The organism is Frateuria hangzhouensis, from assembly GCF_026410505.1.
GTDB lineage: Bacteria > Pseudomonadota > Gammaproteobacteria > Xanthomonadales > Rhodanobacteraceae > Frateuria_A > Frateuria_A hangzhouensis.
This window is the reverse complement of sequence record NZ_JAPMIU010000015.1, coordinates 1-56818: the sequence shown is the minus strand read 5'-3', so window position 1 is coordinate 56818 and position 56818 is coordinate 1. Positions and strand designations below refer to the sequence as shown.

Below are 56818 nucleotides of genomic sequence, written 5' to 3'. Positions count from 1 at the left end.
TCGGGCTGCTGGATGTGGCCGGCATGACCCCGTTGGTGCACGTGTCTTCGCGCTACCCGGCCAGCCGCCACTGCCTGGCGGTAATTGCACCCCTGGCGCCGCATCCGTCGCGTGCCGGCGAGGTGATCGTCTACGACCTGGACTGTGATCCGGCGCTCTGGCTGGCGCTGGACGACGAGGACATCGCCGACCGCATTTTCACCGCGCGCGCCGACCTGCCCGAGGGCGTCGAGCGCATTCCGCTGCGCACCGTGCGCGCCAATCGCGCCCCCGCGCTGGCGCCGTTGTCGGTACTGCGCGACCTGGACCACGGCCGGCTGAAGCTGGACCTGGAGCGCTGCCTGCGCCACCACGCCCTGCTGCGCGCCACCGACGGCCTGGCCGACAAGCTGCGCCGGGTGTTTGCCCGCGCCGCCGATCTGGCGCCGCCGGACGACCCGGAGCTGGCCCTCTACAACGGCTTCCTGCCCGATGCCGACAAGCGCCTGCTGGCCGACGTGCGCGCCACGCCGCCGGAGCAGCTGGGCGGGCGCAGCTTCCCGTTCCGCGATCCACGCTACGCGGAACTGCTGTTCCGCTACCGCGCGCGCAACTGGCCCGATGCCCTGGACGCGGAAGAACAGGCCCGCTGGGAGGCGTTCCGCCAGGCGCGCCTGACACGCCCCGGCGCGCTCACGGCACGCACGCTGGACGACTACTTCGCCCGCATCGCGGCGCTGCGCCAGCAGCGGCCCGAACAGACCATCCTGCTCGACCAGCTCGAAGCCTGGGGCCATGAACTGGCGCCCTCGCCCGCGCTGGCCGGAGCGATCTTGTAGGGATCCTCGAATAACTTCCTTTCGCGCGATGTTGTAGCAGCCCTACAGTGGTCGCCGGAAGCGTACGGGGTTTTTCGAGGTGCCCTGTAGGAGCGCCCTCGGGCGCGACCGCGGTATCACGCGGTGCGAGGCATGGCAGTCGCGCCCAAGGGCACTCCTACAGCCGCCCTTTGATCGATAATCGGCGGATGTCCCAGCCCTACTTCACTCCCGCCACCTTCCGCTTCCTGCGCGCCCTGGGCCGCAACAACAGCCGCGAATGGTTCGCCGCGCACAAGGCTGACTACGAACGCCACGTGCGCGAACCGTTCCTGGCGCTGATCGCCGACATGGCCGCGCCGCTGGGCAGGATCAGCCCGCACTACCGCGCCGATGCACGCAAGAACGGCGGATCGCTGTTCCGCATCCACCGCGACACCCGCTTCTCGAACAACAAGCTGCCGTACAAGACCTGGCAGGGTTCCCGCTTCTTCCACGAACGCCGCCACGAGATTCCGGCGCCCTCGTTCTATTTGCACATCGAGGCGGGCGACTGTTTCGCCGGTGGCGGCATGTGGCACCCGGAGTCGGACACGCTGAAGAACATTCGCGGCTTCCTCGCCGACAACCCGGAAGCATGGAAGCGTGCCACCCAGGGCAAGGCGTTCCGCGAGCGATTGAGCTTCTGGGGTGCGGCGCTGACCCGTCCGCCGCGCGGCTTCGATCCCGGGCACGAGCTGATCGAGGACCTCAAGCGCAAGGATTTCGCCGCCGGCGAGAACTTCGACGACGCGTTCGCCTGCTCGTCCGAGCTGCTGCCGTGGGCGGTCGAAAGTTTCAAGCGCGTGGCACCGATGGTCGACTACCTGTGCGCTGCCCAGGAACTGGAGTTCTAGTCCTTGGCGAAGACATCGTAGGGTGGGCTTCAGCCCACCGGCCGTTGGTGCGGTGGGCTGAAGCCCACCCTACGCGGCATGTGCCGGCTGGCGGCGCAGCAGCACGAGCGCCACCGCCATCCCGAGCACCGCCGTCGCGGCGACGTAATGCGCCGGCGCCAGCACGCCAAAGCGCTTCACCAGCAGTGCGATCAGCGGCGGCGTCAGGCCGCCGAACAACGCGTAGGCCACGTTGTACGAAGCCGACAGCCCGGAGAACCGCACCGCCGGCGGAAACGCCTGGACCATCAGCACCGGCACCACGCCGACCACGCCCACGGCGAGGCCGGCCAGCGCGTACAACGCGATGAAATGCGCGCCGCCGCCGGCCAGGTCCAGGTACAGGGCGTACCCGCTCAGCAGCAATCCTGCGGCGCCGAGCAGCAGCGCCCGTGCCGGCCCGATCCGGTCGGACAGGCCGCCGTAGAACAGGCAGCCCACCGCCAGCGCGAACGAGGCCACGTTGTTGCCCAGGAACGCCCGTGCCGGCGCGATATGAAACACCGATTGCACCAGCGAGGGCGTCATCAGGATCAGCACCACGATCGCCGCGGTCAGCATCCAGGTCACCAGCATGGACAGCACCACCGCCGGCCGGTGCCGCGCCGCCACCTGCGCCAGCGGCATCCCGGCCACCAGCTCGCGCCGCGCATGCATCGCCTCGAATACCGGCGTCTCGCTGAGCCAGCGACGCAACCACACGGCCAGGAAGCCGAACACGCCGCCGACCAGGAACGGCAGCCGCCAGCCGTAGTCGAGCAGGGCCTCGGGCGACAGCGAGCGGTTGACCTCGGCGGCCACCAGCGAACCGAGCAGGATGCCCACGGTGAGTCCGGAGGTCAGGCTGGCGCAGGCAAAACCCACCCGCCGCGGCGGTACGTGCTCGGCCACGAACACCCACGCCCCCGGCACCTCGCCGCCGACCGCGATGCCCTGCACCACGCGCAGCAGCAACAGCAGCAGCGGCGCCCACATGCCGACCTGCGCGTAGACCGGCAGCAGGCCGATGCCCAGCGTCGGCACGGCCATCAGGAATACGCTCAGCGTGAACATGCGCTTGCGCCCGAGCTTGTCGCCGTAGTGCGCCATCACGATGCCGCCCAGCGGCCGCGCCAGGTAGCCGGCGGCGAAGATGCCGAAGACCTTCACCTGTGCCAGCCAGGGCACGCTGTCGTGCGGGAAGAACAATTGGCTGAGCGGGATCGCGAAGAACACGAACACCACGAAGTCGTAGAACTCCAGCGCCCCGCCCAGGGCCGCCAATGCCAGCGTGCGCGCGTCCGAGCGGCCCAGCCGGCGGTCGGCGTCCATGGAAAGCGTCGATGCGTTCATGGCCTCCGCCGTGCGCCAACGCTCAGATGCGCTTGTTCTTGAACAGCATTCCCACGCCCAGCGCGACCAGCACCAGCGGCCACCAAGTGGCGAAAAGCTCGCTCAGGTGCAGGTCGAAGCCAAAGTTGCGCAGCAGGAACAGGATGCCGATGACGATCAGGATGATGCCAGGGACGCTGGGGCGCATCGGTGTTCTCGGCGGGTGAAGGAAGCGGCCACTTTGCGCATCGGCGCGCCGTCCGTCAACGTCAGGCTTCGGCAAAGGGAAACGCCAGCACGTCGCCGATCGCATCGGTGCCGGCCAGGCACATCAGCAGGCGTTCCACCCCAAGAGCAACACCGGCGCAGTCCGGCAGTTCGTCGAGCACCTCGAGCAGCCGTTCGTCGATGGGCATCTCGCGCAGGCCGCGGGCCCGGCGCACGGCGTTGTCGCGCTCGAAGCGCCTGCGCTGCTCGGCGGCGTCATTGAGTTCGTGATAACCGTTGGCCAGCTCGTAGGCGCCGAGGTAGAGCTCGAAGCGTTCGGCGGCCGGCGGATCGTCCTGGCGGATCCGGGCCAGCGCGCACTGGCTGGCCGGGTAGTCGTGGATCACGGTGATGCGGTCGCGCGGAAAGTGCGGCTGCAGACGGTGGGTGATCAGCAGATCGAGCCAATCGTCGCGAGTCAGTCCTTCCGGGTTGACGTTGGCGCTTGCCATGGCGTGCTGCAGCGCTTCCAGCGGTACCGCGAGCGGGTCCAGCCCCAGCGTGTCCCGGAACAGCTCCCGGTAACTGCACACCCGCACGTCCGCCCGGCGATCGACGAGGGCGAGCGCCGCCTGCACCAGTTCGACCACCTCCTGCGCAAGGCGATGGTGATCCCAACCGACCCGGTACCACTCGAGCATGGTGAACTCGGGATTGTGTCGCCCGCCCGCCTCGCCGTTGCGGAACACCCGGCCCAGCTCGTAGCAGTCGCCCACGCCGGCGGCGAGCAGGCGTTTCAACGGGTACTCCGGCGAGGTGCGCATCCAGCGCTCGCGGGCACCGGCGTCGACGTGGCCGCTGAACGTGGCTGTGAAGCTTTCGATGTTGGGGTCGGTGTTGCCGGCGGCGGACAGGATGGGGGTTTCGACCTCAAGCAGGTGGCGGTTGGCGAAGAAGTGGCGGATCAGGTGGTAAAGGCCGGCGCGCAACCTGAGCGCAGAAGCAAAGGCCTCCCCCTCTCCCCAACCCTCTCCCCCGGCAGTGCCGGGGGAGAGGGAGCTTAAAGGGCGCGGCGCGCTTGCCTGGCTCCCTCTCCCCCGGCGACGCCGGGGGAGAGGGTTGGGGAGAGGGGGAGGCCTTTCGTCCAGGGCGCGGACGATCACTTCCAGCACGTCGTCGGTGTGCAGCAGCACGTTGTCATTCCAGAAGCGCAGCACGTTGAAGCCTGCCCTTTCAAGCGCGTGGGTTCGACGGATGTCATAGGCTTGCTGCTCGCCGTGCTGGCCGCCATCGAGTTCCACGATCAGGTGGTGCTCGACACAGCAGAAGTCGGCGTAATAGCCGGCCACCGGATGCTGGCGGCGGAACTTGGCGCCTAGCTGGGCGGCGCGCAGACGTGACCACAGTTTCGCTTCGGCGTCGGTCTGGTTCTTCCGTAGTTGTTTTGTGCGATCCATCGCTTCTTCTCCTTGGCCGAAAGGCCTCCCCCTCTCCCCAACCCTCTCCCTCCGCTGCGCGGGGGGAGAGGGAGCAGGACGCGGTGAGCTTGTGACTCCCTCTCCCCCGGCACCGCCGGGGGAGAGGGTTGGGGAGAGGGGGAGGCTCTTGCTGTTCACCCACCCTGCTCCGCCAACAACGCCAGCAACTGCGCCTCGTCCCACACCGGCACGCCCAGCTCCCGCGCCTTGTCCAGCTTGGAACCGGCCGCCTCGCCGGCTACCACGAACGAGGTCTTCTTCGATACCGACCCGGCCACTTTGGCACCCAGCGCTTCCAGCCGCTGCTTGGCCTCGTCACGGCTGAGCGTCGGCAGCGCGCCGGTTAGCACGATGGTCTGGCCCTCCAGCGGCGCAGCGCTGGCGGCCGCCTGCGGCACGGCGCCCAGCAGGCGCTGGATCGCGCCTTCGGCCTCGCGCAGCGGCGCGAGGTTGGCATCATCGGACAGGAAGGCCTCCAGGTTGGTCGCGGCCGCCTGCGGCAAGCCCGCGGTGATCCAGTGCGCCGGGCCGGCGTCGAGCAGCCGCTCGATCGTGGGGAAATGCTGGACCAGCAGCTGCGTGCTCTTCGGCCCGAGCTTGGACACCCTGGCATGGTCCAGCAGCACGGCCAGCCCAAGCTGGTCGCGCAGGCGCGGGGACGGCGCAGCCTCGTCGGCGAAGGTGATGCCGGCCGCCAGCAGTTCGTCGACCACGCACTGGTTGCCCTCCTGCGCGAAGAAGCCGGCGATGGAGGACGCCACTTCGTCGCCGATGTCGGGCAGGACACGCAGCACCGGCGCCGGCATGCTGCGCACGATGTCCAGGCGCCCGAGCCAGGTCGCCAGCGTGCGCGCGGTGCTTTCGCCGATATGCATGATGCCCAGTGCGAACAGGAAGCGCGGCAACGTGGTGCGGCGGCTGGCGTCGATGCCCGCGACCAGGTTCTCGGCCCAGCGGGTGGCGATCTTGCCGGCCTTGACCGTCTCCGGCGTGGTGCCGTCGCGTTCGTCGATGGCCTGCTTCATCGCCACAAAGCGCTCCACGGTCAGCCGGTAGAGATCGGCGGGCGTGCGCACCATGTCCAGCTCGACCAGCGCATCGACAAAGCGTGTGCCCAGGCCCTCGATGTCCATGGCGCGGCGCGAGGCGAAGTGGATCAACGCCTCCTTGCGCTGCGCCGGGCACACCAGCCCGCCGCTGCAACGCCAGGCGGCGGCGCCCTCCTCCCGCATCAGCGCCGAGCCGCACACCGGGCATTGCGCCGGCATCGTCCAGGGTTGGGTGCCGGCAGGCCGGTGTTCGAGTTGCACGCGCACCACTTCGGGGATCACGTCGCCGGCGCGGCGCACGATCACGGTGTCACCCACGCGCACGCCCAGCCGCGCGATCTGGTCGGCGTTGTGCAGGGTCGCGTTGGTGACGGTGACGCCGGCCACCTGTACCGGCTGCAGCCGCGCCACCGGGGTGGCCGCGCCGGTGCGGCCGATCTGGATCTCGATGGCCTCGATGACCGTGCTCTGTTCCTGCGCCGGGAACTTGTGCGCGATGGCCCAGCGCGGCGCGCGCGATACGAAGCCCATTTCGCGCTGGCCCGCGTAGTCGTCGAGCTTGTAGACGACGCCGTCGATGTCGTACGGCAGCGCGTCGCGCCGGGCACCGATGCGCTTGTAGTAGGCCAGCAGGCCATCGAACCCGCGCGCCAGGTCGGCCTCGGGCGACACCGGAAACCCCCATTCGCGCAGCCGGGCCAGCGTCTGCGAGTGGCTGGGCGGCAACTCGCCGCCCTCGACCACGCCGACCGCGTAGGCGAAGAAGCTCAACCGCCGTTTGGCGGTAACCGCCGGATCGAGCTGGCGCAGCGAGCCGGCCGCACCGTTGCGGGGGTTGGCCAATGGACGCTCGCCGTGCGTGCGGGCGTATTCGTTGAATGCCTCGAAATCCTTGCGCAGCATGATCACCTCGCCGCGCACCTCGAGTACCTGCGGCCAGCCCTTTCCGCGCAACTTGAGCGGAATCGCCCGCACCGTGCGCAGGTTGGCGGTGACGTCCTCGCCGGTCTCGCCGTCGCCGCGGGTGGCGCCCTGCACGAACACGCCCTGCTCGTAGCGCAGGCTGATCGCCAGGCCGTCCAGTTTGGGTTCGACCGAAAATGCCGGCTCGCGCCGATCCAGCGTCTGTTCCACCCGCCGCTCGAATTCGGCGATCTCGCGGAAACGTTCGCGCTCGGTGTCGCCCGCCTGCTCGAAAGCGTTGCCCAGCGACAGCATCGGCAGCGCGTGGCGGACTTCGGCAAAGCCGCCGCGCGCGCGGGCGCCGACGCGGCGCGTGGGCGAATCGGGACTGGCCAGTTCCGGATGCGCTTCTTCCAGCGCCTCCAGTTCGCGCATCAGGCGGTCGTACTCGGCGTCGGTGATGTCCGGGTCGTCGAGGACGTAGTAGCGGTGATTGGCCTGTTCGATGCGCTCGCACAGCGCGGCGGCGCGCTCGCGGGGCGATGCGTTGGATGGGTTCATGCGGGCGTCCTCATGACCGCAAGTTTAGCGTCGCACCCGGGAAGCCGGTGCAAGGCAGGAACGCCGCGCGGCACGCCTGGTGCCATGGCGGTCGCGCACCAGAGCGCTCCAGCAGAGGGTCAGCGGTGCAGGTCGCCGGCGGACTCGGGCTGGTAGTCGATGTCCATCACGCGAAGGCGTCGGGACTGGCCGCCGGGCATCGGCCAGTCGATCTCCTGGCCGCGCGCCAATCCGAGCAGGGCGCTGCCGACCGGTGCCAGGATCGATACTGCGCCGGGCTTTCCGGCGGCGGCCGGGTACACCAGCGAGATGGTGATGCGGTCGCCCGTGCCTTCCTCGCCGAAGGTCACCGTGGAGTTCATGGTGACCACGTCCGCCGGCATCTGGGTCGGCTCCCGCACCTCGGCCCGCTCCAGCTCCGCCCGCAACGACGCGTGCTGCTGCGCCTCCTTGGCCGGCAGGCGATCGAGCAGGTTCTCGATGCGTTCCACATCCAGGCGGGACAAGACGATGGCGGGCCGGCTCATTGGGTTCTCCATGGAAAAGTCGCCGGACATGCCGGCGGGCGCAGGGCGACAACGGGACCAACGCCCACGCGGGACGGCAGGCCCCATGAATCTGGTGTCATTCCGGCGAAAAGGCAAGCGATCGAAGCCAAAACGCGGGTCCGGAGCCCTCGCCTGCACGCACCCGGGGCAGCGGCACCCGTATCATGCGCCCCCATGCCGAACGACGCCGTCACGCCCGCCTCCACCCTACAGGCGGGCGCGCAGGGCGCGAAACCCTTGCGCCAGCGTTATCGCGGCCTGATCTGGCTGGTCTCGGCCTCGTTCTTCATGCAGGCGCTGGACTCGACCATCGTCAATACGGCGGTGCCCGCCATGGCATCGGCGCTGGACGTGCGTCCGCTGGACATGCGCAGCGCGCTGACCAGCTACGTGCTGACCCTGGCGATACTGATTCCGGCCAGCCCGTGGCTGTGCGACCGCTTCGGCACGCGGCGGGTGTTCGGCGCGGCGATCGCCGTCTTCGGGCTGGGTTCGCTGTTCTGCGGCATCGCACAGACGCTGCCCCAACTGGTCGCCGCGCGCGTGCTGCAGGGCGTCGGTGGCGCGGCGCTGATGCCGGTGGGTCGCTACGTGCTGGTGCGCAGCATCGACAAGCGGGAGTTCGTGGCGGTGATGAGCACGGTGGCCACATTTGGCCTGCTCGGTTCGGTGCTGGGCCCATTGATGGGCGGCGCGCTGGTGGAGTTCACCTCCTGGCGGCTGATCTTCCTGATCAACGTGCCGGTGGGCATCGCCGGGCTGTGGATGAACCGGCAGGACATGCCCGACTACCGCCTGCACCATGCCAATCGCTTCGACCTGGCCGGGTTCCTGCTGTTCGGCGCGGCTTCCGCGTTGCTGCTGACCGCATCGGAACTGGTCGGTGCCGAACACGTGGCGTGGGGCCACATCGGCGAGTGCACCGCGCTGGCGCTGCTGATCGGCGTGATCTACGTCTGGCACAGCCGGCGGACCGCGTTCCCGGTCGCCGATCTCTCGCTGCTCAAAGTGCGCAGCGTGTGGGTGGCGCTGGCGGGCAACCTGTTCACCCGGCTGGGCATCTCGGGCATGTTCCTGCTGCTGGTGCTGTTCCTGCAGGTCGGCTGCGGCTGGTCGGCACTGATGGCCGGCATGATGATGGTGCCGCAGGCGCTGGGCTCGATCAGCGCCAAGTGGCTGGTCAATCGCGCGCTGGCACGGTTGGGCTATCGCCGCCTGCTGATCGGCAACACGCTGATCGTGGCCATGCTGCTGGCCTCGTTCGCCACCTTCGGGAGGGACACGCCCGCGTGGCTGATCGCGCTGATGGTGTTCCTCTACGGCGGTTTCGGCGGCCTGCAGTACACCGCGATGAACACGCTCATCTACCACGACCTGGACATCAGGCATGCCTCGATGGCCTCGTCGATGGCCTCCACTGCGCAGTACCTGTCCATGAGCTTCGGCATCGCGCTGGCCACGCTGCTGATGGAATCGCTGCTGCAGGGGCACGCGCACTCGGACTACGTGGCCGCATTCCGCTGGACGGTGCTGATCCTGGCGGTGGTCACCGCATCGGCCAGCCGCGTGTTCAGCCGGCTCGGGGCCGACCGTCCGGCGCGCCGGGAGCTGCCCGCATGAGGTGCGGCCGGCACGTGCGCGCCTGCTAGGCTTGGCGGGCGTTCCCAGGAAACGACCCATGCGTTCGATCTTGCTCCTCCTCGCGGCCGGAGGTTTCCCCGCCTCGGCCCTCGCAGCCGAAACCAGCCCGAACTTCCACCTGACCGGCCATCCTGCCGGCTGGCTGGCGCTGGCGTTGTTCGTACTCGCCTACGTGGCGGTGGTACTCGAGGAGCGCATCCAGATCGCCAAGTCCAAGCCGGTGATGCTCGCCGCGGCGCTGATCTGGGGCCTTATTGCATGGGAAACCCGCACCGACGGTGGCTCAGCCGCCGCGCGGGACGCCTTCCAGGCGATGTTCCTCGAGTACGCGGAGATCTTTTTCTTCCTGGTGGTGGCGATGACCTACGTCACCGCAATGGGCGAGCGCAACGTGTTCGAGGCGCTGCGCGCCCAGCTGACCCGGCGCCGGCTGGGCTACCGCGCGCTGTTCTGGATCACCGGCACCCTCGCCTTCTTCCTCTCGCCCGTGCTGGACAATCTCACCACCGCGCTGGTGATGTCGGCTGTGGTGCTGGCCGTGGGCGGCGGACAGGCGCGCTTCGCCACGCTCTCGCTGATCAACCTGGTGGTCGCGGCCAACGCCGGCGGCGCCTGGAGCGCGTTCGGCGACATCACCACGCTGATGGTGTGGCAGGCGCACAAGGCCGAGTTCTTCGATTTCTTCCGCCTGTTCCCCTCCGCACTGGTCAACTGGCTGGTGCCGGCCGTCGCGATGCATTTCGCCCTGCCCAAGGGGCAGCCCGAGTCCCTGCCCGGACGCGTACCCGTCAAACCCGGCGGCATCGGCATCTGCCTGACCTTCGCGCTGACCATCGCGATCACGGTGCTTGGCAAGCAGTGGCTGGGCATGCCGGCGGCCTACGGCATGCTGACCGGACTGGCGCTGCTCAACCTGCTGGCCTCGCGCATCGACCGCAGCCAGCGACGTTATGCGCTGGCGCAAGGCGCCGAGGAGGAGCCCTATTCGATCTTCCGCATCATCGCCAACGCCGAATGGGACACGCTGCTGTTCTTCTACGGCGTGTTCGGTTGCGTCGGCGGGCTGGCCGCGCTGGGCTATCTCGAACTGGCCTCGCACACGCTCTACGGCGCACTCGGCGCGACCTGGGCCAATACCGCCATGGGCGTGCTCTCGGCAGTGATCGACAACATCCCGATCATGTACGCGGTGCTGCAGATGAACCCGCCAATGGACCAGGCGCAGTGGTTGCTGATCACGCTCACCGCCGGCGTGGGCGGCAGCCTTCTCTCGGTCGGATCGGCCGCGGGCGTGGCGCTGATGGGGGCCTCGGGCGGACGCTACACCTTCATGTGCCACCTGCGCTGGAGCTGGGCGATCGCCCTGGGCTATGCGGCGAGCATTGCCCTGCACCTGGCCCTCCACGGCACGTAACCTTTTACGGTAGCGCCCCGGGGCGACCACACCGCTACCGGCCGGCCGCGCCCGAACACCCGAAGGAAACCCATGCACCACGCCAGCGAGATCCTGCTCACCCTGTTCCTGGTCTTCGTCGCCGCGCAGGTCGGCGCCGAGATCGCCCAGCGATTGAAGCTTCCGGGAGTGGTGGGCGAGATCGCCGCCGGCTGCGTGATCGGCCCTTCCCTGCTCGGCTGGATCAGTCCCGACCAGACCCTGCCCGGCACGCCACTGGACGTGCTGGCGGAGATCGGCGTGGTCCTGTTGTTGTTCTCGGTGGGCCTGGAGACACGGCTGGAGGACCTGAAGAAGGTCGGCAAGGTGGCCTTCCTGGTCGGCGTGCTGGGCGTGCTGATTCCTTTCGCCATGGGCGGGGCATGGGCGCACGGCAGCGGGTTTGCGTGGAGCAACGCCTTGTTCATCGCCGCCGCGTTCGTGGCTACATCCGCGGGCATCACCGCGCGCGTGCTGCAGGAGCTGGGTGCGCTGCAGCGGGTGGAAAGCAAGGTGATCCTGGGCGCCGCGGTGATCGACGACATCCTGGCCATGCTCTTGCTGGGCGTGGTGGTGTCGCTGCAGGAGGGCCAGGGCTTCGAGCCCTTCAAGCTGCTCGCGGTGCTGGGCAGCGCGATCGGCTTCATCGTGCTGGTCGGCCTGGGCGGAGCGCGGGTGATGCGCTGGAACTCCGGCTGGCTGGAAAAACCGCACAGCGCCCACTCGCCGCTGGCGATCGTGCTGGCGATCTGCCTGGGCCTGGCGTGGCTCTCGACCCTGCTGGGCCTGGCGGCGATCATCGGCGCCTTCCTTGCCGGCATGATCGCCTCGGAAACGCGCCAGCAGCACACGCTGGAAACACAGACCCAGCCGCTGCTGGCCCTGCTCACGCCGTTCTTTTTCGTGATCACCGGCAGCAAGATCGACCTGGCCCAGCTGGCCAGCCCCGAAGCGGCATGGACGCTGGCCATCGTCACCGTGATCGCCATCGTCTCGAAGTTCGCCGGAGGCTGGCTCGGTTCGCTGGCGCTGGGACGCAACGCCGCCGCCATCGTCGGCTTCGGCATGGTGCCACGCGGCGAGGTGGGCGTGGTGGTAGCCAGCCTCGGGCTGGCCGCCGGCGTTTTCAGCGACCGCATCTACGCGATCATCGTGGCCATGTCGCTGCTCACTGCGATGGTCACGCCACCGGTGCTGGCCTGGATGCTGAAGCGCTATCCGGCCGGCGGGACGGTCAACCCGCCCGCAGGCGGATGATCGAGTGGTGGCGGGCCAGCACCCGCTGGATGCGCTCGATGCAGGCCTGACGCAGGCGAACCGCCTTCTCCGCATCCGAATCGTCCAGGCATTCCGCCCGCACCCGTTCGCGATGCTCGATCTCCAGAGCCAAAAGACGGTGTGCCTGGGCCAATCTTTCCTGGAGCTTCTCGTCGATGGCCATGGTCAATGACACCGGGCGACCCGCGGGAACGCCCATGCTACGCCGCATTCATGACAGGAGACGGTTCGCGGCTACGGCCGGACAGCGTGTCCGGGACCCCCTGACGCCTGGTCGGCATCCGCTCGAAGTATGAGCGGCCAGCGAGTCGGCCGCCGTAGGGAAAGTCTGATTCTGGTGTGAGCGCACAGATCAGCCCCGCTCCACCGCGACTTCCGCTCACCCAGGCGTCGTCCAGACCGCGCACGCGGGCACGCCGGGCCGCACGGCAATCAGCGGGCGGTTGCCGCAGGCCCGCGAGGTGGAAAACTTCGCGGTTCGCTGCGTCACGCCCGGGACCTGGAAAGTACACGCAGCTTGCGGCAGGTTGCTCGCCCGCCGACGACAAAGACCCGGCATCGCCGAAGGGCATCCCGGTTGCGCGACGGGAGTGCACTTACCCTCAACCGGGCATGCGCGACCCTGGCTGCAGGTCACCGGCCCTGACCTTGATCGCGGCGCTCTCTTCTTCCACCGGATAAACGCCCCGCAATACGTCGTCGAAGTGCGAGCGCACGGCCCGGTTGCAGCCACAGGCAATGCTCTCCAGTCCTCCCGCCTGGGTCACGCGCACGCCGCCGCGGCGGGTCTCCAGGATGCCGCGGGCCTTCAACTGCTTGATCACGCGGCTGATGTAGCTGCGCCCGACACCGAGCATGGAAGCGAGTTGCTCCTGGGTGAGCGGCACGTCGTGGTCGCCCGTGCGATCCAGGGCGGCGATCAGCCACTTGGCGGTCCGCTGCTCGATGGAGTGCGCCGCATTGCAGGCCACGGACTGGAACACCTGGGCCATCAGGCAGTCGGCGTAGCGGGCGAACAGATTGCGCAGGCTGGGCGACCGCATCTTGGCCTGTTCCAGCTCCGCAGCACCTATCCGCAACACCGGACCGGGGAACTGCACGACGGTACGCGAATACGACGGCAGCCGCCCCTGGCTGACAATGCCGCCGACCGCGCCCTCCCTCCCCACGAGCGCCGTCTCGATGCCACGACCGTCTTCCAGCAGCACCATGAACGAAACCAGCGCGGGACCGCAGGGGAAGTAGACGTGGCGTACCGGGTCGCCGGGTTCGTAGAGCACACGGCCCACCTCCATCCGCTGGGATTCGAGGTGGGGCTGCAGCGCGACCAGGTCGTCCTGGTGCAGCGCGCGCAGAAGATTGTTCGGTGGCGCGGCCTCGCTCAATTCGCCGGGTGACTGCGCGCGCTCGTACTGGCTAGCCATAGAAGCCCCTGATGGCCGTGGCCCTGCACGCGTCGGGGACGCCGCAGCCACGGGTTTGTGACGCTATCTCAAGGCGCCGCGCGTGGTTTCGGTGTGAGCGTCGCGTCAGGTCAATGTCCACAATTGAACATACTTTGCGGGGGTCCTCCCCTACAGTCGGGCGGCACTTCCACGCCACGCCCGTCGTCCAGAGCACCAGGCGGAAGCGTACGTCCACACCCCACGCCGCAGACGCCAGGCGGTCCCACAGGCCGAGCCCATGGGTTTTTCCCCCCAGATGCACCATCACAGCCCGGGCGAACGGGATTCGAGCCGTTTTCCCGCCGCCATCCAGCCGCACGGCGCCTTGCTGTCGTTCGACGGCCTGGGCGTCGTTACCCACCTTGCCGGGGACACGTGCCGGGCCATCGGCGTACCCCCCGAGGCGCTGCTGGGGCAGCCCATCGGCACGCTGGTCGACCGCCAGGGCCGCGAACTGGCGCAGCTGATGGATCGTCTCGACTCGCCGCAGCACGGCTTCGTGGCCAAGTGGCATCCGCAGCCACCGGGGGGCGGTGCGTGGGACATCACGGCACATCCGGGCCGGCAGGGCACCATCATCGAGTTCGAGCCGGCGGTGGCGGCCAACGCGGAGGCCGCCGCCAGCATGGCGCGGCTGTCGCGGGCCATGGCCTCGCTCGATCGGCCTGGCGAGCACGATGACCTGTTCGGGACCATGGCAGCCGAGGTGCGCCGGCTTGCCGGCTTCGATCGCGTCCTCGTCTACCGCTTTCTGGAAGGCGACGCGGGCGAGGTCGTCGGAGAAGCCCGGTCCGACACCCTGCCCTCCCTGCTCGACCATCGTTTTCCGGGCTCGGGTTTTCCAGGCCAGGCGCGCAAGCCCTTCCTGCGCAATCGCTTCACCGTCGTTCCCGACGCCCACTACATCCCTGCGCCACTGCGGTCCTCCGGGCGGCGGGATGCCGCGACGCTCGACATGAGCGACTGTTCCCTGCGCAGCGTTTCGCCGCTCCAGCTGGAGAGCCTCAAGAGCATGGGCGTGGCTTCCGCGATGACCCTGTCGATCGTGGTGGGCAACGAGCTCTGGGGCCTGGTCGCCTGCCACCACCGCGAGCCGCGGCACGTGGCCTACGAGGTGCGCGAAGCCTGCCGGCATCTGGCGCGGGTGTTCGCACATCGGATCCAGGACCGCGAGGAGGCCCGCCACCAGCGCCAGAGCGCCCGCCTGCGCCATCTCCGCAGAGCCTGGCTGGACGACTTGCGCGAAATGCTCGAAGGCGGCCGCGCACTGGAACTGGAGCTGGGCCGACTCGCGACCATGGTTCCGTGCGACGGCGTCGCGCGCGTGTCTCAGGGACGCATCGAACTGTACGGGCACACCCCCGGCACGGTGGAAACCGCGGCCCTCGCCGATTGGCTGAAGCAGTCGTCCAACCACGAGGTATTCGCCACCCACCACCTGGCGGGTCACCTGGGCGCGGCCCGGCCCTGTGCGAGGGAGGCGGCCGGCGTATTGGCCACCTTCGTCGACGCGAACGGTCCGGACATGCTGCTGTGGTTCCGCAGCGGACAAGTCACCCGCGTGACATGGGCGGGCCATCCTGCCGATGCCTGCGCCGGCGCAGACCCGCCGCCCCTGCCGGCTCTGCAGACCTCCTTCGCCACCTGGGAACAGACCATCCACCAGACGACCCGCCCCTGGACCCGGGCCGAAGTCGGTGCCGCGCGACAGTTGGGGTGTTCGCTGGCCGCCCTGTTCCAGCAACAGGCCGTGCGGAACCTCGACCAGCGCCTGCGCGAGACGCTGGCCGAACAGCAGTCCCTGGTCGCCCAGAAACACGTGCTGATGCAGGAGGTGCATCACCGGGTGCAGAACAGCCTGCAGATCGTCAATTCGATGCTGCAGTTGCAGGCACGCCAGACACCCGACCGTGACGTACGCACCCAGTTCGAGGGCGCCGTCAACCGCCTGATGGCCGTGAGCGCCGTGCATCGTCACCTGTGGCGATCCAGCGATGCGCAGAGCGTCCAGCTCGGGCCCTACCTGAAAGAGCTCTGCGCGGACCTCATGTCGTCCTGGGGCGATGGCTGGTCCGGCCGCGTTGCGGTGGAAGCGACGGACGCGGCCATTCCCAGCCAGACTGCCGTCACGCTCGCCCTGCTGGTCACCGAGCTGCTGACCAATGCAGCCAAGTACGCCTACGCCGGCGCACCGGGTCCGGTCGAGGTTCGAGCCGACCGCACGGACTACGGGCTGCGGGTCCGTGTTCGGGATCAGGGGCTGGGCATGCACGGAAGGGTCCAGGGTGGAGGGCTTGGCTCGAAACTCATCCGGATCTTCACCGCGCAGCTTGGCGGCGACGCGCAGACCGTGACAGGCACCGACGGCACCACGGTGACCATCACGGTTCCCCTCGGGCCAGGCGCCAACCGCGATTGCTCCGATGCGCCCGGAAAGACGACCGCGTAGTGCCATGGCCGACTCTCTTGCTGCCCGGGCACTCTTCATCGGCTCGATGGCGGCCGGTAACATTCCGTGGCGCCGGTCCCATTGACGAATCCGCCGCAGGTGACGTCGCCGTCCGGATCCGCGCGTTCGGCAGTCGTTCTTCGACCCAGCAGAGAGATCAGCCAATGCCCATGTCCGAGCCGGCGCCGCCCGAGCCGCCAGAGCCGTTGCGCCCGGAAGGCGCCATCCGCGCTTACCTGCGGGATAAGACCGCGGAAGTGCATGCTCGCCTGGAGGCCCTTCCGATCTTCTTGCCGGTCCTGGCCGGCAAGGCGGGAACGATGGACCTCGTTCGGCTGCTGAGGGCCTATCACGCTTTCCACACGTCGGCTTCGCTTAATCTTGAGATTGGCTATCGGGAACTTGACGGATTGGGCGTCCACGCCCCCGCCCAGGCTCCCCTGGCCTTGCTCGCCGCGGATCTTTACGCACTGAGTGGCTTACTCCCGGCGCACTTCGCCCAGGCGCGGCCGGGCACGCGACCCGAGGCCGTGGGCTGGGTGTGGGTCGTGGAAGGCTCGGTGCTCGGATCGAGGGTGATCCACCGGGCGCTGGATTCCCTCTTCGGTCCACGCCTGGACGGACGTCGCTTCTTCCAGCCCATGCCCGACAGCGGCGTGCGGTGGAGGGCCGTCTGCTCGAGCATCGAGACGTACGGACGAGGACAAGACGCTCTCGCATGCATGGCCGAAGGTGCACGCCAAGCCTTCGCCTGCATGGAGCGCAGCCTGAAACATGCCTGCCACGAATCCTGAAATGATTGCTGCGAACAGTACAACCGCCCCGCTCGATCTGGACGCGTGCGCGCGCGAACAGATCCATATCCCGGGCTCCATCCAGCCAGCCGGCCTGTTGCTCGTGGTGGAACCCGAAGGCGGCACCATCGTGCAAAGCGCCATCCCCGGCACGCCACTGCTGCAGGACTTCGATTGCCCACGCGGGCAAAGGCTCGAGCGCGTGCTGGGAGGCGCGCTCGCCGGGTTGGCATCGTCGGTCCTGGTCGCGCCCGATCGCGGAACGGTCCATCTCGGCATCGTCTCGCTGAAGGGGGTGGCGCATCATGCAACCGCCCATCGCGCGCAGGGCATGATCCTGCTCGAACTGGAGGAAGCCAGGCCCGACGAACTGGGGTCGCTCGAAGACCTCTACCCGCTCATCCGCGAGTTCATGGCCGACCTCGAACGGGCACCCGATACCGCCGCTCTGTGCGACCTGGCGGCGCGTCAGCTGCGCCGGATCACCGGCCTGGACCGCGTGCTCATCTACCGCTTCGATACCGGATGGAACGGTACCGTCATCGCAGAGTCGCGCAACGAGGCGTTGCCTTCCTACCTCGACCTGCGTTTCCCCGCGTCGGACATCCCTGCCCAGGCGCGCGAGTTGTACCGCACCAGCCGCTTGCGCCTGATCGCGAACTGTGACTACACCCCGGTGCCGATCGAGCCGGCCATCAACCCCCTCACCGGACAGCCGACCGACCTGGGGCAGGCACTGCTGCGCAGCGTCTCCCCGGTGCACCTGCAGTACATGCGCAACATGGGCACCGGGACTTCCATGTCCATCTCGCTCCTGCGCGAGGGCCGGTTGTGGGGGCTGGTTTCATGCCACAACCGCGCCCCGTGCCGGGTGCCCTACAACGTTCGCACCGCCTGCGATCTTCTCGGCCAGGTGCTGGCGTTGCAGGTCGCCGCCAAGGAACATGCGGCGGAAGTGGAGCAGCGCGTGGCCCGGCGCGCCATCCAGGCACGCCTGCTGGCGCTGATGGCCGCGGAAGACGACTTCCTCAAGGGGCTCGCCCGCGAGCCAGGGCAACTGCTCTCGCTCACCCAGTCCGAGGGCGCGGCGATCGTCCACCTGGGCCGCTGCGTCCTGCTGGGCCGCGCGCCCGGCGAACAAGCGGTGATGGAGCTGGTGAACTGGCTCGAGTCCACCCGGCGGGACGACACGTTCCACAGCGACAGCCTGGCCACCGAGTGGCCCGCCGCCCTGGGGTGCAAGGACACCGCCAGCGGCCTGCTCGCCGTGTCGATTTCCCAGATGCACGCGAGCTATGTGCTCTGGTTTCGTCCGGAGATCGTCCACACCGTCCAATGGGGCGGCGACCCGCGCAAGCAGGCCGATCCCGCGCGTCTCAGTCCTCGCACCTCATTCGAGGCCTGGAAGGAGACCGTACGGTTGCGCTCCCTGCCCTGGACGCAGGCCGACGTGGAGGGTGCCCTGGAGCTGCGGACGGCGATCGTGGACATCGTGCTTCGCAAGGCCGAGGAAATGGCCGACCTCAATGAGCAGCTGGTCCGCAGCAACAAGGAGCTCGAGGCCTTCTCCTATTCGGTGAGCCACGATCTGCGCGCCCCGTTCCGCCACATCGTGGGCTATTCGGAGCTGCTGCTGCAGTCGGCGGGCGAAAAGCTCGGCGACCAGGAAAAGCGTTTCGTGGCCACCATCATCGAGTCGGCCAACTCCGCCGGCGTCCTGGTGGACAACCTGCTCAGCTTCTCGCAGATGGGACGGACCACACTTGGCAAGGTCAAGGTGAACATGCACCACCTCCTGGAGGAAGTGCGCAGGCTGCTCGAAGTGGACACCGTCGGGCGCGACATCGAATGGAAGATCGGCACCCTTCCGACGGTCGAGGCCGACCCGATGATGCTGCGGCTGGTGTTCCAGAATCTGCTGTCCAATGCGATCAAGTTCACCCGCGACGTGGAGAAGGCGGTCATCCAGGTCAGTGGCCAGGCGCAACACCACGAGTACGTTTTTTGCGTTCGCGACAACGGTTGCGGTTTCGACATGCGTTACGTGCACAAGCTGTTCGGGGTGTTCCAGCGGCTGCACCACGTGGAGGAGTTCGAAGGAACCGGGATCGGATTGGCCAACGTGCGACGGATCATCGAGCGGCACGGGGGACGCACCTGGGCCGAGGGCGAGGTCGGCAAGGGCGCCAGCGTCTATTTCACGCTTCCAGATACATCGGGTGTGCAGCCATGAAGGAATTGAGGCCGATACTGCTGGTAGAGGACAACCCCAAGGATGCGGAGCTCACCCTGGCTGCGCTCAAGCGGTGCAAGCTCTGCAACGAGGTGATCCTCATGCGCGACGGTGCCGAGGCGCTCGACTTCCTTCGCAGCGAAGGCAAGTTCGCCGGTCGCGAGGACCCCGGCCCGGTCGTGATGCTGATGGACATCAAGATGCCCAAGCTCAATGGCCTGGAAGTGCTGGAAGAGATCCGCCGTGACGAGCACCTGCGCAGTACGCCGATCGTCATGCTCACCTCCTCGCGCGAGGAGCAGGACCTGATCCGCAGCTACGAGCTGGGCGTCAACGCCTTCGTGGTCAAGCCGGTGGACTTCCGCGAATTCTTCGAAGCCATCCAGGGGCTGGGCATGTTCTGGGGCATCACCAACGAGCCGCCACCGCACCGTGGCAAGAGGAACCGAGCGGAATGACGACATCGCAAGCCCAGAGCCTGGACCCCGCGTCCTGCATCCGCATCCTGCTGCTGGAAGACAGTGCGCTGGATGCGGAGCTGGTCGCCAACCAGCTTGGCGCGGCGGGCCTGCAGTTTTCCCTGGAAAGGGTGTGGACTCGCGAGCAATTCCTGCAGGCACTCGGCGATCGCCCCGATGTCATCCTCGCCGACCACGTGCTGCCCCAGTTCGACGGCGATACGGCGTTGACGCTGGCCCAGCAGCGTGCGCCGGAAATCCCGTTCATCTTCGTCTCCGGCACGCTCACCGAGGAGCTGGCCGTGCAGGCGTTGAAGCGGGGCGCGACCGACTATGTGGTGAAGCAGCGCCTGCACCGGCTGCCCGAGGCGGTGCGCCGCGCGATCGCCGAGGCGCGCAAGCGCCTGGCCTTGCGTGCGACCGAAGCGGAGCTGCACCAGAGCAGGAACCGGCTGCGCCAGATTGCCGATGCCCTGCCCGTGCTGATCGCCTACGTCGATACCGGCCAGCACTACCGCTTCGCAAACCGGGCGTACGAAGACTGGTTCGGGCTTGCACTGCCGGACATCGTCGGCCGTCACGTGAGCGAGGTGAGCGGCGAGGCCACCTACCAGCGGGTGCGTCCGGCCATCGAGCGGGTGCTGGCAGGTGAATGGCAGAGTTTCGAAACGTCGGTCCCCTACCGCAACGCCTCGTTGCGGCAGGTGCAGGTCGACTATGTCCCCGAGCGCGATGCCGACGGCAGGGTCACGGGGTACTACGCGCTGGGCATGGACGTCAGCAAGCGCAAGATGGCCGAGGCCGCGCTCCGGGATCTCAACGAAACACTCGAAAGCCAGGTGCGCGAGCGTACCCGTGCGTTGCTGCAGAGCCAGGCGCGGCTGCGTGCGATGTTCGAGACCAGCCTGCAGCACCATGGCCTGGTCTCCCCCGAGGGCCGGCTGCTCGATGCCAATACGACGTCGCTCGAATCCATCCTGTGCACGCGCGAGGAGGTCGTCGGCCGCGTGTTCTGGGAGACGCCCTGGTTTTCCGGGACCCCTGGGGCGCCCGGGATTGCCCGCGCGATGGTGGAGCGCGCCGCGGCAGGCGAAACCGTGCGCCAGGAGCTGACGCTCCTGCTGCCGACCGGCGAGCGCTCATTCGATTACTCGATGCGTCCCCTGCGCGACGCCGACGACAAGCTGGTCGCCATCGTGCCCGAGGCCGTGGAAACGACCGCTCGCCGCCAGGCCGAGGAGGCGTTGCGCCAGTCGCAGAAGATGGAGGCAGTCGGGCAGCTCACCGGCGGGATCGCCCACGACTTCAACAATCTTCTGACTGTCATCGGCGGCAACATCGACATGGCCAGGTCCAGGGCCGAACGCGCCGGCCAGCTCGAGCCCCGGGTCGCGGCCGCCCTGGAGAATGCCCAACGGGGGGCCGAGCGCGCTGCTGCGCTCACCCAACGCCTGCTCGCCTTCTCCCGTCGCCAGCCGCTGCAACCGCGACCGCTGGACCTTAACAAGCTGGTCCTGGGCATGTGCGAGCTGCTGCGCCGCTCGCTCGGGGAAACCATCGAGCTGGAGGTGTCCACCGGGCCGGGACTGTGGCCGGTCGAGGCCGACCCGAACCAGCTCGAGGCGGCCATCCTCAACCTGGTCGTCAACGCGCGCGATGCGCTTGCCTCCGGTGGCCGCATGGTGATCGAAACCTCCAATGCGTACCTGGATGCCTCCTGCGTCGCGAACGACGGCGAGGCTGCACCGGGTCGCTACGCGGTGGTCTGCGTCACCGATACCGGCTGTGGCATGACCGAGGAAACCCGGGCGCGCGTATTCGAACCGTTCTTCACCACCAAGGAAGTGGGGCGTGGCACGGGGCTGGGGCTGTCGATGGTCTATGGCTTCATCAAGCAATCCGGCGGCCACGTGCAGATCGAGTCGGAGCCCGGAAAAGGGACCTGCGTAAAGCTCTACCTTCCCCGCCTCGCGCGTGAAGCCGCGCACGAGGCAGAAGCCCCCTGCCGGGGCGAACTGCAGGGCAGTCTCCGCGAGGAGACCGTGCTGGTCGCCGAAGACGACGACGACGTGCGTGCCTACACCGTCGAGTGCCTCCGCGGCCTGGGCTACCGGGTACTTGAGGCCCACGACGGCGCATCGGCCCTGCGCCTGCTGGAGCGCCAGGAGGGGCCGGTGCAGTTGCTGTTCACCGACGTGGTCATGCCCGGCATGTCCGGTCGCGAACTGGCCGATCGCGCCCGACAGATGCATCCGGGACTGCAGATCCTGTTCACCTCGGGCTACACGCGTGATGCGATAGCCAGTGGCGGCCGACTGGAGGCTGGCATCACCATCATCCCCAAGCCGTTTACCTACGCGGGCCTTGCAAGCAAGGTCCGCGACGTGCTCGAAGGGCGTACGGCCTCTTTGCAATAGGCGATGAGGCAGCCGGCCCGGGGCTGGCTCGAAGCCTCGCCAGGCGCGCGGCGGCTCTGGCCGCAGCTGCGCAGGCGAGGCCCCTGCGCCCCGCTTCAGGCATTCACACGCACCACGTTCAACGGACCGTATGGGTTCGCGCGCACGGGCGTGGGTGTTTGCACGACGCGCCGTTCCGCGAAGCCGCGACCATCACGTGCGCACTATCTGCACGAAATCACTCCCTTGTGTTCACAAGTGGATAGGCGCGGCGCCGCCTTGCAGGCAAGCTCCCCCGCTCATTACCTGTCGATGTCCGCAGGGGCATCGTCCATCAAGGCGGCAGAGCAAGCGCCGACATGCATGGACCGTTCTTACGGGAGGTCGCGGTAGGCACAAGAGCGGACAAGGAACACGGTGGCGTTGCCCGGAAAATCAGCACCCAACTGGTCGGCAAACAGCCTGCTCGGCTCCCTGTCGCTGGAGGACATGTCGTTGCTGGCGCCGCACCTGCTGCCCTGGTACGGCGAACCCGCAGACGTGCTGTATGCACCCGGCGACAACGTGGGAACCGTCTATTTCCCCTGTGGGCCCAGCCTCGTCTCTTACCGCGTCATGCTCGACGATGGCCGGGGCGTGGAAACAGCGCTGGTCGGCCGGGAGGGCGCCGTGGGCGGCATTGTCAGCCACGGTCGGCTGCCCGCTTTCGCGCATGCCCTGGTGCAGTTTCCTGGCCTGTTCTATCGCATGAGGACCCGCCAGCTGGAACAGGCGAAGATCAGCTCGCCTACCCTGCGACTCCAGTTCGCGCGGTATGCCGACTGCATGGTCGCGCAGGTGTTCCAGTCGGTCGCCTGCAACGCGGCCCACACCATCGAGCAGCGCGCGGCCAAATGGCTGATCGCGGCACTCGACCGTACCGGGGACGGCGACGTGCCGCTGACCCAGGAACAACTGGCGTCGATGCTCGGGGTCGGTCGCAGCTACATCAGCCGTGTCGTCCAGAACATGCGGCTGCGCGGCGTCCTGGAAACGCGGCGAGGGACGGTGAAGGTACACGACATGGCCGAACTCCAGCGCATGTCGTGCCGATGCAACGATACCGTTCGCCGGCACTTCGGGGAGGTCCTCAAAGGCGTCTATCCGTCCGACGACGGCAGCATCCGCACCGGAAAAGCCCAGTCCCCGCCCGGTACGGACACGACCCGTTGAGCGCGGCGCCGGGCGGCTGCTCAGGCGGCATGGGGAAAGCTGAGGCCCGGGGGCCGGACCGCGCGACGACGATGCGCGGTCACTGGATTGGCGGAGAGAGTGGGATTCGAACCCACGGAAGGTTTGACCCTTCGCCGGTTTTCAAGACCGGTGCCTTAAACCGCTCGGCCATCTCTCCGTTGGACTTGGCGATGCGTTGCGCGCCTCAGGCGAGGCGATCCAGGCCTCGCAGATAGGGCTTGAGTGCGTCGGGTACGGTAATCGAACCGTCGGCGTTCTGGTAGTTCTCCATCACCGCGATCATGGTGCGGCCGATGGCCAGGCCGGAGCCGTTCAAGGTGTGGACCAGCTCGGGCTTGCCGGTTTCCGCGTTGCGCACGCGCGCCTGCAGGCGGCGGGCCTGGAAGTCCTCGCAGTTGGAGCAGCTGGAGATTTCGCGGTAGGTGTCCTGGCTGGGCAGCCACACTTCCAGGTCGTAGGTCTTGGTCGCGCCGAAGCCCATGTCGCCAGTGCACAGCAACACCTTGCGGTACGGCAGGCCGAGCAGTTGCAGGACCTTTTCGGCGTGACCGACCATTTCCTCCAGCTGCGCGTAAGACTCGTCAGGCCGGGCGATCTGCACCATCTCGACCTTCTCGAACTGGTGCTGGCGGATCATGCCGCGGGTGTCGCGACCGTAGCTGCCGGCTTCGGCGCGGAAGCACGGCGTATGCGCGGTCATCCGCAGCGGCAGCGCGTCGGCGTCCTGGATGGTGTCGCGGACCAGGTTGGTCAGCGGCACCTCGGCGGTGGGGATCAGATAGCGCTTCGACTCGCCCACCTGGGTGGCGAACAGGTCGTCCGCGAACTTGGGCAACTGACCCGTGCCCTGCATACTCTCGGCGTTGACGATCACCGGGACGTTGCATTCGAGGTAGCCGTGCTCGCCGGTGTGCAGGTCGAGCATGAACTGGCCCAGCGCGCGATGCAGATGGGCCAGTTGTCCGCGCAGCACGGTGAAGCGTGCACCGGAAAGCTTGGCGCCGGCATCGCCATCGAGCCAACCGTGGCGCTCGCCCAGTTCGACGTGGTCCTTGACCTCGAAGTCGACGTGGCGCGGCTCGCCCCAGCGGCTGATCTCGACGTTGTCGTGCTCGTCCTTGCCGACCGGCACGGACTCGTGCGGGATGTTGGGAATGCCCAGCGCGATACCGGCAAGCTTGCACTGCACTTCGCCCAGCGCCTGCTCGTTGGCCTTGAGCTTGTCGCCGATGCCGGCGACCTCGGCCATCAACGGCGCGACGTCCTCGCCCCTGGCCTTGGCCTGCCCGATCGACTTGGAACGGGTATTGCGCAGGTTCTGCAGCTCCTGCGTCTCGGTGGACAGGCGCTTGCGCTCGGACTCCAGCGCCTCGACGGCGGCGACGTCCAGGTCGAAGCCGCGGGTTTGCTTGAGGCGCGCGGCCGTGTCGGCCAGGCGCGAGCGCAGGAGGGAGGGGTCCAGCATGGAGGCGTTCCGTCGAAGTGCTTGAATGGTCGATTATCGCGTGGGGGGTATGCGCTAGCAACGCGCGCGCCCCGATCCTCCTGGAGCAGCCCAGGGAGGGGCGATGCGCGGTGGCGCTTTCGCAGGAGCCCACGTGTGGGCGATGCCTTTGCCTGATCACGCTGCCCCGCGCACCGCTCGCCGGTGGCTCCTGCGGCCACTCCACGGACAGCATCGCCCAGACGTGGGCTCCTGCAGAGGGTCGTCGGAATCCAGGGGACGTTTCCCTCGCCCCGAACATGGCGCGCGGTAGAGGCTACTTTTCTCTGGACTGGCTGCGGGCCTGGCGCAGCGCAAGCAGCTTTTCGCGCAGCTTCTGCTCCAGGCCGCGATCCACCGGCTCGTAGAACACCGTGCCATCGAGGGCGTCGGGCAGGCACTGCTGGTCGAGGGCGATGCCGCCCTTGGCATCGTGGTCGTACTGATAGCCCTTGCCGTAGCCAAGGCCCTTCATGAGCCTGGTAGGCGCGTTGCGCAGGTGCATGGGGACCTCCAGCGTGCCGGTTTCGCGCACCGCGGCGCGGGCCTTGTTGTAGGCCATGTAGGCGGCGTTGCTCTTGGGTGCGATCGCCAGCCAGATGGCCAGTTGCGCCAGGCCAAGCTCGCCCTCCGGGCTGCCCAGGCGCTCGTAGGTGTCCCACGCGTCCAGCGCCATGCGCCAGGCGCGCGGCTCGGCCAGGCCGACGTCCTCGACCGCCATGCGGGTCATGCGCCGGGCCAGGTACAGCGGGTCGCAGCCGCCGTCGAGCATGCGGCAGAGCCAGTACACGGCCGCGTCCGGATCGGACGAGCGCACCGATTTGTGCAGCGCCGAGATCTGGTCGTAGAACTGCTCGCCGCCCTTGTCGAAGCGGCGCGTGCGGTCGGCCAGCACCTGGGTCAGGGTGGCTTCGTCGATGCGACCGTCGTCTGCCAGTTCCGCGGCGATCTCCAGCAGCGTGAGCGCGCGGCGCACGTCGCCGTCGGCGGCCTGGGCGATCAGCTTCAGGGAATCGACGTCGATCCGCAGGCGAAGCCGGCCGAGACCCCGCTCGTCATCGGCGAGCGCCCGCTCCAGTGCGGCGACAATGGCCTCGGCCGACACCGCCTCCAGCACGTGCACGCGGCAGCGTGAAAGCAGCGCGGAGTTGAGCTCGAACGAGGGGTTCTCGGTGGTCGCGCCGACAAATACGATCACGCCACGCTCGATGTGCGGCAGGAACGCATCCTGTTGTGCCTTGTTGAAGCGATGCACCTCGTCCACGAACAGCACTGTGCGCCGGCCGCGGGCAAAGTTGGCCTCCGCCTCGGCCAGCGCCTTGCGCACGTCCGGCAAGCCGGAAAGTACAGCCGAAATCGCGCGGAAGTCGGCGTCGGCATAGCGCGCCACCAGCAGCGCCAGGGTGGTTTTGCCGCAGCCCGGCGGCCCCCACAACACCATCGAGTGCACCTTGCCCGCCTCGAGCGCGCGCCGCAGCGGCGAATCGGTCGCGGTCAGGCGCGGCTGCCCGACGATCTCGTCGAAGCTGCAAGGGCGCATGCGCTCTGCCAAGGGCTTGAGCGCGTCGGATTCAGGGAACAGGGAGGCAGTCTCGGGCATCGCGGCGATGATAACGCCCGCCAGCGTGACGGCGCCCGTCCACGTAGCAGCGCGCGCGGGCGGTCGCGGTCGGTGGGCGCCTAACGGGAGGTCGCGCGTTGGCGGTAGAGGCTGTAAAGCACGCCGCACAGCCCGGTGAGCGTGGCCGGGATCAGCAGGGATTGCTCACGCAAGCGTCCGAACAGGATCGCGCCGGCGACGCCGCCAAGCATGAAGGTGGCGATCACCAGCACGCACACGCGCACCCGGAGCGAATCCACCTCCAGCCCGCGCAGGCGATGGCCGAGGTAGATCCCCAGGTCGGTGAACATGCCCGAGACGTGGGTGGTGCGGAACACCATGCCGCTGTAGGTGCTGACCATGCCGTTCTGCAGGCCGCAGGCCATCGAGGCCAGCCACAGGCCGGCCGACCACTCGCGCTGCAGCAACGGCACGGCGGCGAACAGCAGCACCGATTCGAACAGCAGCGCGAAGCCGTACGGCCGCCCGAGCTTGAGCGTGCTTTTCTGCACGATCACGCCACTGAGCATGGCGCCGACCACGAAAGCCGCCAGCGACAGCGTCCAGTGCAGCGCCTCGGCGCCATCGAAGGTGCCCAGCGCGATGCCGAGCAGGGTCGTCGAGCCGGTCAGGTTGCTGATCGACTGGTGGCGGAAGCCCATGTAGCCCGCCGCATTGACCATGCCGGCGATGAAGGCGAGCACGCCGCCGCCGATCCACGCCCAGCGGGGCAGCTGGCGCAGCACCGGCATGGCTCGGGTCAGTCCTTCAGCGGCTGGGTGGTCATCACCGGCAGGTCGCCAATCACGTCGGCGCCGGGCGGCGGGACGAAGTTGAACGTGGACGCCGGCAGGTCGAGGTTGCGCTGCCAGTCGGAGAAGCGGATGTCGGTGATGGCGCCGAGCTGGTCCTGGAAGACCATGCGCCGCAGACCCTTGGCGTCGAAGCCCAGGTCGGCGTAACCGAACTGCGGATCCTTGGCCTTGGAGGTCAGGCGCAGCCAGGCCAGGCCGTCGCGCTCGCCCTGCTCGGCCACGGTGAAGTCGCGGTCCAGTTGCTTGAGGTCGGTGATCACCGTGAGCGGGCTGTGCGCCTCCTCGGTGCTTTGCTTGCGCACCGTGACCTGCTCCAGTTCCGGGTCGTACAACCACACGCGGCTGCCGTCGGCGACGATAGTCTGCTTGTAGGGCTTCAGCGTATCCCAGCGGAACTCGCGCGGAGCCTGCAACGCGAGCGTGCCGGAGCTGCTCTTGGCGCCCTGCCCGCTGGCATCGGCCAGGGTCTGGGTGAAGTTGCCCTTGAGCGAGTGCAGGCCGGTGGCGAAGGCATCCAGACGCTGTCGCGCGGGGCCGGTGGCGGCGTGGGCCAGGCCCGCAAGGGACAGCGCGAGCGTGGCAAGAAAAATGGCGGCAAGGCGGTTCATGGAGGCCCTGTTCGTGAAGGCGTGCGGGGAAAGTCTGGATGAGTGCGGCTTAATCGGGACACAAGCACCAAGCCGCCGTCCATTGTAGGAGCCCGCTTGCGGGCGATGCTTTTTCGGCCGGGAAACCAGGGCATCGCCCGCAAGCGGGCTTCTACAGCGTTTGTGGCATGAGCGAGCTATTTCGGCGGTGGGGGGGCGAGCACTTCGCGGTTGCCGTTGTGCTGCGGGGCGCTGACCACGCCGTCCTGCTCCATTTGTTCGATCAACCTCGCGGCGCGGTTGTAGCCGATGCGCAGGTGGCGCTGCACGCCGGAAATCGAGGCTCGGCGAGTCTGCGTGACCACGGCCACGGCCTTGTCGTAGAGCTGGGCGTCGGCATCGCCGCCTTCCTCGCCGTCCTGCGGCAGGCCCGAGTCGTTGATGAACTTGCCGTCGCTGGTCGCCTGCACCTCCTCCAGCACGCCTTCGACGTACTGCGGCGCGCCCTGTGCCTTGAGCCAGGCGACCACGCCATGCACTTCATGGTCGTCGACGAAGGCGCCATGGACGCGCTCGGGCGTGGCGGTACCGGGCGGCAGGTAGAGCATGTCACCGTGGCCAAGCAGCGCTTCGGCGCCGGACTGGTCGAGGATCGTGCGCGAGTCGATCTTGGAAGACACCTGGAACGCGATGCGGGTAGGGATGTTGGCCTTGATCAGGCCGGTGATCACGTCCACCGACGGGCGCTGCGTGGCCAGTACCAGGTGCACGCCGGCGGCGCGCGCCTTCTGCGCCAGGCGGGCGATCAGCTCTTCCACCTTCTTGCCGACGATCATCATCATGTCGGCGAATTCGTCGATGATGATGACGATGTAGGGCAGCGGTTCCAGCGGCTCGGCCGCCAGGTTCGGCATCTCGGGGTTGGGCCGGAACAGCGGATCGAGCAGCGGCTGGCCGGCCGCCTCGGCATCGCGCACCTTCTTGTTGAAACCGCCCAGGTTGCGCACGCCCACCGCGGCCATCAACTTGTAGCGGCGCTCCATCTCGGCGACGCACCAGCGCAGCGCGTTGGCGGCTTCCTTCATGTCGGTCACGACCGGCGCGAGCAGGTGCGGAATGCCCTCGTAAACCGAGAGTTCCAGCATCTTCGGGTCGATCATGATCATGCGCACGTCTTTCGGGCTCGCCTTGTACAGCAGCGAGAGCACCATCGCGTTGACGGCGACGGATTTGCCCGAGCCGGTGGTGCCGGCCACCAGCAGGTGCGGCATCTTGGCCAGATCGGTGACCACCGGCTTGCCGCCGATGTCCTTGCCCAGCGCCAGCGCCAGCGGCGATTTCATCTGGTCGTACTTGTCCGATCGCAGGATCTCGGACAGGTACACGATCTGCTTGCGGGTGTTGGGAATCTCCAGGCCGATCACGTTCTTGCCCGGGATGACGTCGACCACGCGCACGCTCACCACGGACAGGCCGCGTGCGATGTCCTTGTCCAGGCTGGAGACCTGCGATCCGCGCACGCCGGCGGCCGGCTCCAGTTCGAAGCGGGTGATCACCGGGCCGGGGTAGACGCCCACCACCTTGGCCTCGATGCGGAAGTCCTTGAGCTTGAGCTCGACTTGTCGCGAGAGCACCTCGAGGGTTTCCTCGGAGTAACCGGGGCCCTGCTCCGGCGCCTCGTCCAGCAGCGACAGCGGCGGCAGCTCGCCGGGCTGGGCGGCGCCGACGAACAAGGGGATCTGCGTCTCCAGCTTCGCCCGCTCGCTTTTGGTCACGGGTGCGGGCGGCGTCTCGATGCGTACCGGCTCGCGCCTGGCCTGCCGGGCCGCGTCGGCCTTCTTGACGACGTCGCGCTGGGCGCGTGCCTGCTGCGCCTTGGCCACTTCCGGCGCCTGCTTGAGCTTGCCGCGCAACCAGCCGAACACGATCAGCGTGCCCTGCCCGGTCCAGTCCATCACCTTGAACCAGGACAGCCCGGTCGCCAGCGTCACCGCAATCAGGAACAGCGCCAGCAGCAGCAGCGGCGCGCCCTTCTCACCGAACGCCTGCAGCAGCCCGTGGCCGACCCATTGGCCGATGATTCCGCCGGTGCCCTGCGGCAGCACTGGTTGGTCGAAGTTGAGGTACATCAGCGCGGGCGCGGTGACGAAGAAAAACACGAAGCCGATCAGCCGCAGCGAGGATTCCCACGGGTGCTCGGCCTCTTCCCCGCGCTGGCGCAGCACCTGTACGCCCAGCAGCAGGAGCAGCAGCGGGAAGCAATAGGACACCCAGCCGAAGATGTAGCGCAGCAGGTTGGCGATGTTGGCGCCCACGGCGCCGCCGAAATTGCGCGCGTGCTCGACCGTGCCGACGTGACCCCAGCTCGGGTCCTGGTCGTTGTAGCTGGCCAGGCAGACCAGCAGGTAGAGCGCCAGCGGAAGCAGCAGCAAGGCGCCGGCCTCGCGCAGGCGACGCTTGGCTTCTTCGCTGAGGCCGACCGATTCGGGTGCCTTCTTTACGTTTGCTGCGCTTCGCGCCACCAAAGTGGATTCCCCTCGAGACTTCGCCCCAAGTCTACACAGGGCACGGAGGGGGTAGTAGCTTGATTTTTCTGGAAAGGCGCAGCTTTTGGAAAGCTGCACCTACCGCCCGATGGGGTCGTAGGGTGGGCTTCAGCCCGAACGCCAAAGACGAAGGCGCCCCCTGTTCCCCCAACCCTCTACCCCGGCTGCGCCGGGGTAGAGGAGCATGAACAAAGCTCAGACCATACCCTGCAGCGCCGGGTGCACCAGCTTGCCGCCCTCGACGTTGACACCCACGCGCAGCGGCTCGAATTCGCGCCACTGGTTGCCGGCGGCCAGGCGCTGCACGTACGGCAGGATCGCGGCGGAGATCGCCAGCGAGGAGGTCTGTGGGACCGCGCCAGGCATGTTGGTCACGCAGAAATGCGTCACGCCGTGCACGTCGTAGGTCGGATCCTTCCAGGTGGTCGGCTTGGAGGTTTCGAAGCAGCCGCCCTGGTCGATCGCGATGTCGACCAGCACGCTGCCGGGCTCCATCGCGGCGACCATCTCCTTGGTGACCACGCGCGGCGCCTTGGCGCTGGGCACCAGCACGGCACCGACGACCAGGTCGGCGTCGCGCACTTCCTCGGCCACGGTGGACTCGTACGAGTACAGCGCGGTCACGTTGGGGCCCATCGCCATCATTTCGGCCAGGCGGTCCTGGCGCTTGTCGAACACCACCACGTTGGCGCCCGCGGCGGCGGCCAACGCAGCAGCGTTGCCACCGGCGGCGCCGGCACCCAGCACGACGACCTTGCCACGCGGCGTGGAAGCCATGCCGCCCAGCAGCTTGCCCTTGCCGCCCTGCGGACGATGCAGCAGGGTCGTGCCGATCTGCGTGGCAATGCGGCCGGCGATCACCGACATCGGCAGCAACAGCGGCAGGCCGCCGTTCTCCTCCACCGATTCGAACGCCACGCCGGTCAGGCCGATGTCGAGCAGCGACCGGGTCAGCGCCGGCTCGGCGGCCAGGTGCAGGTAGCAGAACAGCAAGTGGTGCTTTTTGAGCAGGGCCAGGTCGCCGGCGATCGGCTCCTTGACCTTGACGATCAGCTCGCCCTTTTCGTACAGCGCCGCCGCGTCGGGGACGACGGTGATGCCTTCCTTGGTGTAGGCCTCGTCGGAGAAACCGCTCTTCAGGCCCGCGCCGGCCTGGATGAACACCTCATGGCCGCGGCGGACCAGGTCGGCGGCGGCGGCGGGAACGAGGGCAACGCGACCTTCGAGGGTCTTGGTTTCGGAAGGAATACCGATACGCATGGCAGTTAGCAATCCTGTGGGTTGAGCCGGCGCAAACGCGTCGACGATGGGGGAAGCGGCAAAGCGAAAGCCTTGAATCGCCCGTCGCCCTTCCCCATCCTTGCGGGGGTTCCAAGCGCCACCTCTGGCGACGCGGCAGCTTCCATGCCGCGCCCGGCAGAGGCACACACGATCAAAGCCATCAGCAAACCGAAGGATTATAACGATGAGCACCCCCAAGCACAGCCGCCTGCTGGTTCTCGGCTCGGGCCCCGCTGGCTACACCGCTGCGGTGTATGCCGCGCGCGCCAACCTCAAGCCGACGCTGATCACCGGGTTGCAACAGGGCGGACAGCTGATGACCACCACCGAGGTGGACAACTGGCCGGGTGACGTCGAAGGGCTGCAGGGTCCTGCGCTGATGCAGCGCATGGCCGAGCACGCCGAACGCTTTCATACCGAGATGATCTTCGACCATATCCACCAGGTGGATCTGGGCCAGCGCCCGTTCCGGCTGAAGGGCGACTCGGGCGAGTACACCGCCGACGCGCTGATCATCGCCACCGGCGCCACCGCCAAGTACCTGGGCATCGCCAGCGAGGAGAAGTTCAAGGGCCGCGGCGTATCCGCCTGCGCCACCTGTGACGGCTTCTTCTTCCGCGAGCAGGATGTGGTGGTGGTCGGCGGCGGCAATACCGCGGTGGAAGAAGCGCTTTACCTGGCCAATATCGCGCGCAAGGTCACCCTGGTGCACCGTCGCGACAAGCTTCGCGCCGAAAAGATCATGCAGGACAAGCTGTTCGAGAAGGCCGCCGCGGGCAAGGTGGAACTGGTCTGGAACAGCACCATCGACGAGGTGCTGGGCGACGAGTCCGGCGTAACCGGCGTACGCGTGAAGGACGTCAATTCCGGCGCCACCCGCGATATCGAAGCGACCGGCTTCTTCGTCGCCATCGGCCACACGCCCAACACGGGCATCTTCGAAGGCCAGCTGGAAATGCACGACGGTTATATCAAGATCCGCAGCGGCACCAGCGGCATGGCGACGCTGACGTCGGTACCGGGCGTGTTTGCCGCCGGCGACGTGGCCGATCACGTCTACCGCCAGGCGATTACCTCGGCCGGCTTCGGCTGCATGGCCGCACTGGACGCCGAGCGCTGGTTGGACCAGCAGCACCTGATCGGCTGATCCGGCCCTTCGCCGGCATAAAAAAAAGCCCCATGCCGAAACATGGGGCTTTTCTTTTTTTCAAGACGCGAGGAGAGCGATCAGGCCGCCACTTCCACGCCCGAAGCCTGGGCGCCCTTGGGGCCCGTGGTGACTTCGAACTTCACGCGCTGGCCTTCCTGAAGGCTGCGAAAGCCCTTGGAATTGATGGCCGAGAAATGGACGAACACGTCCTCCCCACCGTCCTCGGGCGCGATGAAGCCAAAGCCCTTGGCGTCGTTGAACCACTTGACCGTACCGAAACGCATTGCGTGAACCTCTGACTAGGACTGGATGCACCAAGGTTGGAGCTGGACCGCCGTTTCCCCTTGGTCAGCCGCCCCTGGCACGGGCGAAAGTATCAGCATGTTTATGGGCAAAGCGCAATATGTTGGATTAATTTTTGCGTCGTCCACGCCTGCGCCAATCATGGCGCGCGTGGTAATCGCGGCCGATTTTCGCGACGGACGGTGGCAAAAACCGCATCCCGGGCCGTCCTTTGCGCAAAGCCCGGCCGGAATAGCTGATTAGGACAGCATTGCCAGGAGCAGCGCCGGCACCGCCGCGGTCGCCGCGGCCAGGTGCGCAAAAATTTCCTCGATGCTGATTTCCGCCTCGTCGCCGCAGCCGGCCGCGAAATTGGCGACCAGGGCCAGGCAGGCGTAGTCGAGCTCCAGCTCCCGCGCCAGCGCGGCCTCGGGCATGCCGGTCATGCCGACCATGTCGCAGCCATCGCGTTTCATGCGCGCGATTTCGGCGCGGGTTTCCAGCCGCGGGCCCTGCGTGGCGCCGTAGCAGCCACCGTCGATCACGGCGATGCCCGCCCTGCCCGCCGCCTGCAGCATCGCCTGGCGCAGCGACGCGGTATAGGGTTCGCTGAAGTCGATGTGCCTTACCTCGGCGCCCTCGGTATCGCAGAAGCTGGTGACGCGGCCGTGGGTGTAGTCGATCAGTTGATCGGGCACCACCAGCGCGCGCGGCCCCATATCGGCGCGGATGCCGCCGACCGCGTTGACACCGATCACCTGCCGCGCGCCCAGCGCGTGCAGCGCCCACAGGTTGGCGCGGTAGTTGACCCGGTGCGGTGCCAGCGTGTGGCTCTCGCCATGGCGTGCCAGGAAGGCCAGGCGCTTTCCGGCGAAATCGCCCAGAACCACCTCGCCGGAGGCCGGGCCATAAGGCGTTTCCAGCGCACGCCGGCTGGTGTTTTCCAGGCCCGGGAACTGGTACAGGCCGCTGCCGCCGATCACGGCCAGGTCGATGTTCGGCTCGCTCATTTGTGTTCCCGGCTCATTCGGATGCCAACGCATAGATCGCCGGCAGGTTACGGCCCTGCTCGTAATAATCCATGCCGTAGCCGAAGACGTAGCGATCGGGCAATTCCAGGCCGTTGAAATCCGGCGCGATGCCTTCCACGCAACGGTCGTGCAGCTTGCGGCACATGCTGGCGATCAGCACGCGTCTGGCGCCACGAGCGAGGCAGTCATCGCGCACGGCCTTGAGCGTATGGCCTTCGTCCAGGATGTCGTCGACCAGCAGCACCGTGCGCCCGCCCATCGCCGCCTGCGGCTCGCGCAGCCAGCACAGATCGCTGCCGGCGGTGCCGCCGCGGTAGCGGGTGGCGTGCACGTAGTCGAATTCCAGGTCGGTGCGGATCGACAGCGAAAGCTGGCCGGCGAACATCAGTGCGCCGTTCATCACGGTCAGGAACACCGCGCGCTCGCCATCGAGCGCGGCGTCGATGCGCCTTCCCATGTCGGCGATCACGGATTCGATTTCGGCGCGCTCGAACAGCACGTCGGCGTTGGCCAGCGCCTGCGCCAGCGGGGAAAGCGGAGTACTCATGCGGTTCCTTCGGTGTCGTCCAGCGCGGTGATGCGCGCGATGAAGCGGTCGCGTTGGGGGTTGTCCAGCAGGCCTTCCCAGGTGGCGCCGATGGCTCCCCGGAGGGGCGCCAGAGCTTCCATGGCGCCGGCGGGCGGCGGCGGCAGCGCGGCGATCGCCTCATCCACCACATCGGGGAAGCAGGCCAGCACCAGGTCGCAACCGGCGGCCAGATGCGCCTGCACGCGCGCGCCCACGCCACCGGCGGCACCGGCCGCGGCCATGCTGATGTCGTCGCTGATGACGATGCCACCGAAGCCCAGGTCGCCGCGCAGGATGTCGTCGATCCACACGCGCGAGAAGCCTGCCGGCTTGTCGTCGATTGCCGGGTAGATCACGTGCGCCATCATCACCGCCTCGGCGTGCGCCTCGATCGCCTCGGCGAACGGGCGCAGGTCGGCCTGGTGGATCGCATCCAGCGGGCGCGGGTCGATCGCCTGCGTCTTGTGCGTGTCGGCGGCCACCGAGCCGTGGCCGGGGAAATGCTTCAGTACCGCTGCCATGCCGCCAAGGTGCATGCCGCGCACGTAGGCCTGGGCCAGTTCGCCCGCGATGGCGGGGTCTTGGTGGAAGGCGCGCGGGCCGATCGCGGTGCTGCCGCGGGCCAGGTCCACCACCGGCGCAAAGCTGAAGTCCACGCCGCAGGCGCGCAGCTCGCTGGCCATCACCCAGGCGTGTTCCTCGGCCAGGCGCACGGCGTTTTCCGGGTCGCGCGCGTAGGCCGCGCCGATCGCCGCCAGCGCCGGCAAGCGGGTGAACCCCTCGCGGAAGCGCTGCACCGGGCCGCCCTCCTGATCGACCGCCACCAGCAGGTGTTCGCCGCCCGCCTCGCGGACCGATTCGACCAGACCCATCAATTGGTCGCGATGGGCGTAGTTGCGCGCGAACAGGATCACACCTGCCACGCCGGGCGCCACCAGCCAGTCGCGCTCGCGAGGTTCCAGCTCCAACCCGGCAAGGCCGATCAGCAGCATGCCTGAGCTCCTGCGGGTCCCGCTCCATCGGCGGCGGTGCGTTCGGCCTCCGACCAGCGGCCGAACGGATGCGCGATCAGGTTGACGTTGTAGTAGCGGCCCAGCGCGCTGACCTCGCGGCCCAACCAGGCCGGTCGCGGAAACGGCGCGTCGGCCGCGGGCAATTCGACTTCCGCCACCACCAGTCCGGCGTTGTCGCCGAGGAACTCGTCGACCTCGAACAGGGTGCCGTCGACCTCGACGTGATGACGGATCTTTTCCAGCACACCATCGCAAAGGGAACCGAGCATGGCCTCGGCGTCGGCCAGGGGCATGGGGTACTCGAATTCGGCCCGCTCGATGCCGAGCGTGGCGCTCTTGACGTTGAGCCACGCCCGCTCGCCCGCGCGACGCACGCGCACCGAGGCGCGCGCATGGCCTTCGTGCAGCGCCTTTGCGCCGACCAGGTAGCCCTGCGCGATGCGTTCGCTGCGGGCGATGGTGTTGCGCCACGCGTCGCTTGCGACCAGGAACTTGCGTTCGATTTCGACGGGCATGACGGGGATCGGTAGAAGGGAACGCGAAGGATAACGCGGCCGGTGCGAGGTTACGTCGACGCGCGCCGCCCTTGTAGGAGCCCACTTGTGGGCGATGCATTTCGGCGCAGTAACAAGAGCATCGCCCACAAGCGGGCTCCTACAAGGAACGTCAGCGCTCGAACAGCGCGATGGACTCCACGTGCGCGGTATGCGGGAACATGTCCATCACCCCTGCCGCGGCGAGCCTGAAGCCGTGACGATGCACCAGCAGGCCGGCGTCGCGCGCCAGCGACGCCGGATGGCAGGACACGTAGACGATGCGGTCGGTACCCTTGCGCGGCAGATACTCCAACACCTGCTCGGCGCCGGCGCGCGGCGGGTCGAGCAGGATCTTGTCCCACGCGGCGCGCGCCCAGGCGCTGCCGCGCTGGTCCTCGAACAGATTGGCGACGTGGAACTGCGCGTTGGCGATGCCGTTGCGCCCGGCGTTGGCGGCCGCGCGCCCGACCAGACCGTGCTCGCCCTCGACGCCGGCAATCTCGGCCACGCGCCGCGCGATCGGCAGGGTGAAGTTGCCGAGGCCGCAGAACAGGTCGAGCACGCGGTCGCCCGGCTGCGGGTCGAGCAACTCCATGGCGTGCGCCAGCATGCGCCGGTTCATGCCGGCATTGACCTGCACGAAGTCCAGCGGCTGGAACTCCAGCTCCACCTCGTCCATGCCCTCGCCCGCCGGCAAGCGGAAGGTCAGCCGCGGCTGTTCCGGCCACAGCGGATGCACGCTGCTGACGCCGCCCGGCTGCAGGTAGATCGCGAAACCGTGCGCCTGGCCGAAGGCGGCCAGCGCCTGGCTGTCGCGCTCGCTCAGGGGCTTCAAGTGGCGGAACACCAGGGCGATCACGTCGTCGCCCGCGGCGAATTCGATCTGCGGGATGTCGTTGGACGCATCCATGGCGCCGATCAATTCCGCCAATTGGCCGATCTTGCCGCCCAGCGACGGATGCACCACGTCGCAATGGGCGATGTCGGCCACGAAACGGGGATTGGATTCCTCGCGGAAGCCGACCAGCACGCGTCCCTTCTTCGCCACCGCGCGCACCGACAAACGCCCCTTGCGACGGTAGCCCCAGGGCGCGTCGGTCAGCGGCGCCAGCCAGCTTTGCGGCTCGACCTTGCCGATGCGCGCGAAGTTGTCCGACAGCACGCGCTGCTTGGCTTCGATCTGCGCCGGGGCATCCAGGTGCTGCAGCGAGCAGCCGCCGCATTGTGCGAAATGGGCACAGCGCGGCTCGACGCGGTGCGGCGAGCGCTCCAGCACCTCGAGCGTTTCGGCTTCGTCGAAGTTGCGATGGCGCTTGCGGATACCCAGGCGCACCTGCTCGCCCAGCAGCGCCCCGCTGACGAACACGGTCTTGCCGTCGATGCGGGCGACGCCGCGGCCGTCGTGGGCCAGGTCGGTGATAGTTGCTTCGAACTCTGTCATGGGTACTCGCAAAACAGCTGCGCCCGGATCGGGACCCGGGCGCAGGGGTAAGACTTGAAAAGGACGGGCGCGGCTACTTGCGCTTCCAGGCGCCCGACGCGTCCTGATAATACCAGCCGGCATGCGCGCGTTCGATCCAGCCCTTGGCGAAGGTGGCACGGATCCGCGACTCCCATTCCGGATGGCCGTTGGCGCGGGCGATCTCGCGGTAGAGCGCGTTGCGGTCGCCGTTCTCGTCGGCCACCGCGGCGGTGGCCTGCGCGCGCTGGCTGAGCGGGATCTTGCCCGCGTCATGCACGGCCACCAGGCCGTCGTGGGTGAAGCCGACCCCACCCGAGTCGAGCAAAGATTTGAGGGTGTTCTTGAAGCGCGCCTGCATGCGGCCGCGGATCGCCTCGGTGGCTGGCGTCTGCACGCGGATGTCGGGCGTATCGGCCGCATAGGCCGCCGGCACCAGCAGGTCGAGCAGCATGGCCGAGGGCCGGATCGGATCCTGCGCCTGCGGCGCGGGCGCGGGCTGGCTGTCGGGGGCCGGCGCGGCGCCCTGGTCGATCACCGTGCCGATGAATCGGTCCGCGGCTTTCTGCGCCGCGGCCTCGGGGAAATACACGTTGATCGTGACGCAACCGACCAGGGCGACCATCGCGGTGGTCAGCAGGGCGTAGACGAGCTTGCGCATGTAGAGCTCCTGAGGGGATGTGGGTGGCATTCAGCGGATCTGCGGGCCGTCGCCTTCGGTGGCCGCCTTGAGCCGGCCCACCAGGGTCGGCCAGTCGACCTGGTGCTGGTGGCCGATGACCTCCAGATGCGGCAAGCCGCTGCCGTCGACGATAGTGTAACCGTCACCAGTACTGTCCAGCCCGCTCATGTGGCAGACCGTACCGACCAGCGTGCAGTTGAGGCCGATGCGCTCGTAGCCGAATGTCTTGAACAGTTTCAGCACCGCGCCCTGCAGGCCCGCCGCGATGCCGCCGCCGCCCACCGTGGTGAGGTTGTTGACCGCGCGCTGGCTGATCCGGCCGCCTTCGTCGGCGAGCAACCGCGCCTCGAAGGCCACCGGCTGCCAATCGACCAGGCGCAGGTTGTCGATGCTGCCATGCAGCGGGCCGGTGATGCTGCCGAAGTCGAACACGCTGGTGATGGATCCCAGATCCAGTTGGCGCAGGTTGATGTCGGCCGCCAGCACCGGGCTGGGCCCGAACGGCTGCGCCAGCGCAAGCTGGGTGATGTCGACGAAGCCATTGAACACATTGAGCGACAGTCCGCCGGCCAGCTCCAGCGTGTCGTCGACCCAGCGCAGCGAGGGAATCGCGCCGCCCAGTGTGCCCGGAAACTGCGGCCAGCCCATCGCCTTGCTGAAGGCAGCCATGTCCACGCCGGTCACCGCCAGCGAGGTCTCCAGCCGCTTGCCCTGGGCGGCGGCCGGGCGCCAGTCGAGCTGGGCCACGCGCACCGTGCCGCCGAGCAGCGCCATCGCCAGCGGCTGGATCAGCCCCAGGGCACCGTCCCGGCTGCGCCAGCGCGCCTGCGCCGGGCCGAACGGCAGGCGGTACAGCCGCAGCCCGCGCCAGCCGAGCGTGGTGGTCGGGCGGTCGGCCTGCGCGGACCAGTCCAGCCCGCCGTTCAGGTCGTCGATCGCCAGTCGGCCGTCGGCGGTGGCCAGATCCAGGTGGTCGGCGGTGAAGGCGAAACCGCGCGGACCATCGCCCCGCAGGTCGATGTTGCCGCTCACGGCACCGTTCATCCGCACGTCGTGCAGGCCCATCGTGGCCAGCCAGGCGGCGCCGTAGCGGTCGTAGGCGGCGGGGAAACGCGCCTGGAAGCGTTCCAAACGCAGCTTGTCCAGGTTGCCCTTGGCATCGAAGGCAAGAGAGCCGTCCAGCTGCAGCGCGTCGGTGTCGTTCACCCGCAGCCGGTTGATCGCCAGCGCACCGGCCTTGCCGGTCGCCGAGACATTGAGGTGGACGGGGTGCGCGGGCAGCTTGGCGTAGACCGGGCCGAGCAAGAGTTCGCCACCGCGGAGATTGGCATCCAGGCTCACCCGCGCCGGTCCGCCCTGCGTGTCGATGCCCAGCCGCCCGCTACCGTTCACGCCCTGTCCGGCCAGCGTGCCGCTAGGGGTATCGAAACCGACGCCGTCCAGCACGAACTCGCCGGAGGACTGGATGCCGTTGTCGTGCACGTCCAACGCCAGTTCGGCGTCCAGCCGGCCGCCCGTGGGCCGGCCCGACCATACCGTGCCGAGCAGGCCGGCCAGCCAGTTGGCCGGCAGGTTCTTCAGGGTGATCTGGGCGTGGCTGGTCTGATCCAGCGGAACCCAGGCACTGGCCACCGCGCTGGCCTGCATGATGTCGGCCTGCAGGGTGTTGGCGCCGGCGTCGATGACCAGGCGCACGTCCGAGTGGCTGAGCGCGCCGCCGGGCGCGCCGCGCAGCGCGACGCTGCCATCGAGCAGCCAGCGCATCTGCAGGTCGCGCGAGAGCGCCCCCTGCAGGTCCAGTCCGACCCGGCGCCAGCCCATGGCCGGAATATCCGCGCGAGCCGCGTGCAGCTCGAGCGCCAGCCCGCCCTGGCCGTCCTCGCCCACATGCAGGCTCACCTGCTGCAGCCGCACTCCGGGCACCGCCACCACCTTGGCGGTCAGCTCGACGTCCGCCCGCGCGGGAGCCGCCCACGCGGCGACGATGAGCAGGCCCAGGCAAAGCAGCAGGCGGTGGGGAAGGAGGAGCATGTGCCATCATTCTGCCAAAACCAGCTGAACGACACGGATTCGTCATGCCCACAGTCACCTTGCGCCACGTGCCGCCTGCTGCCAGACCCGCCCTGCCCTACGTCCTGGTGGCCGACGATGACCCGGCCAGCCGGCGCTTCCTGGGCGACGGCCTGCGCGCGCTGGGCGCGCACGTGCACGAATGCGCCGACGGCCAGCTGGCGCTGGCCCGCGCGGCCATCGAGACCTTCGACCTGTTGCTGCTGGACTGCCGCATGCCCGGCGCCGGTGCCCGCGACGTACTGGCCGCATTGCGGGCCGACAGCCAGGCCCGTTCGGCCGATGCGCTGGCGGTGGCCACCAGTGCCGAGGTGTCGCCGGAGGACCGCCAGCAGCTGCTGGCCTTCGGGTTCAGCGACGTGCTGCTCAAGCCCTGCGAACTGGACGCATTGCGTCCATTGCTCACGCTCGCCCGCAGCAGCGGGCGCCACGCCCCGCTGCTGGACGACGCGGGTGGCCTGGCGACCAGCGGCGATGCCGGGACCATGCAGGCCCTGCGCGGCCTGCTGCGTGAAGAGCTGGCCGCCCTGCTGCAGGAGCTGGATGATTTCTGCGACCAGCCGCCATGGCTGGTCGAGCGCCTGCACCGGTTGCGTTCGGCGTGCGGGTTCTGCGGCGCCGCGGCGCTGGCGGCGCAGGCGACGCACCTGCAGCGGCACGCGGAAGCGGAAGGTTCGGTAGGCGACGGGGCGAAAGAACGGTTCCGGGAGGCGCTGGTCGCGACCCTGGCAGCGCTGAATCGCTGATCGGACGGAGCATTTCGCACTGGGTGGAGGTAGGTGGGCTGAAGCCCAACCTACGGGAAGTGGCGGGGTTAGCGGCGCGACATGGCCGCGGCCAAGACACGCCAGGCGTGCAGTTCGCCGCCGCCCAGGTGAAAGCGGATTACCTCGCGCATCAGGCGCCGCAGCGACGCCAGACCGGTCGTATCCGGGCACTGGTCGGCGGCCAGCGCCAGCAGGTCGGCGCCGCGGATCACCCGCGGGGCCGAGGGAGGAGCAAGCACCGGCCCATACTCGACCTGGTAGCGGTAACAGCCATCCGCTGCCAGCGGTTCGCCGGTATCGGCTTCGGTGTCCAGTTGCAAGGCATAGCCGATCGCCGTGAGCAGGTCCCGCTCGAAACGGCGCAACTGCCAGGCCAGGAGGCCGGGCCCGGCCAACCGCGGCAGCGTGCGCGCGTAGGCCGCGAACAGGTCCGGTTGCGGATCCTGGCGCCCGGTCAACCGCACCACCAGTTCATTGATGTACAACCCCGCGAGCCCGGCATCGCCGGTCAACCGCAGCGGTGGACCGGCCGGTTCGGCGCCACGCAGGGTCGCCAGTTCTCCACGCAACAGCAGATCCAGCGCCAGCGGCTGGAACGGCTCGAGCTGCGCCCGCTGCAAACGCGCCCGCTCGCGCCGCACGCCACGGGCGATCACGCCCAGCCGGCCCTGGTCACGAGTCAGGCATTCGAGCAACAGCGAGGTTTCCCGGTAGGGCCGCGCGTGCAGGGCGTAGGCGGGCTGCTGGTCGAGGAGCATCGAGGCCGGGATTCGGGTTCGGGATTCGATTTTGGGGGTCGGATCGGGGTCGGGGTCGGGGTCGGGGTGGCCAGGACTCGCACCACGCGAGCTTCCCGCGCTTTTACGAATCCCGAATCCCCAATCCCGAATCCCTAATCCGTATACCCGAGCTTCTTCAACATCGCCTCGTCATCCACCCAGCCCTCGCGCACCTTCACCCACAGCTTCAGGAAGACCTTGCGCTCGAACAGCTTCTCCATGTGGCGGCGGGCGGCGCTGCCGATGGCCTTGAGCTGGGCGCCGCCCTGCCCGATCACGATCGCCTTCTGGCCATCGCGCTCGACCCAGATCACCGCGTGGATCTCGGCCACGCCATCGTCACGGTCGGCGAACTGCTCGATCTCGACCGTGGTGGCGTAAGGCAATTCCTGATCGAGCCGGAGCATCAACTGCTCGCGCACCATCTCGGCGGCGAGAAACCGCTCGCTGCGGTCGGTGATTTCGTCTTCGCCGAAGACCGGCGGATTGACCGGCAGCCGCTTCAGGATGTCCCGCTCCAGCTCCTTGAGCCCCTTGCCCTTGAGCGCGCTGACGTAGTGGATGTCCTCGAACTGGTGGCGCGCGGCCAGTTCGGCGACGAACGGCAACAGCGCGCCCTTGTCCTTGGCCAGGTCGACCTTGTTGATGGCAAGCAGGCGGGGCACGTTCTGCTCGACCATGGCGGCATACAGTGCCTCGTCCTCGTCGGTCCAGCGGCCGGCCTCGATCAGCTGCACGGCCAGGTCCACCTCGGCCATGGCCGTGCGCGCGGCGCGGTTGAGGCTGCGGTTCATGGCGCGCTTGGCGCCGCGGTGCAGGCCCGGGGTATCGACGTACATCACCTGCCCCGCCTCGCTGGTGGCGATCCCCAGGATGCGGTGACGGGTGGTCTGCGGGCGCGGGCTGACGATGGACAGGCGAAAGCCGATCAGCGCGTTGAGCAGGGTCGACTTGCCCACGTTGGGGCGCCCGACCAGGGCGACGGCGCCGCAGCGGAAGTCCTGGTGCGGCAACTCGCCGGTGGCTTCGGTTTCTTCGTTCATGATCGGGGGTTTCCGGCGGGCAGAGGGCGAAGCATGGCGCCGCCGCGCGAGCGACGCCAGGCTTCCGGGTAGGAAGGGTTCAGGCGGGCGGCAGCGGGTCGGTCAACTGGCCGAGCACGACCTCCGCCGCGTCCTGTTCGGCGGCGCGGCGGCTGGGGCCACGAGCCTCGGCGCGCAGCGGCGTGGGTTCGGCAATGCTGCAGGACACTTCGAAGAGCTTGGCGTGGTCCTCGCCCTGGCTGCCTGTCAGCTCGTATACCGGCAGCGGCAGGCCGCGCGCCTGCAACCACTCCTGCAGGCGCGTCTTGGCGTCCTTGGACGATTTGGGCAGGTCCGCCACGCGCTGGGCAAACAGGCCTCGCACGGTCGTCCGGCAGGCGTCGAAACCACCATCCAGATAGACCGCCGCCACCAGCGCCTCGAACGCGTCGGCCAGGATCGAGTCGCGACGGTAGCCGCCACTCTTCAATTCGCCGGGCCCCAGCTTGAGCCCGTCGCCCAGTTCCAGTTCGCGGGCGACCACCGCCAAAGCCAGTCCGTTGACCAGTTGTGCGCGAAGCCGCGAGAGTTCGCCCTCGCTGGCGCGTGGATGGGCCTCGTAGAGCATCTCCGCGACGATCACGCCAAGCAGCGCATCGCCCAGGAACTCCAGCCGCTCGTTGTTCGGCCGGCCCGCGCTGCGGTGGGTCAGCGCCAGGCCGGCCAGGGTGGCGTCACGGAATGCGTAATCGAGCTTCACTTGGAATCAGAGCGAGGACAAGTTGCCCTGCAGCGGCACGCTCTTTTCGAAGTGGAGCAGGAAATCGATGTTGTAGATGAACGGAATCTGCTTGTCGTAGGCCACGTGCAACTGTTTGCCGTTGCTGCGATCGATGGTGATGTCCTGCGGCTCGATGGTGGCGTCGTCGACATACTGGAAGTCCATCTTGAACAACAGGTCGCGCCGGATCTCGTCCAGCGACCTGCCTTCCACGCCGTCGGTCGACACCTGGGTCATGGCCTTGGTCACGCCCATGTACTCGGTGTAGGCCGGTACCAGCTTCATCGCCATGTAGCCGAAGAAGGCCACGACCACCAGGACGACCAGGAACCCGATCAGGGTGATGCCCGCTTGCTTGCTCTTCATAGTCCCCTCGCTATGCCGCTGTGGCGGCTGCCTCGTCTGTATTCTTGCGCGCCGCCATGGCCCCGGTCACGGGGGCACGGGTGCCCTCCGTCACGCCTTGCATCAGTGGATGATCTTGCCGATGCGGGAGAAATCGATCCAGCCGTCGTGCATGCCCTTCCAGCTCAGCCAGATCAGGAAGGCCTTGCCGGCCAGGTTCTTCTCCGGCATGCAGCCCCACCAGCGGCTGTCGGTGCTGTTGTAGCGGTTGTCGCCCATCACGATATAGCAGCCCTCCGGCACCTTGGCCGGGACCTTGTCGTTGGGGATCGAGAGCGGCATCGAATAGGCCGGCATGCGGGCGATCATGTGGTCGATGCTGCCCTTGCCGTCCGATCGTGGCAGGTGTTCGGTCCACACGGTGGCGCCGTAGTCACGCATCAGGCGCGATTCGTCGCCGTTCGGACGGCCCTGGAATGGCCCGGTCGTGTCGGCCGGCACCGGCTTGCCGTTGATCAGCAACTGGTCGCCGTGTGACTCGATGGTGTCGCCCGGCAGGCCGATCACCCGCTTGATCCAGTTCTGGTTGGGTACCGGCGCGTGCGGGTCGGAGCAGCTGATATCGCCGCTGCGCACCCAGTTGCCGCCCTCGTCCTGGCACAGGTAGCCGGGGAAACGGAACACCACCACGTCGCCGCGCTTGGGCTCGCCCAGGTCCAGGAACTTGTTGTTGAAGGCCGGCATGCGCAGGCCATAGGCGAACTTGTTGACCAGGATGAAATCGCCCACGTCCAGGGTCGGCATCATCGAACCGGACGGGATGCGGAACGGTTCGGCCACGAACGAGCGCAGCACCAGCACCACCAGCACCACCGGAAACAGCGAGCGCGCCCAGTCCACCGGCACCGGGTCGCGGTACTCCTCGCAGGCCGCATCCAGGCGCGACTTGCGCTTGTTGTAGAGAAACAGCCGATCCAGCCCCCACACCACGCCGAACAGCACGGTGAGGGCCAGCAGGATGGCGGAGAAATCGAATTCCATGGTGGCTCCCTTTGGAGCCGCGATTCGGGATTCGGAATTCGGGATTCGGAGCGCGAGCCGCTCTTTCGAATCCCGAATTCCGAATACCGGATCCCGGCCTGACTATTTATCCACTTTCAGCACGGCAAGAAAGGCTTCCTGCGGAATTTCCACGCGGCCGACCTGTTTCATGCGCTTCTTGCCTTCCTTCTGCTTTTCCAGAAGCTTCTTCTTGCGGCTGACGTCGCCGCCGTAGCACTTGGCCAGCACGTTCTTGCGCAGTGCCTTGACCGTGGATCGGGCGATGACCTGCGCGCCGATGGCCGCCTGGATCGCCACGTCGAACTGCTGGCGCGGGATCAGATCCTTCATCCGCTCGACCAGGTCGCGGCCGCGCCGGTCGGCGTGGCTGCGGTGCACGATCAGGCTGAGCGCGTCCACGCGGTCGCCGTTGATCAGCACGTCCACGCGCACGAACGGACCGGCCTCGAAGCGCTCGTGGTGGTAATCCATCGACGCATAGCCGCGCGAGACGGACTTGAGGCGATCGAAGAAATCCAGCACCACTTCGGCCAGCGGCATCTCGTAGCTGATCTGCACCTGCGTGGCCAGGTACTGGATGGAACGCTGCACGCCACGTTTTTCCTCGCACAGGGTAATGATGTTGCCGATGTACTCCGGCGGGGTGAGGATGTTGGCGACAATGATGGGCTCGCGGATCTCGTCGATCTGCGGCACCGGCGGCAGTTTCGCGGGGTTGTCCAGATCCATCACGGTGCCGTCGGTCTTGAGCACCTCGTAGACCACCGTCGGTGCGGTGGTGATCAGGTTCAGGTCGTACTCGCGCTCCAGGCGCTCCTGCACGATCTCCATGTGCAGCATGCCGAGGAAGCCGCAGCGGAAGCCGAAGCCCATCGCCTCGGAGGACTCGGGCTCGAAGAACAGCGCCGCGTCGTTCAGGCGCAGCTTGTCCAGCGCCTCGCGCATCGCCGGGTAGTCGTCCGCCGACACCGGGAACAGGCCGGCGAACACGCGCGGCTGCATGGTCTGGAAGCCCGGCAGCGGCTTGTCGGCCGGCTTCGCGGCCAGGGTCAGCGTGTCGCCGACCGGGGCGCCGTGGACGTCCTTGATCGAAGCATTGATCCAACCCACCTCGCCGGCGCCGAGCTTGTCCAGCTTCTTGCGCTTGGGCGTGAACACGCCGACGTCGTCGACCTCGTGCACGCGGCCGGTGGACATCACCAGCAGCTTGTCGCCGGCCTTGATCTCGCCCTGCATCACGCGCACCAGCGAGATCACGCCCAGGTAGTTGTCGAACCACGAGTCGATGATCAGCGCCTGCAGGCGGTCGGTGTCGCGCGGCTTGGGCGGCGGGATGCGCGCCACAATCGCCTCGAGCACCTCGGTCACGTTCTGGCCGGTCTTGGCGCTGATCGCCACGGCATCGTCGGCGTGGATGCCGATCACCGCCTCGATCTCGCCCTTGACCTTTTCCGGATCGGCGGTTGGCAGGTCGATCTTGTTCAGCACCGGCACCACTTCCAACCCCTGCTCCACCGCCGTGTAGCAATTGGCGACGGACTGGGCCTCCACGCCCTGGGCGGCGTCGACCACCAGCAGCGCGCCTTCGCAGGCTGCCAGCGAGCGCGACACCTCGTAGGAGAAGTCGACGTGGCCGGGGGTATCGATGAAGTTGAGCTGGTAGGTCTTGCCGTCGCGCGCCTTGTACGGCAGCGACACGGACTGGGCCTTGATGGTGATGCCGCGCTCGCGCTCGATCGGGTTGTTGTCGAGCACCTGTGCTTCCATCTCGCGCTCGGTCAGACCGCCGCAGAGCTGGATGATGCGGTCGGCCAGGGTCGATTTGCCGTGGTCGATGTGCGCGATGATGGAGAAATTGCGGATCAGTTCCATGGAATACGCTGGTCGGGCTTTCGCGACCTGCAAAGGCCGCGGACCGCCGGGATGGCGATACGAACCCGGTATTGTCGCATGGAATCGGATGCCCGCCCTGCCTGTGCAGGAGCCCGCAAGTGGGCTCCTGCCAGGCAGGCGTCGCCTACTTGTCCGAGGGCACCGTCAGGGCGATGAAGCGGGTGTCGTCCCCCCGCCGCACCAGCAACAGCACGGTGTCGCCCGGCTTGACGTCCCGGGTCGCCGCGCGGAAGGCCGACACGCTGGCCACATTCTTCTGGCCCACCCGCAGGATCACGTCGCCCGGCTGCAGGCCGGCGCGGGCAGCTACCGGCCCGGTGACGTCGCCGATCAAGACGCCCTCACCCGCTTTCAGGTCGAGCTGGCGACGGGCGTCGTCGTCAAGCTCGCGCACACTCAGGCCCAGCGCCGCCGAACCGGACTGCGCCGGCGAGTGGTCGTTGCCGCTGGCGCCGGCCTTGTCGTGCGGCACCTCGCCAACCGTCACCTGGATCGTCTGCTGCTTGCCGTTGCGCAGGATCTCCACCGGAACCTTGGTGCCCGGCTTGGTCATGCCGACCACGGGTGGCAGGTCGCCGGCGTCCATGATCGGCTGGCCGTTATAGGCGGTGATGATGTCGCCGACCTGGATACCGGCCTTGTCGGCCGCGCTGCCCTCCTGCACGACGCCGACGATGGCGCCGCGCGGGTTGTCGAGGTTGAGCGCCTTGGCGATCTGGCCGTCCACCCCACGCACCTGCACGCCCAGCTGGCCGCGGGTGACGTAGCCGTGGTCCTTGATCTGCTGCACGGCGCTCATCGCCACGTCGATCGGGATCGAGAACGACACGCCGAGGTAGCCGCCGGTGTTGGAGTAGATCTGCGAGTTGATGCCGACCACCTGCCCCTGCAGGTTGAACAGCGGGCCGCCGGAATTGCCGCGGTTGATCGGCACGTCGGTCTGGATGAACGAGGTATAGGGTTGGTCGCGGTTGCCCAGGTTACGGCCCACGGCACTGACGATGCCTTGGGTGACGGTGTAGTCCAGGCCGAATGGCGAGCCGATCGCGAGCACCCACTGGCCCGGCTCGAGCGAGCGTGACTGGCCGATCGACACCGCCGGCAGGCCGCTCTCGTCCACTTTCAGCAGGGCAATGTCGTAGCTCGGGTCGGTGCCGATGACCTTGGCCTTGAGCGTGCGGCGGTCCTGCAGGCGCACGGTGACCGCGTCGGCGCCATCGACCACGTGGTTGTTGGTCAGGATGTAGCCATCGCTCGAAAGGATGAAGCCCGAGCCTAGCGAGGTGTGCTCCTGCTCTTCCGGCGAAGGCATCATCGGCATGCCGAAGAAGCGGCGGAAGAGTTCCATCTGCGGATCATCGGGCATGCCCGCCCGCATCCGCGGCTCGCGGCGCCGGCCGTTGTACTTGGCCTCGACGTGCACCACGGCGGGGGCGTTCTTTTTCACGATCTGGGTGAAGTCCGGCAGGCTGGCCATGGCCGGCGCGGGCGTACCCGTTGCCGGGGCGTTCGCCTGTGCGGCCGGCGGCTCGGCCTGTGCACAGCCGGCCGTGACCAGGCCCATCAGCACGCAGCAGGCCAAGGTGCGCAAGGGAATTCGGTTCATCGGCACTCCTCCTTCAGGACAAAACCAGGGACGCGACCGTACGCGGCCCGTATGCGGGGCCGGCCGGTGGCTGGAAAAGGGAAACGACTGCGGACGCTCGCGCGGACGCGAGTCATCGTGCGCCGGCAGCGGCCTGGCGCGAATGGGCGGCGGGTGCCCGTCGGGGGTCGACCAACAGGAAATAGCCCGGTTCGTCGCTGGGCGAACGTACGCGCTGCAGGCGGTACGGCGACAGGCTGCGTGCGTAGGGCAGCAGCATCTCGCCGTAGCTCTCGCCGAGCGTTGCGGCGGCCTGCTGGCTGTAGCGCGAGGCGGTGTCGCCGCTCAGCCACGGCGGCACGGCGGCGGGCGCAGTTGGCTCGGTCACCGGCGCGATTTCGGTCGTCGGGCTGGCCTGGGCCAGGCCGGCGGTCACGCGGTCATCGTCGGCGGCCGGGCGAGCGATCATCAAGGCAGCGACGGCGACGCTGGCGGCGATCGCGCCACCGGCCGACCAGCGCAACCAGTGCGGCGCACGGCGTCCACCTTTGGCCTGGAGCTCCTGGGCGATCGCCTGTTCCACCCGGCTCGCGAATCCGCTGGAAGCTACCGCCGGCAGTTGCCGGCGCAGCCCGTCGCGCGCCAGGTGATAGCGCGTCCAGCTCTGCCGCAGCTCGGCATCGTGCTCGAACCGGCGCAGCAGGAAGCGGAGTTCCTCCCGGGCGAGTTCGCCGTCGATACCGGCGGAAAGGTGTTCACGTTGGGCTTCGCTCATTTCGAATGATCCTCGCGGTCCGACAGCAGCGGCCGCAGTTGCTGATCGATCGCCTCGCGCGCACGGAAGATCCGCGAACGCACCGTGCCGATGGGACAACCCATCGCCTCGGCGATTTCCTCGTAGCTCAGGCCATCCACTTCACGCAGCGTGATGGCGGTACGGAGCTCTTCTGGCAGCGCTTGGACAGTACTGAAGACGGTTTGTTCAATTTCCTGCCGCAGCAGCTCGCGTTCGGGCGTGGCGCCCTCCTGCATCCGTTCGGTGCCGGTGAGGAACACCGCGTCTTCGGCGGCGATGTCGTCCATCGGCGGACGCCGCCCCATCGCGACCAAATGGTTCTTGGCGGTGTTGACCGCGATCTTGTACATCCAGGTGTAGAACTGGCTGTCGCCGCGGAACGATCCGATCGCCCGCCAGGCGCGCACGAACGCCTCCTGCGCCACGTCCTCGCACTCGGCGTAGTTGTTGACGTAGCGGGAGATCAGGCCGATCACCTTGTGCTGGTACTTGCGCACCAGCAGGTCGAAGGCGCGCCGGTCGCCGTTTTGGACACGCTCGACCAGCGCGCTATCCAGTTCGTTTTCGCCCATCCGGGCCTTTCTCCTTGTCGTGAACGCGTGGGGGAAGCGCCAGCCGGATGGTAACGCGCCGCCTTCAGACAAGCGGCGGCGGCGCAAGTTCACGCGAACGTCACTGGAACCGCCCGGTGACGGCGAGTAGCTGTAAATGCGGGTCTGGAACGGGCGGATCAAGAGCGCCGCCCCGCCGTGCCAGGACTTTCAGGCCACGCTGGCCTGCGGTTCGGCCAGCAAGCGGCCGGAGCCTCGTAAGGTGGGCTTCAGCCCACCGTGTGGGGAGGCGGCGGGCTGAAGCCCACCCTGCGTTTCAAGCCACGTTGGCCTGCGGTTCGGCCAGCAGGCGCTGGCGTTCGGCCAGCAGGCGGTCGAAGCTGGGGTGCGGCAGCGGGCGGCAGAACAGGTAACCCTGCAACTCGTCACAATCATTGGCGCGCAGGAACTTCAGGTGCTGCTCGATTTCCACGCCCTCGGCCACCACGCCGCGCTTGAGGCGATGGGCCATCTCGATGGTGGCGCGCACGATCGCCTCGTCGTCCGGGTCGATGCCGATGTTGCGCACGAAGCTCTGGTCGATCTTGATGCGGTCGGCCGGCAACTTGCGCAGGTAGTCCAGCGACGCCGCGCCGGTGCCGAAATCGTCGATGGCGATGCGGCAGCCGAGGCGGTGCAGGCCGTGCAGGTTCTCCACCAGGTTGGGCACGGCCTTGATGCTGATGCTCTCGGTGACTTCCAGTTCCAGCAGGCGCGGATCGAGGCCCGATTCGGCCAGCGCCGCGGTCACCGTGTCGAGCAGGTCCGGCTCCATCAGCTGCACGGCCGACAGGTTCACGCCCAGGCGCAGGCCCAACCCGTACTTCTCCTCCCATTCGCGCGCCTGGCGACAGGCGGTTTGCAGCACCCAGGCGCCGAGCGAGACGATCAGGCCGGTTTCCTCGGCGAGGGGAATGAACACGCCGGGGCTGATGCCGCCCAGCTCCGGATGCTCCCAACGCACCAGCGCCTCCATGCCGACGATGTCCTCGCTGACCGCGTCGACCTGGGGCTGGTAGAACACGCGCAATTCGCCATTGCCCTCGGCGTGTCGCAGCCGGGTCTTGAGCAGGACATCGTGCTGCTGCGCCTGTTCCGGGCTGATCTCGTAGAAATGGAAGTTGTTGCGGCCTTTTCGCTTGGCCGCGTACATCGCCTCGTCGGCGTGCTTGAGCAGGGTCTCGGCATCGGGCGAATCGTCGGGGAAGAAGCTCACGCCGATGGAGGCGGTGACCTTCAGTGGCGCGTCCTCGCCGCCCAGCTTCAGCGGCGCCTCCATCACCTGCACGATCTTTTCGGCCACCCGCAGCACGTCGTCGTTCTTGATGATGTGGCGAAGTACCACCACAAACTCGTCGCCGGCGTAGCGGGCGACCGTGTCGGAAGCGCGTACGCTGGAGCACAGGCGGTGGGTGACGGTCTTGAGCACCTGGTCGCCGGCAGCATGGCCCAGCGTGTCGTTGATGTCCTTGAAGCGGTCCAGGTCGACGAACAGCACGGCGAAGGTTTCGCCGGTGCGGTGCGCCTCGCGGATGATGGTGTCCAGACGGTCGCTGAACAGCAATCGGTTGGGGAGACCGGTGAGCGAGTCGATCAGGCCCTCGGCGCGGCCCTGTTCGCGCGTCAACCGCAATTCCATCGCGTGCGCGAAGCGCGCCGCCGCGCAGCGCAGCACCGGTTCGACCAGGCCCACGTCACCGAACGGCGTGCGGCTGCCGACCAGCAGCGCGCCCAGTACGGCGCGGCGTTCGTCGAACAGCGGCAGGCCGGCGAAACCGGACACGCCGATCAGCTCGACCAGCGGGTCGCCGGCGGCGAGCCGGCGCGCATCGGCTGGATGCAGCACCGCCTTGCCGTCCAGCACCTGACGCAAGGCCCGCTGCTGGGCCGCCGCCGGCCAGGGCTGGTCCTCGCCCCGCCATAGCTGGATCAACAGGTTGGGGGTGGCCGCGCCCTCGCCGTTCCGCGCCGACCACAACGCCAGATAATCCAGTCCCAGTTCGTCGACCAGCAATCGTGCGGCGACCTTCTGCGTGTCGATGCCGCTGGCCGATGCGAACATGCGCGAGAGCAGGCTGAGCGCGGCCTCGGCGCGGATGTCCGCGCGGTCGCTGCGGAACATCAGCGCGATCGCCTCGCCCCCGCCATGCTGGATCCGGCGTGCGCTGGCCTGGCCGGTGTCCGCGCCGCGGCTGGATCGGCGCTGGCAGGCGTACCAGCGCCGGTCGGCCTGCTGCAGCACGTGTTCGGCGGCGATGCCTTCGAAGGCCAGCAGCTCGCGCAGGCCGCGGCCGACCAATTGTTCGACCTCGAGCTGGCTGTGGCGCACCACGGCCGAACTGGCTTCCAGCACGCGCTCGGTCTGCGGGTCGACGATCAGCCATTCGCTCGCGTCCTCCTCGAACGCGAAGCGGTAGTGATCCGGTCCGGCCTGCACCGGCAGCGCCTGCGGACGGGCGCGGCGCCAGCGGGCGACCAGCTCCAGCGCCACCTGCGAGCCGTACAGCCAGTCGGCGATGCCGGCCGGCAGCTGGCCGGGGGTGACCGTGGCGCCATCGGCCAGCACGGCGATCATCGGCGCCTCGGCGCAGGCAGGAATGCGTCGCAGTTGTTCGCAGGTGGCCTGGGCGTCGACCGCGTCGCCATCGAAGGCGACCACCGCCAACGCCAGTGGCGGGCGGCCATCCAGCAGCAATTCGGCGTGCGGCACGCCGCGGGCGGTATGGACGGTCGGGTGGCCAGCACCCTCGAGCGCGTCGAACATGTTCCGGCGCAAATCGCGCTGGGCAGCGATCACCAGGATGCCGGTACTCATGCGTGCCCCCGGGTCAGGCGACCAGCCAGCGGCCGTCGCGCAGGCGCGGGCGCAGCGGCGCGTCCGGCTGGCCCTTCATGCGCATGGCCATGTCGCCCAGGTGGTCGATCAGCGCCGGCGAGGCGTCCAGCAGCACCACGCGGCGGACATGTCCGGCCGGCGGCTTGGCCAACTGGCGCAGCAGGGTGCTGTCCATCGCCGACAGCGGTGGCTCCAGGCCCATCAGCAGGTAGACACCGAAATGCATGCTCTGCTGCATGTAGCGCAGGGCCGCGCCAAGGCGCTGGCTGCCCGGCACGCGGGCATGGCCGTCACTCAGGTTGCCCAGCCCCAGGTCCGGCTGCCACAAATACACCGCCTGCCCGCTGCGCCGCACGATGCCGCGGAACTGCTCGATCAGCGCCGGGCTGTCGCAGCTCTCGAGCAGGATCAACCCGGCCGGTGCGGCCAGGATGCGCTCGAAGATCTCGATGCCGGGCGGCGGCGGGGCGGAGGCCAGCAGGGGGTTCATCGCACGTAAGTTACGCACTCGCCAGCGAAGCGCAATAGCGCCAGGTCACCGTTCGGAAAAATCACCCGGATTTGCCACCCGCCGGCCAACTCGCATTCATCCGCACGCAGCGGTAAGGTTCAGGGCTCCCCGGCCACTCCCAAACGCCATGTTCGAAGGATTGCGCTTCAATCACTGGAAGACGAGCGTGGACGATGGCGGCATCGTCACCCTGACGCTCGACCGCGCCGACAGCAGCGTGAACGCCATTTCACACGACGTGCTGGACGAACTCGCGCAGATCGTCGAGCGACTGGCGATCGAGAAGCCCGCCGGCGTGATCATCCATTCAGGCAAGGCCTCCGGCTTTGCCGTGGGCGCGGACATCAAGGAGTTCGTGGGCTACGCCGAGCAGGACACCGTGCTGGAGAACATCCGCCATGGCCAGAAGGTGTTCGAATCGGTCGCCCGGCTACCCTGCCCGACCGTGGCGGCGGTGCATGGCGCCTGCATGGGCGGCGGCACCGAATTGATCCTGGCCTGCCGCCAGCGGGTCGCCGCGGACGACGAGAAAACGAAGATCGCCCTGCCCGAGGTGATGCTGGGCATCCACCCCGGCTGGGGCGGCACCGCCCGCCTGCCGCGGTTGATCGGCGCCACCGAGGCGTTGCCGATCATGCTCACCGGCCGGCCACTGTCGGCCAGGCGCGCGCAGGCGCTGGGCGTGGTCGACCGGGTGGCGCCGCCGGCCGACCTGCTGGCCGAAGCACGCGCCCTGCTCCGCCGTCCGCATGCGCGGCCGTTCGCGCTGCGCGCCAAGGCGTGGGCGACCAACTGGTGGCCGGTGCGGCAGATCCTGGCGCCGATGGTGGTCAAGCAGACGGCGGCCAAGGTGCGCAAGGAACATTACCCCGCCCCGTTCGCGCTGATCGACGTATGGCAGCGCGGCGGCGGCAGCATCCAGCAGCGGCTGAAGCTGGAAGCGCGATCGGTGGCGAAGCTGGCCAAGACCCCCACCGCGCGCAACCTGATCCGCGTATTCCTGCTGCAGGAGCGCCTCAAGGGCGCCGGTGGCGGGGTCGACCCGGACATCCGCCGCGTGCACGTGGTCGGCGCCGGCGTGATGGGCGGCGATATTGCGGCCTGGGCGGCCTACAAGGGTTACGAAGTGACCCTGCAGGACCGCGAAATGAAGTTCGTGCAGCCCGCACTGGACCGTGCCCGCAGCTATTACGAGAAAAAACTCAAAAGCGCGGACAAGATCGAAGCCACGATGGGCCGCTTGCGCGCGGACGTCGAGGGTGCCGGTGTGGCCACGGCGGATCTGGCGATCGAGGCTATCTACGAGAACGCCGAGGCCAAGCGCGAGCTGTACGCGACGATCGAACCGCAGTTCAAGGCGCAGGAAATCCTCGCCAGCAACACGTCCAGCATCCCGCTCGACGAGTTGCGCCAGGGGCTGGCCGCGCCGCAGCGTTTCCTGGGCCTGCACTTCTTCAACCCGGTGGCGCAGATGCCGCTGGTGGAAGTGGTGCGCCACGACCAGCTGGACCCGGCCGTCGAGAAGCGTGCGCTGGCCTTCTGCAAGGCGCTGGGCAAAGTGCCGGTGGCCGTCAAGGGCACGCCCGGCTTCCTGGTCAACCGCATACTGATGCCCTACCTGCTCGAAGCCCTGCGCCTGTACAGCGAAGGCGTGCCCGGCCCGGTACTGGACCGCGAGGCGAAGAAGTTCGGCATGCCGATGGGGCCGATCGAGCTGGCCGACACCGTGGGCCTGGACGTGTGCGCCTCGGTCGGCAAGGAGCTGGCCCCGTTCCTCGGCCTGGAGCTGCCGCCCGGCCTCGAGGACAAGCTCGAAGCGGGCAAGCGCGGCAAGAAAGACGGCCAGGGCCTGTACGTGTGGCAGGACGGCAAGCCGGTCAAGCCGGAGGTCGACCCGGGCTACACCCCGGCGCCCGACCTGCAGGACCGCATGATCCTGCCGATGGTCAACGAGGCGGTCGCCTGCCTGGCCGACGGCGTGGTGGACGATGCCGACCTGCTCGATGCCGGAGTGATCTTCGGCACCGGCTTCGCGCCGTTCCGCGGTGGCCCGATCCAGTACGTGCGCAGCGAAGGCGTCGGCAATGTGCGCGCGCGACTCGAGCAATTGGCGCAGCGCCATGGCGAACGGTTCCTGCCCAAGCAGGGATGGGAGTCGCCGGCGCTCACCTGAGCTTCTCCAATAGCCGGTCACGTAAGGTGGGCTTCAGCCCACCATTCCAACCCAGCTCGGTGGGGTGAATCCCACCCTATGACTCTCACCACATCAGGTCGTCGGGTACGCCGTCGTCGTCGATTGCTGCCTGCGGATCGACCAGCAGCGCCAGTTGCTGCGGATCGATCGCGCGTACCTGCTCGGCGATCGCCTGGCTGACCAGCAGATAGCGCCCCCCCTGCTGGACGATGCCCAGCCGTCCCTCGTTGAGCGCGGCCAGTTGTTCGGCATCGATATGCACGCGGCGGATCTTGCCGCCGTACTCGAAGTGCCGCACGTGGTCGGCCTCGGCCTTGTTCAGCACCTGGCCTTCCAGCAGCTTCTGGATCTTGGCCTTGCGCTCGCGCCTGAGGCGGGCCTGTTCAGCAGCCTCCTGATCGGCGCGCTTGCGCTCGGCGGCCTCGGTCTGCGCGCGGATGGCGTAGGCCTTGGCCAGGTCCATTTCGCCTTGGTCGCGGCGCGTCGGCGGGCGTTGCGGCTTGCCCTTGCCCTGCGGCGGGCGGTTGCCCCGCGGCGGCTGGGACGATGGCTTCGGGCGCTGCTCGTCGCGCACCTGTTTGACGATGCCGCTCTTGAGCAGCTGATCACGGAGGGAGTCGGCCATGAACCGGTTCCAGTGTGGTGTTGGGCTGCCGGGTGCGCCACGCGCGTCCCGGCTGCGGGACATCAATAATGCGGCGGCGGCGGTTCGCTGTGCGGATCGCTGCCCTGTGCCGTGCGCAGCGAGGCGAGCTCGGCGCGCAGGTCGTGCAACACCCGTTCCAGCGCGACCAGCCGCATCGCCTGCTCGGCATCGGCAGCCGCCAGCGCGCCCACCGTGTCGTCAAGGAAGGTGAGGCGTACCTCCAGATCTTCCAGGCGGCGTTCCAGGTCAGACATCCGCCTGCCTCAGCGAGCGGCCGCGGCCGATGCCGTAATAGGCCAGCCCCGCGTCCTCCACCTGCACCGGGTCGTACAGGTTGCGGCCGTCGAACATCGCCGGCTCCTTCAGTACCTCGCGGATGCGCGCGAAGTCCGGTGCGCGGAACGCCTTCCACTCGGTCACGATCGCCAGCACGTCGGCGCCTTCCAGCGCCGCGTACGCGTCGTCGCAAAGAGTCAGGTCCGCCCGCTCGCCGTAGATGCGCGTGGTTTCCGCGCGCGCCTCCGGGTCGAACGCCCGCACCGTGGCCCCGGCCGCCCACAGTTGCTCCATCAGGCGGCGGCTGGAGGCCTCGCGCATGTCGTCGGTGTTGGGTTTGAACGCCAGGCCCCACAGCGCCACGGTCTTGCCCTGCAGCTGGCCGCCGTAGTGCCGCTCGATCAGCTCGAACAGCTTGCCCTTCTGCGCGTGGTTGACCGCCTCCACCGCGCCCAGCAGCTTGGCCTCGTAGTCCACCGTGCGC

Annotated in this window: 48 protein-coding genes, 1 tRNA gene and 2 pseudogenes (1 of these 51 cut by a window edge); 14 read left to right on the top strand and 37 right to left on the bottom strand. The window is 68.1% G+C overall.

Annotated elements, in window-relative coordinates; translation table 11 throughout:
- Positions 1 to 818, top strand: partial view of an exodeoxyribonuclease I gene (sbcB, locus tag OSC30_RS14420; RefSeq protein ID WP_267172563.1) — the 3' portion only. It extends 631 nt beyond the left edge of the window; only the last 818 of its 1449 coding nucleotides appear in the window; its start codon lies off the left edge, out of view; its stop codon occupies positions 816 to 818.
- Positions 819 to 1006: 188 nt separating this feature from the next.
- Entirely contained in the window at positions 1007 to 1693 is a 687-nt protein-coding gene (locus tag OSC30_RS14415) for a DUF2461 domain-containing protein (protein WP_267172562.1), read from the top strand.
- Between the two features lie 69 nt (positions 1694 to 1762).
- Here OSC30_RS14415 and OSC30_RS14410 read toward each other — a convergent pair whose 3' ends face one another.
- The 6 genes and pseudogenes from OSC30_RS14410 to rnk form a co-directional block, all read right to left on the bottom strand.
- Positions 1763 to 3064: an MFS transporter gene (locus OSC30_RS14410; protein WP_267172561.1), complete on the bottom strand. Its 1302-nt coding sequence runs from the start codon at positions 3062 to 3064 to the stop codon at positions 1763 to 1765.
- Positions 3065 to 3086: 22 nt separating this feature from the next.
- Positions 3087 to 3251: a LiaI-LiaF-like domain-containing protein gene (locus OSC30_RS14405; protein WP_267172560.1), complete on the bottom strand. Its 165-nt coding sequence runs from the start codon at positions 3249 to 3251 to the stop codon at positions 3087 to 3089.
- A 61-nt stretch (positions 3252 to 3312) separates the two neighbouring features.
- Positions 3313 to 4251 (bottom strand): annotated as a pseudogene (epmA, locus tag OSC30_RS14400) (EF-P lysine aminoacylase EpmA); the annotation flags it as partial.
- A gap of 156 nt (positions 4252 to 4407) precedes the next feature.
- A pseudogene (locus OSC30_RS14395) lies at positions 4408 to 4707 on the bottom strand (endonuclease domain-containing protein); the annotation flags it as partial.
- A 155-nt stretch (positions 4708 to 4862) separates the two neighbouring features.
- Positions 4863 to 7241: an NAD-dependent DNA ligase LigA gene (ligA, locus tag OSC30_RS14390; RefSeq protein ID WP_267172559.1), complete on the bottom strand. Its 2379-nt coding sequence runs from the start codon at positions 7239 to 7241 to the stop codon at positions 4863 to 4865.
- A gap of 119 nt (positions 7242 to 7360) precedes the next feature.
- The gene (rnk, locus tag OSC30_RS14385; protein ID WP_267172558.1) at positions 7361 to 7768 is read right to left on the bottom strand and encodes a nucleoside diphosphate kinase regulator; all 408 of its coding nucleotides are present in this window, start codon (positions 7766 to 7768) and stop codon (positions 7361 to 7363) included.
- A 195-nt stretch (positions 7769 to 7963) separates the two neighbouring features.
- On the opposite strand from rnk, the gene OSC30_RS14380 reads away from it, so the two are divergent.
- The 3 genes from OSC30_RS14380 (at position 7964) to OSC30_RS14370 (ending at position 12119) form a co-directional block, all read left to right on the top strand.
- Positions 7964 to 9409 (top strand): MFS transporter, encoded by a 1446-nt coding sequence (locus OSC30_RS14380; RefSeq protein ID WP_267172557.1) that lies wholly within the window; start codon positions 7964 to 7966, stop codon positions 9407 to 9409.
- 58 nt (positions 9410 to 9467) lie between these two features.
- Positions 9468 to 10844 (top strand): sodium:proton antiporter NhaD, encoded by a 1377-nt coding sequence (nhaD, locus tag OSC30_RS14375; RefSeq protein WP_267172556.1) that lies wholly within the window; start codon positions 9468 to 9470, stop codon positions 10842 to 10844.
- A 72-nt stretch (positions 10845 to 10916) separates the two neighbouring features.
- Positions 10917 to 12119, top strand: coding sequence for a cation:proton antiporter (locus OSC30_RS14370; RefSeq protein WP_267172555.1), 1203 nt, complete (start codon positions 10917 to 10919; stop codon positions 12117 to 12119).
- On the opposite strand, the gene OSC30_RS14365 is transcribed toward OSC30_RS14370, so the two are convergent.
- Positions 12097 to 12303, bottom strand: a complete 207-nt coding sequence (locus OSC30_RS14365) for a hypothetical protein (RefSeq protein WP_267172554.1) — start codon at positions 12301 to 12303, stop codon at positions 12097 to 12099. The two genes, OSC30_RS14370 and OSC30_RS14365, sit on opposite strands and share 23 nt — an antisense overlap.
- Before the next feature lie 439 nt (positions 12304 to 12742).
- A complete protein-coding gene (locus tag OSC30_RS14360) occupies positions 12743 to 13564 on the bottom strand; it encodes a Crp/Fnr family transcriptional regulator (protein WP_267172553.1) in 822 nt (273 codons plus the stop codon).
- 259 nt (positions 13565 to 13823) lie between these two features.
- Here OSC30_RS14360 and OSC30_RS14355 point away from each other — a divergent pair, with 259 nt between their 5' ends.
- From OSC30_RS14355 to OSC30_RS14330, 6 genes are all read left to right on the top strand, one after another.
- Complete coding sequence (locus OSC30_RS14355) at positions 13824 to 16034, top strand: histidine kinase dimerization/phosphoacceptor domain -containing protein (protein ID WP_267172552.1); 2211 nt, start codon at positions 13824 to 13826, stop codon at positions 16032 to 16034.
- A gap of 164 nt (positions 16035 to 16198) precedes the next feature.
- A complete protein-coding gene (locus OSC30_RS14350) occupies positions 16199 to 16828 on the top strand; it encodes a biliverdin-producing heme oxygenase (protein WP_267172551.1) in 630 nt (209 codons plus the stop codon).
- Between the two features lies 1 nt (position 16829).
- A complete protein-coding gene (locus OSC30_RS14345; protein WP_267172550.1) occupies positions 16830 to 19061 on the top strand; it encodes an ATP-binding protein in 2232 nt (743 codons plus the stop codon).
- Positions 19058 to 19519, top strand: coding sequence for a response regulator (locus tag OSC30_RS14340; RefSeq protein ID WP_209615147.1), 462 nt, complete (start codon positions 19058 to 19060; stop codon positions 19517 to 19519). Before OSC30_RS14345 ends, OSC30_RS14340 begins: the two co-directional genes overlap by 4 nt.
- Entirely contained in the window at positions 19516 to 21936 is a 2421-nt protein-coding gene (locus OSC30_RS14335) for a PAS domain-containing protein (RefSeq protein ID WP_267172549.1), read from the top strand. The genes OSC30_RS14340 and OSC30_RS14335 overlap by 4 nt, the downstream gene beginning before the upstream one ends.
- A 396-nt stretch (positions 21937 to 22332) precedes the next feature.
- Complete coding sequence (locus tag OSC30_RS14330; protein WP_231351773.1) at positions 22333 to 23127, top strand: Crp/Fnr family transcriptional regulator; 795 nt, start codon at positions 22333 to 22335, stop codon at positions 23125 to 23127.
- 88 nt (positions 23128 to 23215) lie between these two features.
- Here the strand turns inward: OSC30_RS14330 and OSC30_RS14325 are convergent.
- The 7 genes from OSC30_RS14325 to ald form a co-directional block, all read right to left on the bottom strand.
- Positions 23216 to 23305: transfer RNA gene (locus tag OSC30_RS14325), tRNA-Ser, on the bottom strand.
- Positions 23306 to 23332: 27 nt separating this feature from the next.
- A complete protein-coding gene (gene serS / locus OSC30_RS14320) occupies positions 23333 to 24613 on the bottom strand; it encodes a serine--tRNA ligase (RefSeq protein ID WP_267172548.1) in 1281 nt (426 codons plus the stop codon).
- A 295-nt stretch (positions 24614 to 24908) separates the two neighbouring features.
- Positions 24909 to 26231, bottom strand: a complete 1323-nt coding sequence (locus OSC30_RS14315; protein WP_267172547.1) for a replication-associated recombination protein A — start codon at positions 26229 to 26231, stop codon at positions 24909 to 24911.
- Between the two features lie 80 nt (positions 26232 to 26311).
- On the bottom strand, positions 26312 to 26983 hold the full coding sequence (locus OSC30_RS14310) for a YoaK family protein (protein WP_267172546.1): 672 nt from the start codon (positions 26981 to 26983) through the stop codon (positions 26312 to 26314).
- Between the two features lie 8 nt (positions 26984 to 26991).
- Positions 26992 to 27654 (bottom strand): outer membrane lipoprotein periplasmic chaperone LolA, encoded by a 663-nt coding sequence (gene lolA, locus OSC30_RS14305; RefSeq protein WP_267172545.1) that lies wholly within the window; start codon positions 27652 to 27654, stop codon positions 26992 to 26994.
- 176 nt (positions 27655 to 27830) lie between these two features.
- Positions 27831 to 30155 carry a DNA translocase FtsK gene (locus OSC30_RS14300; protein ID WP_267172544.1) on the bottom strand — a complete coding sequence of 775 codons (2325 nt, stop codon included), beginning with the start codon at positions 30153 to 30155 and terminating at the stop codon, positions 27831 to 27833.
- A 219-nt stretch (positions 30156 to 30374) separates the two neighbouring features.
- Positions 30375 to 31439, bottom strand: a complete 1065-nt coding sequence (gene ald / locus OSC30_RS14295; RefSeq protein WP_267172543.1) for an alanine dehydrogenase — start codon at positions 31437 to 31439, stop codon at positions 30375 to 30377.
- A gap of 205 nt (positions 31440 to 31644) precedes the next feature.
- Here ald and trxB point away from each other — a divergent pair, with 205 nt between their 5' ends.
- Positions 31645 to 32607 (top strand): thioredoxin-disulfide reductase, encoded by a 963-nt coding sequence (trxB, locus tag OSC30_RS14290; protein WP_267172542.1) that lies wholly within the window; start codon positions 31645 to 31647, stop codon positions 32605 to 32607.
- 80 nt (positions 32608 to 32687) lie between these two features.
- Here trxB and OSC30_RS14285 read toward each other — a convergent pair whose 3' ends face one another.
- From OSC30_RS14285 to OSC30_RS14250, 8 genes are all read right to left on the bottom strand, one after another.
- A complete protein-coding gene (locus tag OSC30_RS14285) occupies positions 32688 to 32894 on the bottom strand; it encodes a cold-shock protein (RefSeq protein ID WP_045829421.1) in 207 nt (68 codons plus the stop codon).
- A 258-nt stretch (positions 32895 to 33152) separates the two neighbouring features.
- The gene (locus tag OSC30_RS14280) at positions 33153 to 33902 is read right to left on the bottom strand and encodes an S-methyl-5'-thioinosine phosphorylase (protein WP_267172541.1); all 750 of its coding nucleotides are present in this window, start codon (positions 33900 to 33902) and stop codon (positions 33153 to 33155) included.
- Positions 33903 to 33915: 13 nt separating this feature from the next.
- Complete coding sequence (locus OSC30_RS14275) at positions 33916 to 34470, bottom strand: hypoxanthine-guanine phosphoribosyltransferase (RefSeq protein ID WP_267172540.1); 555 nt, start codon at positions 34468 to 34470, stop codon at positions 33916 to 33918.
- The gene (gene nagZ / locus OSC30_RS14270) at positions 34467 to 35483 is read right to left on the bottom strand and encodes a beta-N-acetylhexosaminidase (protein WP_267172539.1); all 1017 of its coding nucleotides are present in this window, start codon (positions 35481 to 35483) and stop codon (positions 34467 to 34469) included. The genes OSC30_RS14275 and nagZ overlap by 4 nt, the downstream gene beginning before the upstream one ends.
- A complete protein-coding gene (locus OSC30_RS14265) occupies positions 35474 to 36019 on the bottom strand; it encodes a CYTH domain-containing protein (protein WP_267172538.1) in 546 nt (181 codons plus the stop codon). The genes nagZ and OSC30_RS14265 overlap by 10 nt, the downstream gene beginning before the upstream one ends.
- Before the next feature lie 151 nt (positions 36020 to 36170).
- Entirely contained in the window at positions 36171 to 37481 is a 1311-nt protein-coding gene (rlmD, locus tag OSC30_RS14260) for a 23S rRNA (uracil(1939)-C(5))-methyltransferase RlmD (RefSeq protein ID WP_267172537.1), read from the bottom strand.
- Between the two features lie 73 nt (positions 37482 to 37554).
- Positions 37555 to 38160 (bottom strand): YdbL family probable chaperone protein, encoded by a 606-nt coding sequence (locus OSC30_RS14255; RefSeq protein ID WP_267172536.1) that lies wholly within the window; start codon positions 38158 to 38160, stop codon positions 37555 to 37557.
- A 30-nt stretch (positions 38161 to 38190) separates the two neighbouring features.
- Positions 38191 to 40212, bottom strand: coding sequence for a hypothetical protein (locus tag OSC30_RS14250; protein WP_267172535.1), 2022 nt, complete (start codon positions 40210 to 40212; stop codon positions 38191 to 38193).
- Positions 40213 to 40256: 44 nt separating this feature from the next.
- Between OSC30_RS14250 and OSC30_RS14245 the strand changes: the two genes are divergently transcribed.
- Positions 40257 to 40997, top strand: coding sequence for a response regulator (locus tag OSC30_RS14245; RefSeq protein WP_267172534.1), 741 nt, complete (start codon positions 40257 to 40259; stop codon positions 40995 to 40997).
- A gap of 68 nt (positions 40998 to 41065) precedes the next feature.
- Here OSC30_RS14245 and recO read toward each other — a convergent pair whose 3' ends face one another.
- The 11 genes from recO to OSC30_RS14190 form a co-directional block, all read right to left on the bottom strand.
- Positions 41066 to 41776, bottom strand: a complete 711-nt coding sequence (gene recO, locus OSC30_RS14240) for a DNA repair protein RecO (protein WP_267172533.1) — start codon at positions 41774 to 41776, stop codon at positions 41066 to 41068.
- 134 nt (positions 41777 to 41910) lie between these two features.
- Positions 41911 to 42840 (bottom strand): GTPase Era, encoded by a 930-nt coding sequence (era, locus tag OSC30_RS14235; protein WP_267172532.1) that lies wholly within the window; start codon positions 42838 to 42840, stop codon positions 41911 to 41913.
- A 79-nt stretch (positions 42841 to 42919) separates the two neighbouring features.
- Entirely contained in the window at positions 42920 to 43579 is a 660-nt protein-coding gene (gene rnc, locus OSC30_RS14230) for a ribonuclease III (RefSeq protein ID WP_267172531.1), read from the bottom strand.
- 6 nt (positions 43580 to 43585) lie between these two features.
- Complete coding sequence (locus OSC30_RS14225) at positions 43586 to 43966, bottom strand: DUF4845 domain-containing protein (RefSeq protein WP_267172530.1); 381 nt, start codon at positions 43964 to 43966, stop codon at positions 43586 to 43588.
- A 102-nt stretch (positions 43967 to 44068) separates the two neighbouring features.
- Positions 44069 to 44986 (bottom strand): signal peptidase I, encoded by a 918-nt coding sequence (lepB, locus tag OSC30_RS14220; protein ID WP_267172529.1) that lies wholly within the window; start codon positions 44984 to 44986, stop codon positions 44069 to 44071.
- A 102-nt stretch (positions 44987 to 45088) separates the two neighbouring features.
- On the bottom strand, positions 45089 to 46879 hold the full coding sequence (lepA, locus tag OSC30_RS14215) for a translation elongation factor 4 (protein WP_267172528.1): 1791 nt from the start codon (positions 46877 to 46879) through the stop codon (positions 45089 to 45091).
- A 145-nt stretch (positions 46880 to 47024) separates the two neighbouring features.
- Complete coding sequence (locus tag OSC30_RS14210; protein ID WP_267172527.1) at positions 47025 to 48506, bottom strand: DegQ family serine endoprotease; 1482 nt, start codon at positions 48504 to 48506, stop codon at positions 47025 to 47027.
- A 112-nt stretch (positions 48507 to 48618) separates the two neighbouring features.
- On the bottom strand, positions 48619 to 49260 hold the full coding sequence (locus OSC30_RS14205) for a sigma-E factor negative regulatory protein (RefSeq protein ID WP_267172526.1): 642 nt from the start codon (positions 49258 to 49260) through the stop codon (positions 48619 to 48621).
- On the bottom strand, positions 49257 to 49853 hold the full coding sequence (gene rpoE, locus OSC30_RS14200) for an RNA polymerase sigma factor RpoE (protein WP_267172582.1): 597 nt from the start codon (positions 49851 to 49853) through the stop codon (positions 49257 to 49259). Before rpoE ends, OSC30_RS14205 begins: the two co-directional genes overlap by 4 nt.
- A gap of 295 nt (positions 49854 to 50148) precedes the next feature.
- Positions 50149 to 52686 carry a putative bifunctional diguanylate cyclase/phosphodiesterase gene (locus OSC30_RS14195; protein ID WP_267172525.1) on the bottom strand — a complete coding sequence of 846 codons (2538 nt, stop codon included), beginning with the start codon at positions 52684 to 52686 and terminating at the stop codon, positions 50149 to 50151.
- Between the two features lie 13 nt (positions 52687 to 52699).
- Entirely contained in the window at positions 52700 to 53197 is a 498-nt protein-coding gene (locus OSC30_RS14190) for a hypothetical protein (RefSeq protein WP_267172524.1), read from the bottom strand.
- A gap of 148 nt (positions 53198 to 53345) precedes the next feature.
- Here OSC30_RS14190 and OSC30_RS14185 point away from each other — a divergent pair, with 148 nt between their 5' ends.
- The gene (locus tag OSC30_RS14185) at positions 53346 to 55391 is read left to right on the top strand and encodes a 3-hydroxyacyl-CoA dehydrogenase NAD-binding domain-containing protein (protein WP_267172523.1); all 2046 of its coding nucleotides are present in this window, start codon (positions 53346 to 53348) and stop codon (positions 55389 to 55391) included.
- An 85-nt stretch (positions 55392 to 55476) separates the two neighbouring features.
- On the opposite strand, the gene OSC30_RS14180 is transcribed toward OSC30_RS14185, so the two are convergent.
- The 3 genes from OSC30_RS14180 to OSC30_RS14170 all read right to left on the bottom strand — a co-directional run.
- Positions 55477 to 56037 (bottom strand): DUF2058 domain-containing protein, encoded by a 561-nt coding sequence (locus tag OSC30_RS14180; RefSeq protein WP_267172522.1) that lies wholly within the window; start codon positions 56035 to 56037, stop codon positions 55477 to 55479.
- 62 nt (positions 56038 to 56099) lie between these two features.
- Positions 56100 to 56312, bottom strand: a complete 213-nt coding sequence (locus OSC30_RS14175) for a SlyX family protein (protein ID WP_267172521.1) — start codon at positions 56310 to 56312, stop codon at positions 56100 to 56102.
- A partial coding sequence (locus tag OSC30_RS14170; RefSeq protein ID WP_323374220.1) for a UDP binding domain-containing protein occupies positions 56305 to 56818 on the bottom strand: 514 nt, incomplete at its 5' end. The genes OSC30_RS14175 and OSC30_RS14170, both read right to left, overlap by 8 nt.

Bases quoted from the DNA above. Each gene is read 5' to 3' on its own strand.
- OSC30_RS14415 (WP_267172562.1), top strand. From the start codon at position 1,007: ATGTCCCAGCCCTACTTCACTCCCGCCACCTTCCGCTTCCTGCGCGCC.
- OSC30_RS14410 (WP_267172561.1), bottom strand. From the start codon at position 3,064: ATGAACGCATCGACGCTTTCCATGGACGCCGACCGCCGGCTGGGCCGC.
- OSC30_RS14405 (WP_267172560.1), bottom strand. From the start codon at position 3,251: ATGCGCCCCAGCGTCCCTGGCATCATCCTGATCGTCATCGGCATCCTG.
- ligA (WP_267172559.1), bottom strand. From the start codon at position 7,241: ATGAACCCATCCAACGCATCGCCCCGCGAGCGCGCCGCCGCGCTGTGC.
- rnk (WP_267172558.1), bottom strand. From the start codon at position 7,768: ATGAGCCGGCCCGCCATCGTCTTGTCCCGCCTGGATGTGGAACGCATC.
- OSC30_RS14380 (WP_267172557.1), top strand. From the start codon at position 7,964: ATGCCGAACGACGCCGTCACGCCCGCCTCCACCCTACAGGCGGGCGCG.
- nhaD (WP_267172556.1), top strand. From the start codon at position 9,468: ATGCGTTCGATCTTGCTCCTCCTCGCGGCCGGAGGTTTCCCCGCCTCG.
- OSC30_RS14370 (WP_267172555.1), top strand. From the start codon at position 10,917: ATGCACCACGCCAGCGAGATCCTGCTCACCCTGTTCCTGGTCTTCGTC.
- OSC30_RS14365 (WP_267172554.1), bottom strand. From the start codon at position 12,303: ATGGCCATCGACGAGAAGCTCCAGGAAAGATTGGCCCAGGCACACCGT.
- OSC30_RS14360 (WP_267172553.1), bottom strand. From the start codon at position 13,564: ATGGCTAGCCAGTACGAGCGCGCGCAGTCACCCGGCGAATTGAGCGAG.
- OSC30_RS14355 (WP_267172552.1), top strand. From the start codon at position 13,824: ATGGGTTTTTCCCCCCAGATGCACCATCACAGCCCGGGCGAACGGGAT.
- OSC30_RS14350 (WP_267172551.1), top strand. From the start codon at position 16,199: ATGCCCATGTCCGAGCCGGCGCCGCCCGAGCCGCCAGAGCCGTTGCGC.
- OSC30_RS14345 (WP_267172550.1), top strand. From the start codon at position 16,830: ATGATTGCTGCGAACAGTACAACCGCCCCGCTCGATCTGGACGCGTGC.
- OSC30_RS14340 (WP_209615147.1), top strand. From the start codon at position 19,058: ATGAAGGAATTGAGGCCGATACTGCTGGTAGAGGACAACCCCAAGGAT.
- OSC30_RS14335 (WP_267172549.1), top strand. From the start codon at position 19,516: ATGACGACATCGCAAGCCCAGAGCCTGGACCCCGCGTCCTGCATCCGC.
- serS (WP_267172548.1), bottom strand. From the start codon at position 24,613: ATGCTGGACCCCTCCCTCCTGCGCTCGCGCCTGGCCGACACGGCCGCG.
- OSC30_RS14315 (WP_267172547.1), bottom strand. From the start codon at position 26,231: ATGCCCGAGACTGCCTCCCTGTTCCCTGAATCCGACGCGCTCAAGCCC.
- OSC30_RS14310 (WP_267172546.1), bottom strand. From the start codon at position 26,983: ATGCCGGTGCTGCGCCAGCTGCCCCGCTGGGCGTGGATCGGCGGCGGC.
- lolA (WP_267172545.1), bottom strand. From the start codon at position 27,654: ATGAACCGCCTTGCCGCCATTTTTCTTGCCACGCTCGCGCTGTCCCTT.
- ald (WP_267172543.1), bottom strand. From the start codon at position 31,439: ATGCGTATCGGTATTCCTTCCGAAACCAAGACCCTCGAAGGTCGCGTT.
- trxB (WP_267172542.1), top strand. From the start codon at position 31,645: ATGAGCACCCCCAAGCACAGCCGCCTGCTGGTTCTCGGCTCGGGCCCC.
- OSC30_RS14285 (WP_045829421.1), bottom strand. From the start codon at position 32,894: ATGCGTTTCGGTACGGTCAAGTGGTTCAACGACGCCAAGGGCTTTGGC.
- OSC30_RS14280 (WP_267172541.1), bottom strand. From the start codon at position 33,902: ATGAGCGAGCCGAACATCGACCTGGCCGTGATCGGCGGCAGCGGCCTG.
- OSC30_RS14275 (WP_267172540.1), bottom strand. From the start codon at position 34,470: ATGAGTACTCCGCTTTCCCCGCTGGCGCAGGCGCTGGCCAACGCCGAC.
- nagZ (WP_267172539.1), bottom strand. From the start codon at position 35,483: ATGCTGCTGATCGGCCTTGCCGGGTTGGAGCTGGAACCTCGCGAGCGC.
- OSC30_RS14265 (WP_267172538.1), bottom strand. From the start codon at position 36,019: ATGCCCGTCGAAATCGAACGCAAGTTCCTGGTCGCAAGCGACGCGTGG.
- rlmD (WP_267172537.1), bottom strand. From the start codon at position 37,481: ATGACAGAGTTCGAAGCAACTATCACCGACCTGGCCCACGACGGCCGC.
- OSC30_RS14255 (WP_267172536.1), bottom strand. From the start codon at position 38,160: ATGCGCAAGCTCGTCTACGCCCTGCTGACCACCGCGATGGTCGCCCTG.
- OSC30_RS14250 (WP_267172535.1), bottom strand. From the start codon at position 40,212: ATGCTCCTCCTTCCCCACCGCCTGCTGCTTTGCCTGGGCCTGCTCATC.
- OSC30_RS14245 (WP_267172534.1), top strand. From the start codon at position 40,257: ATGCCCACAGTCACCTTGCGCCACGTGCCGCCTGCTGCCAGACCCGCC.
- recO (WP_267172533.1), bottom strand. From the start codon at position 41,776: ATGCTCCTCGACCAGCAGCCCGCCTACGCCCTGCACGCGCGGCCCTAC.
- era (WP_267172532.1), bottom strand. From the start codon at position 42,840: ATGAACGAAGAAACCGAAGCCACCGGCGAGTTGCCGCACCAGGACTTC.
- OSC30_RS14225 (WP_267172530.1), bottom strand. From the start codon at position 43,966: ATGAAGAGCAAGCAAGCGGGCATCACCCTGATCGGGTTCCTGGTCGTC.
- lepB (WP_267172529.1), bottom strand. From the start codon at position 44,986: ATGGAATTCGATTTCTCCGCCATCCTGCTGGCCCTCACCGTGCTGTTC.
- lepA (WP_267172528.1), bottom strand. From the start codon at position 46,879: ATGGAACTGATCCGCAATTTCTCCATCATCGCGCACATCGACCACGGC.
- OSC30_RS14210 (WP_267172527.1), bottom strand. From the start codon at position 48,506: ATGAACCGAATTCCCTTGCGCACCTTGGCCTGCTGCGTGCTGATGGGC.
- OSC30_RS14205 (WP_267172526.1), bottom strand. From the start codon at position 49,260: ATGAGCGAAGCCCAACGTGAACACCTTTCCGCCGGTATCGACGGCGAA.
- rpoE (WP_267172582.1), bottom strand. From the start codon at position 49,853: ATGGGCGAAAACGAACTGGATAGCGCGCTGGTCGAGCGTGTCCAAAAC.
- OSC30_RS14195 (WP_267172525.1), bottom strand. From the start codon at position 52,686: ATGAGTACCGGCATCCTGGTGATCGCTGCCCAGCGCGATTTGCGCCGG.
- OSC30_RS14190 (WP_267172524.1), bottom strand. From the start codon at position 53,197: ATGAACCCCCTGCTGGCCTCCGCCCCGCCGCCGCCCGGCATCGAGATC.
- OSC30_RS14185 (WP_267172523.1), top strand. From the start codon at position 53,346: ATGTTCGAAGGATTGCGCTTCAATCACTGGAAGACGAGCGTGGACGAT.
- OSC30_RS14180 (WP_267172522.1), bottom strand. From the start codon at position 56,037: ATGGCCGACTCCCTCCGTGATCAGCTGCTCAAGAGCGGCATCGTCAAA.
- OSC30_RS14175 (WP_267172521.1), bottom strand. From the start codon at position 56,312: ATGTCTGACCTGGAACGCCGCCTGGAAGATCTGGAGGTACGCCTCACC.